Annotated in this window: 57 protein-coding genes (2 of these 57 running past the window's edge); 28 read left to right on the top strand and 29 right to left on the bottom strand. The window is 63.6% G+C overall.

The window, feature by feature from the left end; translation table 11 throughout:
• On the top strand, nt 1-336 hold the 3' portion of the coding sequence (locus AC19YX_RS04225; protein ID WP_500605727.1) for a suppressor of fused domain protein. The gene continues 696 nt to the left of window position 1, outside the view; the window shows 336 of its 1,032 coding nt (coding positions 697-1,032); its start codon lies off the left edge, out of view; the stop codon is at nt 334-336.
• A 7-nt stretch (nt 337-343) separates the two neighbouring features.
• On the opposite strand, the gene AC19YX_RS04220 is transcribed toward AC19YX_RS04225, so the two are convergent.
• Nucleotides 344-1,084: an SDR family oxidoreductase gene (locus tag AC19YX_RS04220; protein ID WP_500605726.1), complete on the bottom strand. Its 741-nt coding sequence runs from the start codon at nt 1,082-1,084 to the stop codon at nt 344-346.
• A 105-nt stretch (nt 1,085-1,189) separates the two neighbouring features.
• Between AC19YX_RS04220 and AC19YX_RS04215 the strand changes: the two genes are divergently transcribed.
• From AC19YX_RS04215 to AC19YX_RS04205, 3 genes are all read left to right on the top strand, one after another.
• Complete coding sequence (locus tag AC19YX_RS04215; RefSeq protein WP_500605725.1) at nt 1,190-2,122, top strand: LysR family transcriptional regulator; 933 nt, start codon at nt 1,190-1,192, stop codon at nt 2,120-2,122.
• Nucleotides 2,123-2,204: 82 nt separating this feature from the next.
• The gene (locus AC19YX_RS04210; protein WP_078472556.1) at nt 2,205-2,744 is read left to right on the top strand and encodes a DUF4174 domain-containing protein; all 540 of its coding nucleotides are present in this window, start codon (nt 2,205-2,207) and stop codon (nt 2,742-2,744) included.
• Nucleotides 2,745-2,846: 102 nt separating this feature from the next.
• The gene (locus AC19YX_RS04205) at nt 2,847-4,238 is read left to right on the top strand and encodes an MFS transporter (protein ID WP_500605724.1); all 1,392 of its coding nucleotides are present in this window, start codon (nt 2,847-2,849) and stop codon (nt 4,236-4,238) included.
• A gap of 10 nt (nt 4,239-4,248) precedes the next feature.
• Here the strand turns inward: AC19YX_RS04205 and AC19YX_RS04200 are convergent, their stop codons facing one another.
• Nucleotides 4,249-5,424, bottom strand: a complete 1,176-nt coding sequence (locus tag AC19YX_RS04200) for an aspartate aminotransferase family protein (protein ID WP_500605723.1) — start codon at nt 5,422-5,424, stop codon at nt 4,249-4,251.
• 101 nt (nt 5,425-5,525) lie between these two features.
• Here AC19YX_RS04200 and AC19YX_RS04195 point away from each other — a divergent pair, with 101 nt between their 5' ends.
• Nucleotides 5,526-6,434 carry a LysR family transcriptional regulator gene (locus AC19YX_RS04195; RefSeq protein WP_078472729.1) on the top strand — a complete coding sequence of 303 codons (909 nt, stop codon included), beginning with the start codon at nt 5,526-5,528 and terminating at the stop codon, nt 6,432-6,434.
• Nucleotides 6,435-6,520: 86 nt separating this feature from the next.
• On the opposite strand, the gene AC19YX_RS04190 is transcribed toward AC19YX_RS04195, so the two are convergent.
• The 3 genes from AC19YX_RS04190 to AC19YX_RS04180 are packed head-to-tail and all read right to left on the bottom strand — an operon-like array spanning nt 6,521 to nt 8,284.
• Nucleotides 6,521-7,021 carry an NUDIX hydrolase gene (locus tag AC19YX_RS04190; protein ID WP_500605722.1) on the bottom strand — a complete coding sequence of 167 codons (501 nt, stop codon included), beginning with the start codon at nt 7,019-7,021 and terminating at the stop codon, nt 6,521-6,523.
• Nucleotides 7,022-7,029: 8 nt separating this feature from the next.
• Nucleotides 7,030-7,737 carry an NUDIX hydrolase gene (locus tag AC19YX_RS04185; RefSeq protein ID WP_500605721.1) on the bottom strand — a complete coding sequence of 236 codons (708 nt, stop codon included), beginning with the start codon at nt 7,735-7,737 and terminating at the stop codon, nt 7,030-7,032.
• Between the two features lies 1 nt (nt 7,738).
• The gene (locus tag AC19YX_RS04180; RefSeq protein WP_078472551.1) at nt 7,739-8,284 is read right to left on the bottom strand and encodes an adenylyltransferase/cytidyltransferase family protein; all 546 of its coding nucleotides are present in this window, start codon (nt 8,282-8,284) and stop codon (nt 7,739-7,741) included.
• A 191-nt stretch (nt 8,285-8,475) separates the two neighbouring features.
• Here AC19YX_RS04180 and AC19YX_RS04175 point away from each other — a divergent pair, with 191 nt between their 5' ends.
• The 3 genes from AC19YX_RS04175 to nadE are packed head-to-tail and all read left to right on the top strand — an operon-like array spanning nt 8,476 to nt 11,199.
• The gene (locus tag AC19YX_RS04175) at nt 8,476-9,123 is read left to right on the top strand and encodes a nicotinamidase (protein ID WP_500605720.1); all 648 of its coding nucleotides are present in this window, start codon (nt 8,476-8,478) and stop codon (nt 9,121-9,123) included.
• Between the two features lie 9 nt (nt 9,124-9,132).
• Entirely contained in the window at nt 9,133-10,350 is a 1,218-nt protein-coding gene (gene pncB / locus AC19YX_RS04170; protein ID WP_500605719.1) for a nicotinate phosphoribosyltransferase, read from the top strand.
• 12 nt (nt 10,351-10,362) lie between these two features.
• On the top strand, nt 10,363-11,199 hold the full coding sequence (gene nadE / locus AC19YX_RS04165) for an NAD(+) synthase (protein ID WP_500605718.1): 837 nt from the start codon (nt 10,363-10,365) through the stop codon (nt 11,197-11,199).
• 127 nt (nt 11,200-11,326) lie between these two features.
• Here the strand turns inward: nadE and AC19YX_RS04160 are convergent, their stop codons facing one another.
• From AC19YX_RS04160 to AC19YX_RS04120, 9 genes are all read right to left on the bottom strand, one after another.
• Nucleotides 11,327-11,620 (bottom strand): hypothetical protein, encoded by a 294-nt coding sequence (locus tag AC19YX_RS04160; protein WP_078472548.1) that lies wholly within the window; start codon nt 11,618-11,620, stop codon nt 11,327-11,329.
• Between the two features lie 29 nt (nt 11,621-11,649).
• Nucleotides 11,650-12,114 carry a hypothetical protein gene (locus AC19YX_RS04155; protein ID WP_078472547.1) on the bottom strand — a complete coding sequence of 155 codons (465 nt, stop codon included), beginning with the start codon at nt 12,112-12,114 and terminating at the stop codon, nt 11,650-11,652.
• Nucleotides 12,111-12,497: a GFA family protein gene (locus AC19YX_RS04150; protein WP_078472546.1), complete on the bottom strand. Its 387-nt coding sequence runs from the start codon at nt 12,495-12,497 to the stop codon at nt 12,111-12,113. The genes AC19YX_RS04155 and AC19YX_RS04150 overlap by 4 nt, the downstream gene beginning before the upstream one ends.
• Complete coding sequence (locus AC19YX_RS04145) at nt 12,494-13,477, bottom strand: DUF2628 domain-containing protein (protein WP_238596198.1); 984 nt, start codon at nt 13,475-13,477, stop codon at nt 12,494-12,496. The genes AC19YX_RS04150 and AC19YX_RS04145 overlap by 4 nt, the downstream gene beginning before the upstream one ends.
• 8 nt (nt 13,478-13,485) lie before the next feature.
• A complete protein-coding gene (locus tag AC19YX_RS04140; RefSeq protein WP_201130541.1) occupies nt 13,486-14,490 on the bottom strand; it encodes a DUF2628 domain-containing protein in 1,005 nt (334 codons plus the stop codon).
• A gap of 180 nt (nt 14,491-14,670) precedes the next feature.
• Entirely contained in the window at nt 14,671-15,981 is a 1,311-nt protein-coding gene (locus tag AC19YX_RS04135) for an NAD(P)/FAD-dependent oxidoreductase (protein WP_078472543.1), read from the bottom strand.
• Nucleotides 15,982-16,126: 145 nt separating this feature from the next.
• On the bottom strand, nt 16,127-16,309 hold the full coding sequence (locus tag AC19YX_RS04130) for a hypothetical protein (protein ID WP_078472542.1): 183 nt from the start codon (nt 16,307-16,309) through the stop codon (nt 16,127-16,129).
• 130 nt (nt 16,310-16,439) lie between these two features.
• Complete coding sequence (locus AC19YX_RS04125; protein WP_500605717.1) at nt 16,440-17,099, bottom strand: methyltransferase family protein; 660 nt, start codon at nt 17,097-17,099, stop codon at nt 16,440-16,442.
• A gap of 77 nt (nt 17,100-17,176) precedes the next feature.
• Nucleotides 17,177-18,076, bottom strand: a complete 900-nt coding sequence (locus tag AC19YX_RS04120) for a LysR family transcriptional regulator (protein WP_421547171.1) — start codon at nt 18,074-18,076, stop codon at nt 17,177-17,179.
• 162 nt (nt 18,077-18,238) lie between these two features.
• On the opposite strand from AC19YX_RS04120, the gene AC19YX_RS04115 reads away from it, so the two are divergent.
• Nucleotides 18,239-18,883 carry a hydrolase gene (locus AC19YX_RS04115; RefSeq protein WP_020298808.1) on the top strand — a complete coding sequence of 215 codons (645 nt, stop codon included), beginning with the start codon at nt 18,239-18,241 and terminating at the stop codon, nt 18,881-18,883.
• 71 nt (nt 18,884-18,954) lie between these two features.
• On the top strand, nt 18,955-19,533 hold the full coding sequence (locus tag AC19YX_RS04110) for an antibiotic biosynthesis monooxygenase (RefSeq protein WP_500605716.1): 579 nt from the start codon (nt 18,955-18,957) through the stop codon (nt 19,531-19,533).
• A 72-nt stretch (nt 19,534-19,605) separates the two neighbouring features.
• On the opposite strand, the gene alr is transcribed toward AC19YX_RS04110, so the two are convergent.
• Complete coding sequence (gene alr / locus AC19YX_RS04105) at nt 19,606-20,844, bottom strand: alanine racemase (RefSeq protein ID WP_500605715.1); 1,239 nt, start codon at nt 20,842-20,844, stop codon at nt 19,606-19,608.
• Between the two features lie 282 nt (nt 20,845-21,126).
• Nucleotides 21,127-21,456 carry a hypothetical protein gene (locus AC19YX_RS04100; protein WP_020298805.1) on the bottom strand — a complete coding sequence of 110 codons (330 nt, stop codon included), beginning with the start codon at nt 21,454-21,456 and terminating at the stop codon, nt 21,127-21,129.
• Nucleotides 21,457-22,026: 570 nt separating this feature from the next.
• Here AC19YX_RS04100 and AC19YX_RS04095 point away from each other — a divergent pair.
• Nucleotides 22,027-24,387, top strand: coding sequence for a DNA polymerase II (locus AC19YX_RS04095; protein WP_500605714.1), 2,361 nt, complete (start codon nt 22,027-22,029; stop codon nt 24,385-24,387).
• Between the two features lie 3 nt (nt 24,388-24,390).
• Here AC19YX_RS04095 and AC19YX_RS04090 read toward each other — a convergent pair whose 3' ends face one another.
• From AC19YX_RS04090 to AC19YX_RS04080, 3 genes are all read right to left on the bottom strand, one after another.
• Complete coding sequence (locus AC19YX_RS04090) at nt 24,391-24,720, bottom strand: DHCW motif cupin fold protein (RefSeq protein WP_500605713.1); 330 nt, start codon at nt 24,718-24,720, stop codon at nt 24,391-24,393.
• A 37-nt stretch (nt 24,721-24,757) separates the two neighbouring features.
• A complete protein-coding gene (locus tag AC19YX_RS04085; protein WP_201130549.1) occupies nt 24,758-25,054 on the bottom strand; it encodes a hypothetical protein in 297 nt (98 codons plus the stop codon).
• A gap of 87 nt (nt 25,055-25,141) precedes the next feature.
• Nucleotides 25,142-25,879, bottom strand: a complete 738-nt coding sequence (locus AC19YX_RS04080; RefSeq protein ID WP_201130550.1) for a glycine-rich domain-containing protein — start codon at nt 25,877-25,879, stop codon at nt 25,142-25,144.
• Between the two features lie 185 nt (nt 25,880-26,064).
• On the opposite strand from AC19YX_RS04080, the gene AC19YX_RS04075 reads away from it, so the two are divergent.
• From AC19YX_RS04075 to AC19YX_RS04065, 3 genes are all read left to right on the top strand, one after another.
• Entirely contained in the window at nt 26,065-26,589 is a 525-nt protein-coding gene (locus AC19YX_RS04075; RefSeq protein WP_342032571.1) for a sigma-70 family RNA polymerase sigma factor, read from the top strand.
• Nucleotides 26,586-27,563, top strand: a complete 978-nt coding sequence (locus AC19YX_RS04070; protein ID WP_500605712.1) for a FecR domain-containing protein — start codon at nt 26,586-26,588, stop codon at nt 27,561-27,563. Before AC19YX_RS04075 ends, AC19YX_RS04070 begins: the two co-directional genes overlap by 4 nt.
• A 107-nt stretch (nt 27,564-27,670) precedes the next feature.
• Entirely contained in the window at nt 27,671-30,133 is a 2,463-nt protein-coding gene (locus AC19YX_RS04065; protein ID WP_500605711.1) for a TonB-dependent siderophore receptor, read from the top strand.
• 60 nt (nt 30,134-30,193) lie between these two features.
• Here the strand turns inward: AC19YX_RS04065 and AC19YX_RS04060 are convergent, their stop codons facing one another.
• The 3 genes from AC19YX_RS04060 to AC19YX_RS04050 form a co-directional block, all read right to left on the bottom strand.
• Entirely contained in the window at nt 30,194-31,816 is a 1,623-nt protein-coding gene (locus AC19YX_RS04060) for an MFS transporter (RefSeq protein WP_201130552.1), read from the bottom strand.
• Between the two features lie 166 nt (nt 31,817-31,982).
• Nucleotides 31,983-33,620 carry a GMC family oxidoreductase gene (locus tag AC19YX_RS04055; protein ID WP_500605710.1) on the bottom strand — a complete coding sequence of 546 codons (1,638 nt, stop codon included), beginning with the start codon at nt 33,618-33,620 and terminating at the stop codon, nt 31,983-31,985.
• Between the two features lie 220 nt (nt 33,621-33,840).
• Entirely contained in the window at nt 33,841-35,334 is a 1,494-nt protein-coding gene (locus AC19YX_RS04050; protein WP_500605709.1) for an MFS transporter, read from the bottom strand.
• Between the two features lie 154 nt (nt 35,335-35,488).
• Between AC19YX_RS04050 and AC19YX_RS04045 the strand changes: the two genes are divergently transcribed.
• Genes AC19YX_RS04045 through AC19YX_RS04030 form a run of 4 tightly spaced genes read left to right on the top strand, consistent with a single transcriptional unit; the run spans nt 35,489 to nt 37,273 of the window.
• Nucleotides 35,489-36,121: a TetR/AcrR family transcriptional regulator gene (locus AC19YX_RS04045; RefSeq protein WP_078472527.1), complete on the top strand. Its 633-nt coding sequence runs from the start codon at nt 35,489-35,491 to the stop codon at nt 36,119-36,121.
• A gap of 36 nt (nt 36,122-36,157) precedes the next feature.
• Nucleotides 36,158-36,535, top strand: coding sequence for a hypothetical protein (locus AC19YX_RS04040; protein WP_078472526.1), 378 nt, complete (start codon nt 36,158-36,160; stop codon nt 36,533-36,535).
• Nucleotides 36,532-36,675 carry a hypothetical protein gene (locus tag AC19YX_RS04035; protein ID WP_500605708.1) on the top strand — a complete coding sequence of 48 codons (144 nt, stop codon included), beginning with the start codon at nt 36,532-36,534 and terminating at the stop codon, nt 36,673-36,675. Before AC19YX_RS04040 ends, AC19YX_RS04035 begins: the two co-directional genes overlap by 4 nt.
• Nucleotide 36,676: 1 nt before the next feature.
• Nucleotides 36,677-37,273, top strand: a complete 597-nt coding sequence (locus AC19YX_RS04030) for a hypothetical protein (RefSeq protein WP_500605707.1) — start codon at nt 36,677-36,679, stop codon at nt 37,271-37,273.
• A gap of 77 nt (nt 37,274-37,350) precedes the next feature.
• On the opposite strand, the gene AC19YX_RS04025 is transcribed toward AC19YX_RS04030, so the two are convergent.
• The 5 genes from AC19YX_RS04025 to AC19YX_RS04005 form a co-directional block, all read right to left on the bottom strand.
• On the bottom strand, nt 37,351-38,460 hold the full coding sequence (locus AC19YX_RS04025; RefSeq protein WP_201130557.1) for a DNA alkylation repair protein: 1,110 nt from the start codon (nt 38,458-38,460) through the stop codon (nt 37,351-37,353).
• Nucleotides 38,461-38,608: 148 nt separating this feature from the next.
• A complete protein-coding gene (locus AC19YX_RS04020) occupies nt 38,609-40,432 on the bottom strand; it encodes a monovalent cation:proton antiporter-2 (CPA2) family protein (RefSeq protein WP_201130558.1) in 1,824 nt (607 codons plus the stop codon).
• 100 nt (nt 40,433-40,532) lie between these two features.
• Nucleotides 40,533-41,063, bottom strand: a complete 531-nt coding sequence (locus tag AC19YX_RS04015) for a hypothetical protein (RefSeq protein ID WP_500605706.1) — start codon at nt 41,061-41,063, stop codon at nt 40,533-40,535.
• Nucleotides 41,060-43,006 (bottom strand): M48 family metallopeptidase, encoded by a 1,947-nt coding sequence (locus AC19YX_RS04010; protein WP_500605705.1) that lies wholly within the window; start codon nt 43,004-43,006, stop codon nt 41,060-41,062. Before AC19YX_RS04010 ends, AC19YX_RS04015 begins: the two co-directional genes overlap by 4 nt.
• A 24-nt stretch (nt 43,007-43,030) precedes the next feature.
• Nucleotides 43,031-43,627 carry a LemA family protein gene (locus AC19YX_RS04005; RefSeq protein WP_500605704.1) on the bottom strand — a complete coding sequence of 199 codons (597 nt, stop codon included), beginning with the start codon at nt 43,625-43,627 and terminating at the stop codon, nt 43,031-43,033.
• Nucleotides 43,628-43,823: 196 nt separating this feature from the next.
• On the opposite strand from AC19YX_RS04005, the gene AC19YX_RS04000 reads away from it, so the two are divergent.
• The 4 genes from AC19YX_RS04000 (at nt 43,824) to dmeF (ending at nt 46,030) form a co-directional block, all read left to right on the top strand.
• Nucleotides 43,824-44,129 (top strand): RcnB family protein, encoded by a 306-nt coding sequence (locus AC19YX_RS04000; RefSeq protein WP_500605703.1) that lies wholly within the window; start codon nt 43,824-43,826, stop codon nt 44,127-44,129.
• 123 nt (nt 44,130-44,252) lie between these two features.
• The gene (locus AC19YX_RS03995; RefSeq protein ID WP_500605702.1) at nt 44,253-44,594 is read left to right on the top strand and encodes an FKBP-type peptidyl-prolyl cis-trans isomerase; all 342 of its coding nucleotides are present in this window, start codon (nt 44,253-44,255) and stop codon (nt 44,592-44,594) included.
• Between the two features lie 183 nt (nt 44,595-44,777).
• Nucleotides 44,778-45,050, top strand: coding sequence for a metal/formaldehyde-sensitive transcriptional repressor (locus AC19YX_RS03990; protein WP_020298789.1), 273 nt, complete (start codon nt 44,778-44,780; stop codon nt 45,048-45,050).
• Between the two features lie 14 nt (nt 45,051-45,064).
• Nucleotides 45,065-46,030 (top strand): CDF family Co(II)/Ni(II) efflux transporter DmeF, encoded by a 966-nt coding sequence (gene dmeF, locus AC19YX_RS03985; protein ID WP_500605701.1) that lies wholly within the window; start codon nt 45,065-45,067, stop codon nt 46,028-46,030.
• A 15-nt stretch (nt 46,031-46,045) separates the two neighbouring features.
• On the opposite strand, the gene AC19YX_RS03980 is transcribed toward dmeF, so the two are convergent.
• On the bottom strand, nt 46,046-46,693 hold the full coding sequence (locus AC19YX_RS03980; protein WP_500605700.1) for a LysE family translocator: 648 nt from the start codon (nt 46,691-46,693) through the stop codon (nt 46,046-46,048).
• Between the two features lie 143 nt (nt 46,694-46,836).
• On the opposite strand from AC19YX_RS03980, the gene AC19YX_RS03975 reads away from it, so the two are divergent.
• On the top strand, nt 46,837-47,763 hold the full coding sequence (locus tag AC19YX_RS03975) for a LysR substrate-binding domain-containing protein (RefSeq protein ID WP_078472727.1): 927 nt from the start codon (nt 46,837-46,839) through the stop codon (nt 47,761-47,763).
• A gap of 24 nt (nt 47,764-47,787) precedes the next feature.
• Here AC19YX_RS03975 and AC19YX_RS03970 read toward each other — a convergent pair whose 3' ends face one another.
• Entirely contained in the window at nt 47,788-48,306 is a 519-nt protein-coding gene (locus AC19YX_RS03970) for a GNAT family N-acetyltransferase (RefSeq protein ID WP_500605699.1), read from the bottom strand.
• Nucleotides 48,307-48,625: 319 nt separating this feature from the next.
• Between AC19YX_RS03970 and AC19YX_RS03965 the strand changes: the two genes are divergently transcribed.
• The 5 genes from AC19YX_RS03965 to AC19YX_RS03945 form a co-directional block, all read left to right on the top strand.
• Nucleotides 48,626-49,378: an ArsR/SmtB family transcription factor gene (locus AC19YX_RS03965; RefSeq protein WP_078472516.1), complete on the top strand. Its 753-nt coding sequence runs from the start codon at nt 48,626-48,628 to the stop codon at nt 49,376-49,378.
• A gap of 239 nt (nt 49,379-49,617) precedes the next feature.
• Nucleotides 49,618-52,815: a T6SS effector BTH_I2691 family protein gene (locus tag AC19YX_RS03960; protein ID WP_500605698.1), complete on the top strand. Its 3,198-nt coding sequence runs from the start codon at nt 49,618-49,620 to the stop codon at nt 52,813-52,815.
• A gap of 202 nt (nt 52,816-53,017) precedes the next feature.
• Nucleotides 53,018-53,602: a DUF6708 domain-containing protein gene (locus AC19YX_RS03955; protein WP_500605697.1), complete on the top strand. Its 585-nt coding sequence runs from the start codon at nt 53,018-53,020 to the stop codon at nt 53,600-53,602.
• A gap of 104 nt (nt 53,603-53,706) precedes the next feature.
• Entirely contained in the window at nt 53,707-54,207 is a 501-nt protein-coding gene (locus tag AC19YX_RS03950) for a P-loop nucleotide/nucleoside kinase family protein (RefSeq protein WP_500605696.1), read from the top strand.
• An 897-nt stretch (nt 54,208-55,104) separates the two neighbouring features.
• Nucleotides 55,105-55,521, top strand: the start of a protein-coding gene (locus AC19YX_RS03945) for a circularly permuted type 2 ATP-grasp protein (protein WP_020298782.1). It continues 993 nt past the right edge of the window; 417 of the gene's 1,410 nt are visible here — the first part of the coding sequence; the start codon lies at nt 55,105-55,107; the stop codon falls past the right edge of the window.

Here is a 55,521-nt window from a genome sequence, read left to right as displayed (position 1 = left end):
AGCGGCTACCTGTACACCGACCTGCTGCAAGTGACCCAGCAGGAACGCCTGCTGCGCTCGAACCAGACCCGCATCACCCTGGCGGCGCGCCAAGCCGATGAACTGCTGGCCCTGTTGCCATTGCGCCTGCCATTCGGCAAGCCGTTCCTGGTGGCGGGGGCCGACTGGCAACTGCGTTTCGTGGCCGGGGAGCAGGACCAGTTGCAGATCGAAGACCAGTTGCTGACCCTGACCCTGACGACGGCGAGCCTCGACGAGTTGCTGCGCACCCTCAAGCCGCAGGCCGGTGAATACCGGTTGGCCGGCTTCAAAGGGCTGGAGTGGCAGTTGCAGTAACGGGCGCTCAGCGCATCATCAGCCCGCCATCCACCGGGTACTGGCTGCCGGTGACGAACGAGGCGGCATCGGACAGCAGGAACAACGCCACCGCTGCCGCTTCATCGGCGCTGCCCATGCGTCCGAGCGGCACCTGGCGGGTGATGTGTCGATCAAAGTCCTGCTGCGCCTGGGGACCGAGAAAATCACGAAAGCCGGTGGCGATGGGCCCTGGCAGCAGCACGTTCACCCGAATCCGCCGTGTGCTCAAGGCACTGGCCCAGCAGCGAGCCATGGACACCAGCGCGCCTTTGCTGGCGGCGTACAGGCTGGCCATGGCGGCGGCTTCGTAGGCGGAGCTGGAGGCGCTTACCAGTACCGACGCCCCCGGCTTGAGCAGCGGCGACAGGGCCGCCAACTGCAAGGCCGGGCCGCGTACATTGGTCGCCAGCATGCGGTCGAACGCCTGGGCGTCGACCTGTTCCAGCGGCCCCAGCTCGGCGTAACCGGCATTCAGCCACAGGCCGTCGAGCAAGCCGGCGCCGGCCACCCAGTTCGCCAGTGCCTGGCCGGTGTCGGCGGCTGCGGCGTCGTTGCGCAGGGCTCGGCCATGGGCGCCCAAGGTTGCGGCAACGGCTTCCACCCGCTGTGGATCGACCCCGGTGACCCAGGCTTCTCCGCCTTCGGCAATGATGCTTTGGGCGGCGGCGTGGCCCATGCCGCGGGTGCCGCCGGTAATCAGAATGCGTTTCCCTTCAAACCTGCCCATGGTCCTGGAGCTCCTCGATAGATAGCGGAAGCGCCAGGATTTCACCCTTGGATTGATTAGAGAATACCGTAGTATCGCCATGGCTTATTAAGCTGGAGATACATAATGCGTGGCAGTGAACATGCCGAGCTGCGGGCATTCGTCGCAGTCGCCGAGCAGGGCAACTTCGCCCGTGCGGCGGCCCATCTGGGCGTTTCGGCCTCGGCGCTGAGCCAGACGATCCGTCATCTGGAGGAGCGTCTCGGCGCCCGTCTGTTGAACCGAACCACGCGCAGCGTGAGCCTGACCGAGATCGGCAGTGGCCTGCTGGATCGGCTGCGGCCGGCCCTGGCCGATATCGATGCGGCGGTAGCGACGGCCATGGGCGCAGCCCACGCAGTGCCGGCCGGCAGGGTGCGAATCAACAGCACCCGGGACGCCGCGGTGCATTACCTGGCGCCGCTGCTGGCCGGGTTTATGCAGGCCCATCCGCTGATCAGCCTGGATGTGGTGGTCGACGACCGCCTGGTGGACATCGTCGCCGGCGGCTTTGATATCGGCATCCGCCTCGGCGAGTGCCTGGAACAGGACATGCACGCCCTGAGCCTGAGCGGTGAGCTGCGGATGATGGTGGTGGCCGCCCCCGGCTATCTGCAGCGCCATGGCACACCGCGCACTCCCCAGGACCTGCGCGGGCATCAGTGCCTGTCCTACCGCTGGCCGACCGATAACAGCGTCTATCGCTGGGAGTTCGAAAAGCGTGGCCGCTCATTGCAAGTGGCGGTGGAGGGCGCCCTGGTGGTCAGTGATCCGCAACTGCTGACCCCAATCGTGCTGGCAGGGGCCGGTATCGCCTATGTATTCGCCCATCAGGTCCAGGCCCTGGTGGAGCAGGGGCGGCTGGTGCACCTGCTGGCCGACTGGACGCCGGCGTTTCCCGGGTTCTATCTGTATTACTTCAGCCAAAGGCAGATGGCCCCGGCAGTGCGCGCGTTTATCGATTTCGTGGGCCAGGCGCTGCCGTCGATTCAGGCCGGGAAGGCGCTTTTGGCCGATTAAAATGTCAGATTTTGAGTCGCGGCCTGGACCTTTTCCCGCAATGCGCAATCATTAGAACGTGGAAAATCAACAGGAGAGACGCATGTTCATTCGGTCATTGACCCTCGCAACCCTGCTTGCTGTCGCCGGTCCCCTGCTGGCCGCCGACAATGACGGCCCGCTGGCCCAGGAGTTGGGCAAGGCGCGCCCGCTGATAGTCATCGCCCCCAGCAGCGTCGATCCGACACTGATGAGCCTGAAGAAGTCGCTGGACGAGCCGGCCAATCGCCAGGCCTTTACCGAACGCAACATGGTGCTCTACACGGTGATCAACACCATGGGCCAGCGCGACGGCAAGGACCTCGATCCGCAATCCACCATGGCCCTGATCCGCAGCCTCAAGCTCGGGGCGGGGGCCCAGACCAAGGTGATCCTGGTGGGCAAGGACGGCGAGAAGAAGCTCGAACACTCCGGCGCCATTGAACTCAAGGAAGTCTTCGCCACCATCGACCAGATGCCCATGGCGGAAAAAGAAGCCGCTGCCCCCGCGCCAGCCCCGGAACCCGAAGCCAAGCCGACCCACGCCGGCAAAGCGGGCAAGGCCGCGAAACCGGCGGGCCCGGCCAAGCCCCTGGATGACTGAACGCCAAACGCGGGCAGGGGCGAGGCCGTGCGCCCCTTGACCGGCAACCAACCCCATCGGGTACCTTAGGCCATTCGTTTCTCTGGCCAGGTACCGCCTCCCATGTCTTCACGCCGCTCCACCCTGATCGCCCTGCTGGTGGCGGTGACCTTTTTCATGGAAAACCTCGACGCCACGGTGATCGCCACCGCGCTGCCGGACATGGCCCGCACCTTTGGCGTGGCCGCCGTGGACCTGAACATCGGCATGAGCGCCTACATGCTGGCGCTCGCGGTGTTTATTCCCATCAGTGGCTGGCTGGCCGATCGCTTTGGTTCGCGCTGGGTTTTCGGTTCGGCCATCGTCCTGTTCAGTGTCTCGTCCCTGCTGTGCGGCTTGAGCGACAGCCTGCAGACCTTTGTCGCGGCCCGGGTGCTGCAAGGCATAAGTGGCGCGATGATGGTCCCGGTGGGGCGCCTGGCGGTGTTGCGGGTCACTGAAAAGAAGGACCTGGTGCGGGCGATTTCATTCATCACCTGGCCGGGCCTGGTGGCGCCGATCCTGGGGCCGCCGCTGGGCGGGTTGATCGTAACCCATGCCTCCTGGCCCTGGATCTTCTACCTCAATCTGCCCCTCGGCCTGCTGGCCCTGATCGCCGCCCTGGTGCTGTTGCCCAAGCGCGACGAGCTTCGTTCGCGCCGCTTCGACCTGGCTGGCTTCGTGCTGGTGGGCGGCGCCTGTGCGGCGATTCTGTATGGGGTCGAGCTGCTCGGCCTGGGGCGCGCCCAGTGGTGGCCGGGGCTGATCCTGGCCGGTGCCGGGCTGCTGCTGGCGGCCCTGGCCTGGGCCCATATGCGCCGCCGTGAAGAGCCGCTGTTGCACCTGGCGGTGATCGGGGTGCGCACCTTTGGTGTCAGCCTGTTCAGCGGTTCGCTGTTTCGCATCGCCATCAGCACCTTGCCGTTTCTGTTGCCGCTGATGTTCCAGCTCGGGTTCGGGCTTTCGGCGCTGGATGCCGGGCTGCTGGTGCTGGCGGTGTTTGCCGGCAACCTGGCGATGAAACCCTTCACCACGGCGGTGATGCAGCGCTGGGGGTTTCGTCCGGTGCTGCTGGTCAACGGCATTCTCGGCGCCCTGGCGATTGCCGCCTGCGCCTGGCTGGAGCCGCGCATGGGGTGGCCGCTGATTATGTTGATCCTGTTTGTCGGCGGCTTGTCCCGCTCGATGCAGTTCACCGCGTTCAACACCCTGGGATTTGCCGATGTGCCCAAGGTGCAGATGAGCGATGCCTCGACCCTGTTCAGTATGTTTTTCCAGCTGAGCATGGGCCTGGGGGTGGCCATTGGTGCCTTGCTGCTGCGTCTGGCGATGACTGCCCATGGCAATGATGGGCAGGCCGCCACTGCGGATTTTCAGCTGAGCTTTCTGTGGGTTGCGCTGATCGCCTTGCTGGCGTTGCTGGGCACTTTGCGCCTGCCGGCCAAGGCCGGGGAGGCGGTGCTGCAATCCAGGTAAGGCGCCGTGCTCAGGCTCGACCCAGAGCCCGGCACAGGCCCTGGACGATCAGTTCCACCTCGTCGGCATCGATCACCAGGGGCGGCAGCAAACGGATGGTCTGGCCCCGGGTGACATTGATCAGCAGGCCTTGTTCGCGGGCCGCGAGCCCCACCAGGTCAGGCTGCGGGCGCTTGAGTTCGATGCCGATCATCAGCCCCAGGCCGCGCACCTCAAGCACCTCGGGATGGGTCCTGAGTTCATTGCGCAAGCGTTGCAGCAGTTGCTCGCCCTGGCGCCGGGCGTTGGCCAGCAGGCCCTGCTCCTCGATGATCTGCAGCACGGTGCAGGCCACCCGGCACGCCAGGGGATTGCCGCCAAAGGTGCTGCCGTGGCTGCCGGGGGTGAACAGTTGCGCGGCCTTGCCCCGGGCCAGGCAGGCGCCGATGGGAATGCCGTTGCCCAGGCCCTTGGCCAGGGTCATCACATCCGGCACCACCTGTTCATGCTGGCAGGCGAACCAGCGGCCGGTGCGACCGATACCGGTCTGGATCTCATCCAGCATCAGCAACCAGTCGCGCCGATGGCACAAGGCGCGGACCGCCTTGAGGTAACCCGGCGGCGGCAGTTGCACACCGCTTTCACCCTGGATCGGCTCCATCAGCACGGCGCTGATGCGTTGCCCGTATTCGCTGGCGATGTGTTCCAGGGCGACGATGTCGCCGAACGGCACCTTGATGAAATCCCCCGGCAGGCAGCCGAACCCCAGGCGCACCGCAGGCCCGTCGCTGGCTGACAGGGTGCCCAGGGTGCGCCCGTGGAAGGCGTTTTCCATGACCACCACCAGGGGCTGCTGGATGCCTTTGTTCCAGGCGTGCAGGCGCGCCAGCTTGAGCGCGGTTTCATTGGCCTCGGCCCCGGAATTGTTGAAGAACGCGCGCTCCATGCCGGCCAGGGCGGTGAGCTTTTGCGCCAGTTGTTGCTGCCAGTCGATGGTGTAGAGGTTGGAGGTGTGCAGCAGCAAGCCGGCCTGTTCGCTGATAGCCTGGACCAGCTTCGGGTGGGAGTGGCCGACACCGGTCACCGCGACGCCCGCCACCGCATCCAGGTATTCGCGGCCGGCCTGATCCCAGAGACGGGTGCCCAGCCCTCTGATGAAACTCAGGGGCTGGGGTTGGTAGGTGTGCATCAGGCTGGTGGCGGGCATGGGGTGAAACTCCATCTCGGGTGGGGTTTTTCCAGTATCTTTGGCCACCATTGCTGGATAAACGCGCTAAACCTTTAATGATCTTCAATCAGGGCTTGATAATGGATGTGTTCCTGGCGATGTCGGTGTACGTCAAGGTAGTGGAGAGCGGCAGCATGACGGCTGCTGCGAATGAGTGCGGGCTGTCGACGACCATGGTCGGCAACCACGTGCGGGCACTGGAAGAGCGCCTGGGCGTCAGCCTGCTCAATCGCACCACACGCCGCCAACGGCTCACCGAGTTCGGCGCCGATTACTACCAGCGCTGCCTCGCGGTGCTGGGGCTGGTGGCCGACTCCGAACGCCTGGCCGAGCAGGCCCAGGGCGAGCCGGCGGGGATCTTGCGCATCACCGCGCCACTGACCTTCGGCACCGAACGCCTGGCGCCGGCCCTCAGCGAGTTCTTGCAGCGCTGCCCCCAGGTCAAGGTCGACGTGGTGCTGGCCAACCAGCGCCACGATTTGATCGACAGTGGCTTCGACGTGGCGATCCGCCTGGGCAATCTCGAGCCATCGGCGCTGATCGCCCGGCCGCTGCAGGACTACACCCTGACCATTTGCGCCGCCCCGGACTACCTGCGGCGCTGCGGTACGCCGCAGACGCCTGGCGATCTGCAGCAGCACAATTGCCTGGCATTCGCCTATCCGGCCGGGGATGAGTGGAGTTCCACCGCCCGCCAGTGGCCGCTGAGCGGGCCCGAGGGCGAGGTGCTGGTGCCGGTGTCCGGCTCGCTGGTGATCAACTCGTCGGCCGGCTTGTATCAGGCGGCCCGCGCCGGGCTGGGGGTGGTGATGCTGCCCGACGCCCTGGTCCAGGAAGACCTGGAGCAGGGACGGCTGGTGGCGGTGCTGCAGGGCTACCAACTGCCCCGGCGCGCGACCCACCTGCTGTACGCCCAGGACCGCTACCGGTTGCCCAAGCTGCGCAGTTTCGTCGAGTTTGCCCTGGAGAAGTGGGGTAGGGCGCCTTAGCACCGGTTCACGATCCGCTGCACTTGGCTCAGGGGGCGTTAAAGATGGCTTCCTTGAGCGTCGCTCGCTCGATCGTGAGGAGGTTCTTAGACCGACTCGCTGGCGAGCAGCAGCATGGCCGCCGACAGGGTATGGCCGTCGGTGATCTTGCCGCTGGCAATCAGGTGCATCAGCTCCTGGCGGGTCACCCACAGCAACTCATCCACTTCGCCGTCGGTGTCGCCGGCAGTCTGGTCGTCGATCAACACCTGGCACACCGCGACCGCACTGGCGATCAGCGAGGTGTTGCTGTGCAACAGACCCAGGTCCTTGACCTCCCGGGCCTGCCAGCCGGTTTCTTCCAGCAGTTCGCGGACGGCGGCGTCACGCGGGCTTTCGCCCGGGTCGATGGCGCCCCGGGGAAACTCCAGGGACATGCCGCCGATGGCCCGGCGCTTGAGGTGGGCCAGCATCAGGCGGCCATCGGCCAGGGTCGGCACGGCGACCACGCCATTCACCGCCTGGGGTTCCTTGATGATGAAGTAGCCGTTTTCACGCACGACCTTGAAATACGGGGTTTGCAGCAGGGTTTCGTCAGCGGGCTTCATGCGCGGTATTACTCCAGAAAGCAGCGATCAAAAAGGTACAGCTGGGCAGGCTTGAGGTTGGCCAGGGTGGCTTGCGGGCGGCCACCGTCGCCGCTTTTCTTGCGTCCGGTTTCTGCCAGGTGGCCGGCTTCACTCATCTTCAGCAAGCGTTGGCGGATGCTGGTTTTCAGTACCGGGCGAGCCAGCACCAGGGAAAAGATGCTCACCGCTTCCGGGGCGCTGAACTCGTTGCCGAGAAACATCAGTGGCAGGCTGCTGTAGAGCGACTTCGACAGCAGGCGTTCCTGCACCGCGGCCACCAGGCGGTTGTGGTCGAAGGGCAGTTTGAAGCTGGCGCTGGCCACCTCGTTCAGGGGCTGGAATACCTGGTGCTCGGCCGGCGGCACCGGGTCGCTGACGATGGCCAGGTAAAAGGTCGAGGACGACCAGCAGCGGGGGTCGCGAAAGGCGTCGCCGACAGTGCCGACCTGTTCGATCCAGGCCAGGGGCATGTCGACTTTGCTCGAGGCGCGCAGGCGTTCCACCGCGTCCTCCAGGCTCAGGTCGACGACGTCGCCGTTGACCACGATCCCGGGCAGGGCCCAGTGCCCGGCGAAGGGTTCGCCATCACGTTTGTTGAGGAGGATTTCCAGCGCCTGGGTGTCCCGGCAGTAGCGCAATACACACAGGTCGATGGTGTGCAGGTAGGCGCTTTGTTTGGTGGTGCGGTCTTGCATGTCAGTTCCCGTGGGCGGCGTAGAGGCCGTAGTTTAGCGGATCCATGCCCGGTGCCATCCAGTGGCTGGGCAAGCTTTCACCCTGGGCCAGGCGTTCACGCATGGCGGTGCTGCGTACGCCGATCTGTTCCTCGACGCAGAGCACGGAAAACCGCTGCAGCAATTCGGCGCCGCGGTAGAAGCTGGGCAACAGGGCCTGCACGTCTTCGCCCACCACCAGCGCGATCTGCTTGTCGGGGATGTCGAGGCCGGCGGCCAGGCGATCGAGCAGGGTGTAACTGTAGATCGCGCCTTCAACGTCGCGCGCCAGCTGTTGCTCGATGCGGCTCACCCTGACCTCGGCAGCACAACGGCTTTGCACATGGGCCACGATGGCTTGCAGCCAATTCATGCGCAGCTCGAAATCGGCCATGCGCTTGCCATAAGGATGGCGGAAGCTGGGCGCCACCAGCACCCGGCGTGCCTGATGCGAGGCTTGGACCATGACTTGGGCATGGCCGGCATGGGGCGGATTGAACGCACCGCCATAAAGGGCTATCTCGTACATCGTGGGCTCTCCCTTTTGGTACATGACGTGTACCTTAGCATCGAATTTTGCAAAGGGATATGCCTCAGGTTGCCCCATGTATTGGATAATCAATACTCGGTTGTGAGCGGCATGAAAAATAGTTGGCGCGAACTGTTGATATGAAAGTACATGACGTGTACCTTATGTTCCATGCAGAGGAGAGACCCGCCATGAACGCTTCAACCCTGAAAACCGCTTCCTTCGATGTCGATGCACAAAAGAGCTTCACCCCGCTGTGCCCTGACGAGCTGCCGGTAGCCGGTGGCGATCGCATCGGTGGCGAACTGAACTTCATGGCGAGCCTGGCCGGCCTGCGGGTCGGCAGCAAGGATGCCCACAGCCCGCAAGCACCGTGGGTCGTGGCCGAGCACTCGCAGATGCTCCAGCCCACTGGCCTGGAACATGCCGACATTACCTGGGTCAGCCACTGCGTTCCCGGCACCGAGGGGTTCACCCTGCTGGATGAGCTGCCGACGCCCTATGACTACGACTACTTCGTGTGGAAGGGCGTGGAACCCGACCTGCACCCCTACGGCGCCTGCTACCACGACCTGCACGGCAAGCTGTCCACCGGGGTCATCGAGTACCTGCGCAGCCAGGGTGTGGCCCAGGTGATAGTCGGCGGCCTGGCCCTGGACTTCTGCGTCAAGACCACCGCCCTGCAACTGGCCGCCGCCGGGTTCAAGGTGATCATCCACTTGCCGGCCTGTCGCGCCATCAGCGAGCCGGGCGCCGAACAGGCCATTCGTGACATGCAGCAAGCGGGTATCTCGATGGGCGAGACCCGTGAACAGACCGCCAAACTGGCAAGCGCATAAGGAACCACCATGGAAAGTGCATTCGATCGCAGCAACGGCGTCATCCAGAGCCTGCTGGACACTGATTACTACACCTTCACCATGATGCAGGCAGTGTTGCACCAGCACCCCAATGTCGAAGTCGAGTACCTGTTTATCGTGCGCTCCAAGGAGCGGCTCGGGCACTTGATCCCGGAGATCCGCGAAGAGCTGGAAAAGCTCGCCGGCCTGCAGATGCGCGAAGGTGAGCAACGCTTTCTGTTCAACAAGCGCTTTCGCGAGTACCTGACGCCGGACTTCGAACAGTTCCTCGGTCTGTTTCGCTTCAACCTGCGCTATATCCATGTCTCGGAGGTCGACGGCCAGCTGAATATCCGGGTTCGCGGGCCGATGCTGCACTGCGTCATGTTCGAGCAGCCGGTGTTGGCGATGGTCAGCGAGTTGCGCAACCGGGACAAATACCCGGATGTGGAGCTGGCCGATGTCACCCGCAAGCTGTACCAGAAATTCGAATGGCTGGAAAAAAACGCCAGCCGCGAAGAACTCGCCGAGTTGCGGGTTTCGGATTTCTCGACCCGTCGGCGCCTGTCGTTCCGGGCCCAGCGCGAAGTAGTCAATGTAATGCGCAGCGACTTCCCCGGGGTGTTCGTCGGCACCAGCAACGCGCACCTGGCCTATGAGTTCGACCTGCCGTTGATTGGCACCATGGCTCACCAATGGCTGATGGTGCACCAGCAACTGGGCCGCTTGCGGGAGAGCCAGAATGCGGCGCTGGAGAACTGGGTGCACGAGTACCGCGGCCGCTTGGGGATTGCCTTGACCGACTGCATCAGCACCGACTTTTTCCTCAAGGATTTCGACCTGTACTTTGCCAAGCTGTACGACGGTTTGCGCCAGGATTCGGGAGACCCCATCGTCTGGGCCGACAAAGTGCTGGGGCGCTATGCAGAGCTGGGTATCGACGCCAGGACCAAGGACCTGATGTTCTCCGACGGCCTGAACTTCGAGAAATGCCTGCCGATCCTGCGTCACGTGCGGGGCAAGGCCCGGTTCGGTTTTGGCATGGGCACCAGCCTGGCCTGCGACGTCGATGGCGTCGAGCCGCTGAGCATCGTGATGAAGCTGGTGAGGGTACACGGCGAGCCGGTGGTGAAGTTCTCCGATGACCCGATCAAGAACGTCTGTGAGGACGTGTCGTTCCTGCGCTATGCGGCGCAGGTGTTCAACGTCGATCTGAATAATCAGTAACGGGAGCTGGATATGAGCACGCAATTGCAAGACAGGATTGCCCTGGAGCTGGGCATTGATCGGCAACTGGTGGCGGGCGGCGAGCAGGGGGAAATCAGCCGCCGGGTCGAGTTTATCAAGTCGGTGTTGCGCGGCTCCGGCTGCAAGGCGCTGGTGCTGGGCATCAGCGGCGGGGTGGACTCGCTGACCGCCGGGCGCCTGTGCCAACTGGCGGTGGAGCAGCTGCGTGGGGAGGGCGCCGAGGCTCGGTTTATCGCGGTGCGCCTGCCGTACAAGACCCAGGCCGATGAGCGCGATGCCCAGGCGTCCCTGGACTTTATCCAGCCGGACCTGATCACCACCAGCAACATTGCGGCCTGTGTCGATGGGCTGATGGCGAGCATTCAGATCGAGGGCTTGCGGCCCAGTGCCGAGCTGACGGATTTCGCCAAGGGCAACGTCAAGGCCCGGGCACGGATGCTGGCGCAGTACGCCATCGCCAACTTCAGCCAGGGCCTGGTGGTGGGGACTGACCATGGGGCGGAGGCGTTGATGGGGTTCTTCACCAAGTTCGGGGACGGTGCCTGTGACCTGGCGCCGCTGTCCGGCCTGACCAAGACCCAGGTCCGGTTGCTGGCCGATGCACTCGGCGCGCCTACGCAACTGGTGCGCAAGGCGCCGACCGCCGACCTCGAGGAACTGGCCCCCGGCAAACTCGATGAGCAGGCCTACGGCTGCACTTACGAGGAGATCGATGCCTACCTGATGGGACGCCCGGTGACCGAACCAAGCCGCACCCTCATCGAAACCGCCTACCGCAACACCGCCCACAAACGCGAACTGCCACGCACGCCGAACAGCGGTTTGTAGCGGCTGCCGAAGGCTCGGGCCGCGTTCGGACGCTGGCCCTCACCAACACCGCCTCATGTACCTGACACCCCACGGCGTCCTCGAGGGCCAGCGCCGCCTCGCGCTGCTCGGCAGCGGCTACGCAACGCTACAGGGTGTCGGGTTTTTGGGCGGCGAGGTCGGTGCGGATCTGCTCGGCCAGTTGGCGGCAGTCGCGGGTGCCCAGGAGGCGATCGATGCCTTCGATTCTTTCCAGTGCTTGTTCGATATCAAAGGCCCGGCCTTCGAGTACATCCAGTGCGTTGTTGTGCAGGGCATACGCCAGGTTGGCGGCGAGGCTGACCCCCAGGTCGCCGTCGGTGCAGGCGCCGAACTTGTGCGACAGCTGCTGGCGCATGTGGTACAGCGCCAGGGCGAAGAGGCGTTCTTGGGGTGTGCTCATGTCAGGCTCCGGCGATCAAAAGGTGTGTTTCAGTCCGGCCATTTGCGCAGGGCGGCGCGGCAGTCGTCGGTCAGGGCGGGCAGGTGTTCGGCCAGCTCCGGCCAGCCCATCTGCTCGAGCGCTTCGCTGGCCATTTCGCGCAACGGCGCCCATTGCGGGTCTTCGAAGCCATTGCTCTCGAGGGTGCCGTAGGCGGCCGGGCTCAAGGCTTCGCAGGCGCTCAATAACCTGCGCAGCAGCAGGCACAACTGCGGTTGCAGGTGCGCGGGAAAGCGTTGCACAAAGGTGTCGAGGTATTCGAGGAAGTGCGACCACAGGTTGCATTCGGCGCAACAGCCGATGTCTTGCTGCTGGGCGTTGGCATCGCTGCTCAAAAACACCAGGGTCGGCGCCAGTTCACCCACCAGAATGATTTTTCGCCACTCGTCCTGGCCGTACCAGGTCCAGATCAGCGAGGCGATTTTTTCTGCGGATTCCAGGCCGGTTTCGCTCATGGCCTGTCCCCGACATGCCACCAGGTAGGGCGCTCATCGCTGTAGGAATGAGCCGTGGGCATCAGCGCCGGGTGCTGGTTGTCATCGAAACAGCCCAGCAGCAGGGCGATGGTCGGCGCATCGTCGATCGCACCCAGGGAACTGCCGCAGCTCGCGCAGAAAGCCCGGCTCGAGTAGTCCGATGACCTGAAGGTGGAGGGCGCGCCGCCCGGGCCGGTCCAGCTTACCCGCTCAAGGGGGAACTCGACCCAGGATGCGGTCAGCGAACCGGTGTGCCGTTGGCAGTATTTGCAGGAGCAGGTGTGCGGGTTCTCGGCAGGCCCCCGGGCCTGGAATCGGATGCGTCCACACAGGCAACCGCCGTGGTAAGTCGATGCGCTCATTGCGAATTTCCTTCGGGGTTGTGGACGGGCGCGTGCCACTGGGCTTCTTCGATCTTGCGTTTATAGGCGACCTTGGCCTCATCCGGGTTGCAGGAGACGATGCTGTCGACTTCGACGAACCCCTTGCGCCGCACCTGCATTTTTCGGCACAGGTTGCCACACGCGCCAAAGATGACGGCGATGCTGAGCATGCCGAGGGCAAACCAGTGGCTGTCAGGGTCAGCTATCACCGCGAACAGGGCCACCCCCAGCACCATCAGGGCAATGCAGGCGAGACCGTAGAGACCGACGAAAAACAACCAGAACACGCCAAACAGGCACGCCGCGAAGTTGATGCCGTCGCCAATCGCTTCCAGTTGGCCCTGGGGGTTTTGATAGACACGGTGGAGGCGCTTGTATCGAGCCTCGAGCATGCTGTTGAGGCGTTTTTCACGCGCGGCGACCAGCCCTTTCTCCTTGGCTGAAAGATCGCTGTCGTCGGTGATTTCCTGGAAGGTTTCCCGCAGCAGGTAGTAGCCGGTGTCGTACCAGCTCCGGCCGGTGATAAACACCGCATCGACCCGATAGCGGCGGTTGAGTTTCAACTGCTCGTCGCCATGGAAGAAACTCGCGGCCGAGGTCTCCATATGCAGGTGGTGGGGGCCGAAGTTGTATTTGAAAATGGGCCTGCCGCCTAGACGTGCGAGCTGCCAGTCAAAATAACCCTCCAGTTGTTGCACCTCGAGGCCGCTGACATCAGGCGCTGGCCGCTCCTGGGCTTCGGCCCGCTTGACCAGGTACCAGGCGCCGGCCAGGGCGCAGAGAAATGCGATGAGGATGACCTTGGCAAACAGTGGCCCGTCCATCAGCGATAAAAGGATCAGGCAGGGGATCAGGACGATGGTCGACACCACCCCGACTTCCCCCACATCAGTGTAATTGTTGCGCAGCAATTGCTTGTTGATGCGCTCGATGGTTGCCGCGTCCAGGGTTCGGGTCACGGGGCTGCTCATTGAGTGCAAGCCTCGGGCTTTTGTGGGCTCCCTTCGGGAGTGAGGTCGGTCACGTGCCACTGGGCTTCTTCGATCTTGCGTTTATAGGCGACCTTGGCCTGATCCGGGTTGCAGGACAGCACGCTGTCGACCTCGACAAAGCCTTTGTCTCGGGCCTGTTTTTCTCGCCACAGGTTGCCACACGCGCCAAAGACTGCGGCGATGATAAACAGGCAGAGGGTTAACCAGTGGTAGTTGTCGTCAGCCCACGCGGCGAACAGGGCCAGGCCCAGTGCCGCGAGGGCTATCCAGGTGGCTCTGTCGACGCGTGCGGAGAACGACCACAACACGCCGAGAAAAAACGCCGCGAAGTTGAAACCTTCGCCTATGGCTTCCAATTCGCCCTGAGGGTTTTGGTAGATACGGTAGAGGCGCTTGTATTGGGCTTCGAGTTGTTGGTTGATGCGCGTTTCACGCTCGGCGACCTGTGCTTTCTGTTCGGCTGAAAGGTCGCTGTCGTCGGTGATTTCCTGAAAGGTTTCCCGCAGCAGGTAGTAGCCGCTTTCGTAGGCGACCGGTTCAGTGAGATACAGCGCATCGACCCGGTAGCGGCGGTTGAGTTTCAACTGGTCATCGCCGCTGAAAAAACTCCCGGGCAAGGTCAGCAAGTGCAGGGTGTAGTTGCCGAAGCTGTACTTGTAATCGAGGCCCGTGCTGGTACGGACCCTCTGGCGGTCAAAGTAACCCTCCAGTTGTTGCACCTCGATGCCGCTGACATCACTGGCTGGCCGCTGTTGATTGTTCGTGCGCTTGACCAGGCACCAGGCGACGGCCAGGAAACAGATAAAGCCACCCAGGATTACCTTGGCAAACAGCGGTCCGTCGAGCAGGTAAATACCGAACAGGCAGGGGGGCAGGTAAAAGATCAAGTTGAACCAGGCGCCCAGCGCGTCACCCCTTCTGGTCCGCATCAGGTGCTGATTGATGCGCTCGATGGTTGCCTGGTCCAGGGTTCGGGTCACGGGGGAGCTCGCTTGGCACCGGCCAGTGGCGGGTGCAGGTTGAAGGGTGCGCCTGAACCTCCCGTCAGTGGGGGCGATCCATGCCTTTGACGGGGCGCAGCCTACTGAAAAACAGGGCGAGTCATCAAGCAGCGTCTGCGATCCCGGCTTGATGACTCCGGCCCTGGGTGCAGCGCGCCGTCAGCGCAGGCGTTCGAGCATCTGGTAGTACCACATGCCGGCGGCCAGCATCGGGTTGCCCAACTGGTCGCCGAAGGGCACGCGGATGTGGCGGCAGGCGGCGAAGGTGTCGTAGTGCTCCAATTGCCCGGTGATCGCCTGGGCCATGATCTCGCCCATTATGTGGCTGGTGGCGATGCCGTGCCCGGAGTAGCCCTGGCAGTACCAGACGTTGTCCGAGAGCTTGCCCAGTTGCGGGATGCGGTTGATCACGATGCCCATGGCGCAGCTCCACTGGAAATCGATGCCCACGCCCTTGAGCGCCGGGAAGGTGCGCTCGATGCAGGGTCGCAGTTCGCCGGCGATGTCCCGCGAGTCCTTGCCGCTGTAGTTGGCGCCGCCGCCGAACAGCAGGCGCCCGTCGGCGGTCATGCGGTAGTAGTCGAGGACGAAGCGGCAGTCGTACACCGCCAGGTCCTCGGGGTTCAGGCGTTGCGCCAGGTCGCCCAGGGGCTCGGTGGTGACGATGCCGCCCATGGCGGGGAAGATCTTGCCCTTGAGCTGGCCCGGCTCCAGTTTGTGGTAGACGTCGCCGGCCAGCAGCACCTGCTTGGCGTCGATCCGACCCTGTGCGGTAATCACTGCCGGCTGGGCACCGTGGATGATCTCCAGCACCGGGCTGTGTTCGAAAATCAGCGCCCCCAGGCTGTGGGCTGCGCGCGCCTCGCCCAGGCACAGGTTCAGCGGGTGCAGGTGCATGTTGCGGGTGTTCTTCAGTGCGCCGTGGTACAGCTCGCTGCCAAGCAGGCTGCGCACTTGCTCGCGGTCCAGCAGGCTGACCTGGTCACCCAGGCCGCGGCGTACGGCTTCCTCGTGATCGGCCCGCAGCTCGGGCAGGTGGCTGGGCTTGTAGGCCGCGTGCAGGTGACCGTGCTTGAGGTCGCAGGCGATGGCGTATTTGTCCACCCGCTGCTGGATGATCTGGTGCCCGCGCCAGCGCAGGTGCCAGATGAAATCGTCGACCTCGGCACCGAGTTTGGCGCGCATCTGTTTGCGCATCGCCTGGTCGCCCGAAAGGCTGCCGGTGACCTGGCCGCCGTTGCGTCCGCTGGCGCCCCAGCCGATCCGGTGGCTTTCGACGATGGCGACCTTCAGGCCTTTTTCCGCCAGCTCCACGGCGCTGGCGACTCCGGTGAAACCGCCGCCGATGATGACGACATCCACCGCGACCTGGCCTTGCAGGGTGGGGTAGGCGGTGGGGTCATTCAGGGTGGCGCTGTAGTAGGACGGGCAACGCTGGCTGGCGGCCAGCGGGTTCTGGATAGCAGTCATGGGTGATCCTCGGCAATACAGGGAATCGACCGGTGCCCAGGGCAGCCGGCCGCCGAATCAGGCCTGAGGCGCTATCCGCGACAATCGGCGTCGACCGTGACCAATGAGTAACGGGAGTTGCCAGACAGGAGGCGCGGGAGGGCGATCAGGCGTGTTGCGGATGATCCGGAGGGCGCGAGGAATGACGCAGGCGGGAACGGCACAGGGCCATGGGCAGGTTGACCAGCAGGCGACTCTTGATGCCAAGCCCGACGCCCACGCTGCGACCACTGGGCTGGGCCAGTTGCACGAAGGTTTGCGGTGCGTCTCGCAGGGGGCAGGGCTGCATCAGCCGAGGCGTCTCGTGGTCGGTTCAGGTCGGGGAATGCTGAACACAGGCACACTGTTTTACCGGGGCCGGGCCGTGCTGCCAAGGGGGAGATGGTGAAATATCCGGCTTGCCGGTGCGCCGGGTGCGTTCAATAGACCCACGGAATCAGGCGCCAGGTGTGGGCGCAATAAGCGTTGTAGCGCTTGCCGAAGGTCTGGCGCAGCAGTGCCTCTTCGGCATGGATACGGGCCACCAGGGGCACCAGCATCAGCGCGGTCAGCAGCAGGCCGAGGCTGGAGCGAAACGCCAAGGCCCAGCCGATGGAGTTGATCAGCAACCCGAGGTAACTGGGGTTGCGCAGGGTGGCGTAGAGGCCGGTGGTCACCAATTGGTGCCCGGGCTGGATCGCCACCAGGCCGCTGAAACGCTTGTCCAGCACAAACACCGGCCACAGCCGCAGAACGCCACCGGCGACGAACAGCACCACGCCTACCCAGCGCACATCGCCCTCATTGAATGTCCACAGGTGCAGCCGGTCGCTGTAGGCGGGAACGAACGCCTGCAGCAGGCCGATCACGGCAAAGGCGGGCAGCACCCAGCGGTTGCCGGTGTCTTCGCGTTCGCCGGAGCTGAGGTTGCCCTCGCTGAAAAACGTCGCGCCGGTCATCGCCAGGGTGGCCAGCACCAACACCCACAACGCCGGGTGGGCGAAGAATGCAGCAAACCCGCCCCTGCCAATGATCGCCAACCCCAGGTAAAGCAGGGTGCCGAGTACAGTGAAAACAGCCAGCCTGGGGGAGATTTTCATCACGGCGCTCCTGTTTCGCGAGGGCTACTTGTTCAGTGTAGGAGGCCGTTCGCTGCCGATCGGAATTTCATCGCCGGTCAGGGCACCGGCTGTTTTTCCGCGAGCTGCTCCACCAGGAAATCAATAAAGGCCCGGGTCTTTTGCGGCACCCGGCGCGCCGAAGGGTAGACCGCGTTGATGGTGATCGGCGGTGCCTGCCATTCGCACAGCACGGGCACCAGGCGTCCGGCGGCCAGGGCGTCCTCGACGATAAAGTTGGGCAACAGTGCAATGCCCATCCCGGCCTCGGCGGCCTGGGCCAGCAGGTCGCCGTTATTGGCGTGCAGCGGGCCGGTCACGGTCACGCGCTGGGTGTCCTTGCCGTTGCTCAGTTGCAGGCTGACTCCGCTTTGCAGGTAGCCATAGTTCAGGCACTGGTGCTGGCTGAGGTCGCGGGGCACCTGGGGGACGCCGGCGCGGGCCAGGTAGGCCGGCGCGGCGACCATGATCCTCGGCGCCGGCGCCAGCAGCCGGGCAACCATCGAAGAGTCCGGCAGGCTGGCGATGCGGATGGTCACATCGAAGCCGCCGCGTACCGGGTCCACCTGTTGGTCGCTGAGCACCAGTTGCAGTTCGATGTTCGGGTGCAATTGATGGAACAGCGGCACCAGGCGCCCGAGCCGGCGCAAGCCAAAGGACATTGGCGCGTTGACCCGCAGCACGCCGCGCAATTCGCCGATGCCGTCGCGGGCACGCTGCTCGGCTTCATCCAGCGAGGCCAGGACTTCGCGTGCCGCGTCGTAGTACTCGGCGCCGGCTTCAGTCAGGTGCAGGCTGCGGGTGGTGCGCTGCAACAACTGCACGCCGATGGCGTCTTCCAGCGCCTGGATCTGCTTGCTGACTTTCGAGCGCGGCACGTCCATCGCCCGGGCCGCAGCGGCAAAGCCGTTTTCACCGACGGTGACGACAAAGGCGCGCATGCATTCGATGCGGTCCATGATTGTCCCTTATTTAGAATCAATGATTCTCGATTTTGTAGGATTGTCCCTTTTTTGTCGAGCGCCTAAATTAGCCACCAAGCCGGCAGCAAACAGTCTTCCACGAAGCACGCCGCGGCTCACTCATCGAACCGAACACACCGACATCAAAAGGAACGCGCCATGTCCATTCGTGAATTGCTCAACCCGTCCAACTCCACCTTGATCCTGATTGACCACCAGCCGCAGATGTCCTTCGGCGTGCAATCGATCGATCGCCAGACCCTGAAGAACAACACCGTGGCCCTGGCCAAGGCGGCGAAGATCTTCAACGTGCCGACCATCCTGACCTCGGTGGAAACCCAGAGCTTCAGCGGCTACATCTGGCCGGAACTGCTGGCGGTGTTCCCGGACCAGCAGCCCATCGAGCGCACCTCGATGAACTCCTGGGAAGACAAGGCGCTGGTCGAGGCGGTAAAAGCCACCGGGCGCAAGAAACTGATCATGGCCGCGCTGTGGACCGAGGTCTGCCTGAACTTCCCGGCCCTGGAAGCCCTGGCCGAAGGCTATGAGGTGTACATCGTCACCGACGCTTCCGGCGGTACCACCAAGGAAGCCCACGACATGTCGGTGCAGCGCATGATTCAGGCCGGCGCGGTGCCGGTGACCTGGCAGCAAGTGTTGCTCGAATACCAGCGTGACTGGGCGCACAAAGAAACCTACGACGCGGTCATGGGCCTAGTGCTGGAACACAGCGGCGCCTACGGCATGGGCGTGGACTACGCCTACACCATGGTCCACGGCGCGCCGCAGCGTCAGGTCAAGTAAGGCCAGGCCGCGATGGGCGCCCGGGTGGCGCCCGAACGCGTGTGCAGTGTCACCTACCGCTGGAGCCTTTCATGGATATCGAACTTGCCGATGGCGTGGTCACGCTGCTGGTGCGGCACCGGATCAAGCAGGGCCGCGACCAGGAGTACGAAACCTGGTTGCGCCAGATCATCGCCAAGGCCCGCACCTACCCGGGCCACCTGGGCATTGATGTGGTGCGCGGACACCACGCCGGGCTGGCGCTGTTCACCAGTGTGCTGCGCTTTGCCAGCACCGGGCAGTTGCAGCAATGGCTGGATTCCGACGATCGCCGCGACCTGGTGCAGCAGGCCCGGCCGTTGCTGGCCGATGGCGACCAGACTGAGATCAACGCCGAACGCGAGTTCTGGTTCACTCCGCCTGAATCCGGTGCGCCGACTCCGCCACCGCGCTGGAAGCAGGCCTGTGTCACCTTCCTGGTGATCCTGCCGCTGACCTTCCTTGTGCCGCTGCTGTGGAAACCGCTGTTCGCCGGGTGGCCGTGGCTGGGTGGTTATGTCCAGGCCAATGTGCTGATCACCCTGAGCATCGTGCTGTTGGTGGTGTATGTGTTCATGCCCCGCGTGACCCGCTTATTCAGCCAATGGCTGCAAGCGCGGGCCGTGGGCTGATGGTGCCCCAGCACGCCCTCGCAGCCCCTGCGGGTCAAGGTACTGTGCAGGGGGCGCGAGGGTGCACTTTGCCTAGCGTCCTTTCAGCACTTTCGGGTTGGAGTTGCCCCAGACCGTGTACAGGTCGGCCAGCAGGGCGCCGTTGATGGTCTCCAATTCGCCCTGGGTGATTTCCTCATCACCCTGCTTGCCATACAGCACCACTTCGTCGCCGGGCCGGACGCCCTTGATGGCACTGACATCGACCATCAGGGTATTCATGGTGACCTTGCCGATCACCGGCGCGCGTTGGCCATGGATCAGCACCGAGGCCTTGTTGGAAAAACCTCGGCGGTAGCCGTCCGAATAACCGACCGGGATGTTGGCGATCTGCGAGTCCTTGCTCAGGGTGTAGGTCCGGTCGTAGCTGATGGTGCTGCCGGCCGGGTAGGGGTTGACCGCCGCCACCCGCGACTTGAACTGCATGACCCGCTGGAACTCCTGGTGGCCACCCACCGGGTAGCCGTACAGCGCGGCGCCCGGGCGCACCATGTCGAGCCAGCCTTCGGGCACTTCAAGGGTGGTGAAGGTATTGGCGCAATGCAGGGTCAGGCGGCTGCGGTCCAGTTGGGCGTGCTCGATCAACCAGGCCGACTGCTCCTTGAACAGCGCCAGGCCATGCAGCACATCCTCTCGTTCCTCGACCGGGAAGTGGGTCATGATCCCCACCACCTGGAGCCGGTCCAGCCGGGTCATGGCCACGGCCTGGCGCTTACCCTCGACCGTGCTCATTTCCAGGCCGTTGCGGCTCATGCCGGCCGAGTTCAGGGCCAGGTGCACCGACAGTTTTGTCCCGTGCCGATTGGCCAGGGCGTTCATTTGCCGCGCCACCTCCAGGTTGCCCACCAGTTCTTCGAGGTTGTAGCTCAGGGCGCCTTCCATCTCTTCCAGGGTGGCGCTGCGCAGGCGCATCAGGCGCCCGGTAAAACCCTGGGCCCGCGCGACCCTGGCTTCTTCGTTGCTGGCGATACCGATGCAGGACACCCCCATGCGGATCGCCGAGGGAATCAATAACCCGATGCCGGTGCCATAGGCGTCGGCTTTCATCACTGCGCACAGCTGGCTGCGGCCGGCGAGACGCTGCTGGAGTTTGGCAATGTTGCCTTCGAAGGCGGCCTGGTCGATCTCCAGCCAACTGTTGGCCGGGTTCGCATGGGTGGCGGAGGGCGCGAGCTGTGGGCTGGGGTCCAACAGCGGGGCGGCGTTCAAGGTGCCGCACGCGGTGGCCAGGGTCATGGCGAGGGCCAGGGTATTGAGGGAAAAACGTTGCATGGCGAGCTTTCCATTCTGTGGGGAAATGAGCCCTATGCGTTGGCAGGCAAGGTCGTGACCAAGTCCATCAGGCACCGAGCGAACAGCCCGGGAATTTTTCAGCAAAGCCGAGGTGGGTTTATGTGGTGTTGGGCGGTGGAGGCAGCGGATAACGCTGTTGATGGCGGGGTGACGACTGCAACTTCGATACGTGCTTAAAAACAATCAAGCCATTAAAAAAGGGGCCACTCATTTGCCGAGCGGCCCCTTTCATATCAGCCTGGAAAGGCTCGATAGTTGTACTTAACAGAAACGATCGATAACCCGAACTTCCGACTTGTTCTGCAGCGATTGCCATTCAGTCTTCAGGGTTTCAAGTACCTGCCCGATGAAGTCTTTGTCTGCTGCAGCTTTCTTGCCGACATAACCCTGGCCGCGACGGTACATCTTCAGGCGGGCCGCCAGGTCCTGTTGGTGCTGGTCGAACTCTTGTTCATGGGTGTGGGGCGACAGGCAGTCGATATGCACCTGACCTGACTTGGCTATCCACAGAATATGGCTGTCCAGGCTGTCCTTCTGCTTAGCAAAGAGGTGAGCCAGTTCATCAATAGTGGGTTGGTTGTTCAGATTCATTTTATAAGCCCCTTGACCATTTATCGATCTATCTAGTTGAGTCGCTAATTCATGTTGCTACGTCGGTAAGTTGAACCCTGATACCGGAAACAGGGCGACAGAGGGTGTCTGTCGGATACAGATAAGGCCCAGAGCCTGATGCGTGTAGTTGCCTTGATTAACTGCTACGCAATAGCGTCACAACGAGGAGAAGCAGCGCAAACCTGGATGAAGCTGCCGATATTTCCGCCATCGGCCACAAGCATCTTGAAGAGTTCTCGCTAGCGTCTCGTCCTTGTACTGGACGTTCATGCCAGGTCAGTTTCATCAATCTGCCTTGTGGGCAGTACACATCCGGGTCACAGCTCGGCGGTCAGACGAGCTTGCTCATAACACCTTTGCCGCGTCTCCCGATCGGGGAGACGTCTGCATCATGCAAGGGCAAATTCCCCTCGTCAACGGTTTTGTAGTGAAAATTTTAGAGCACTACATATTGTCCGACAAAGCTGGAATGCCATCACCGGCGCGGGCTATCGCAGGCGATGACAGGTAGAATCGCGCCCTTGAAAACGTCTTCTCGAGGTTGCAGCGGTGGATTTACAGCAGGGCTTCGTCCTGACCCGGCACTGGCGTGACACGCCGGCAGGCACGCAAGTCGAATTCTGGTTGGCGACCGACAACGGTCCCCGACAGATCCGCCTGCCCGTGCAGAATTCCGTGGCGTTCATTGCCGCGCAGCAGCGTGAGCAGGCCCAGCGCCTGCTGGTCGATGACCCCGATGTCGAGTTGCGCCCCCTGGAGCTGTGCGACTTCCAGCACCGTCCGGTGCTCGGCCTGTATTGCCCGCAGCACAATCAGTTGATTCGTCTCGACAAGACCCTGCGGCGTGCCGGTGTCGATGTGTTCGAGGCCGATATCCGTCCGCCGGAGCGCTACCTGATGGAGCGTTTCATTACGGCGCCGGTATGGTTCGGCGGCCAGGCGGACGCCAATGGCCTGTTGCTCGAGGCGCAGATGAAACCCGCCCCGCAATACCGGCCGACGCTGAAGCTGGTGTCCCTGGACATCGAGACCAGCGAGCAGGGCGAGCTGTATTCCATCGCCCTCGAAGGCTGTGGCCAGCGCCAGGTGTACATGCTCGGGCGTGCCACGGACAGCGACAGCGCTGTGGACTTCGACCTTGAGTTTTGCGACAACCGCGTGCAATTGCTCGAGCGGCTCAACCAGTGGCTGGCCCGGCACGACCCGGACGCGATCATCGGCTGGAACCTGGTGCAGTTCGACCTGCGGGTGCTGCACGAACATGCCCGGCGCCTGGCGGTGCCGCTGCGCCTGGGGCGTGGGGGCGAGGAGATGCAATGGCGCGAGCACGGTACGCGCACCCATTACTTCGCTTCGGCGGCGGGGCGCCTGATCATCGATGGGATCGAGGCCCTGCGCTCGGCCACCTGGAGTTTTCCGTCCTTCAGCTTGGAGAACGTGGCCCAGACCCTGCTGGGTGAGGGCAAGGCGATTTCCACGCCCTACCAGCGCATGGATGAAATCAACCGCATGTTCGCCGAGGACAAACCGGCCCTGGCCCGCTACAACCTCAAGGACTGCGAGTTGGTGACGCGGATTTTCGCCAAGACCGAGCTGCTGACTTTTCTCCTGGAGCGCGCCACCGTTACCGGTTTGCCCGCCGACCGCAATGGCGGCTCGGTCGCCGCCTTTACCCACCTGTACATGCCGCTGATGCACCGCCAGGGATTTGTTGCGCCGAACCTGGGTGAGCGCCCGCCGGAGGCCAGCCCCGGCGGCTTTGTCATGGACTCGCGGCCGGGGCTTTACGAGTCGGTGCTGGTGCTGGACTACAAGAGCCTGTACCCATCGATCATCCGCAGTTTCCTGATCGACCCGGTGGGCCTGGTGGACGGCTTGCGCCACCCCGGGGACAACGAGTCGGTGCCGGGTTTTCGCGGCGCGCGGTTCTCCCGTTCAAGGCATTGCCTACCGGCTATCGTCACCCGGGTTTCCGAAGGCCGCGAGCAGGCCAAGCGCGAGCACAACCAGCCGTTGTCCCAGGCGCTGAAAATCATCATGAACGCCTTCTACGGCGTGCTCGGCTCCAGTGGTTGCCGGTTTTTCGATCCGCGGCTGGCGTCTTCGATCACCTTGCGCGGCCACGAAATCATGCGCCGCACCCGCGAACTGATCGAGGCCCAGGGCCACACCGTGATCTACGGCGACACCGACTCGACCTTTGTCTGGCTCGGTCACGCCCATGCCGAGGAGGACGCGACGCGCATAGGCCGCGGCCTGGTGCAGCAGGTCAACCAGTGGTGGTGCGATCACCTGCGTGAGGAGTACGGGCTGGAGAGTGCCCTGGAGTTGCAGTTCGAAACCCACTTCAGTCGCTTTCTGATGCCGACCATCCGTGGGGCCGAGGAGGGCAGCAAGAAGCGCTACGCCGGCCTGGTGCTGCACGCCGACGGTCGCGAGGAGATGGTGTACAAGGGCCTGGAAACCGTGCGCACCGATTGGTCGCCCCTGGCTCAGGATTTCCAGAAGGAGCTCTACCAGCGGATCTTCCAACGCCAGCCGTACCAGGATTATGTGCGCGACTATGTGCGGCGTACCCTGGCCGGCGAGCTGGATCAGCAGTTGGTCTATCGCAAGCGCCTGCGCCGCCGGCTCGACGACTACGAACGCAACGTCCCGCCCCATGTGCGGGCCGCGCGCCTGGCGGATGAATACAACGACCTGCACGGCCGTCCACGGCAGTACCAGAATGGCGGTTCGATCAGCTACGTGATCACCCTGGCCGGCCCCGAGCCCCTGGAGAATCGCCAGGCCGCCATCGATTACGACCACTACGTGACCCGGCAATTGCAGCCGGTGGCGGATGCGATCCTGCCCTTTGTGCAGGATGATTTCAGCACCCTGATCGGCGGGCAGTTGGGGTTGTTCTAGGCCTCAGTCGACCACGAACAGCTTGGCGCCGACCGCGGTGAACGAGCGATGGGGTTCGGCGTTGTCGGCCACCTGGTAGCTCATGCCCGGGCTGAGTACAAACTGCCGGCCGTCCTCCAGTTCAGTGTGCAACTCGCCCTCCAGGCAAAACAGGATATGGCCCTTGGAGCACCAGTGATCGGCAAGGTAACCCGCGCTGTACTCGATCATGCGCACCCGGATCGCACCAAACTGCCGGGTGCGCCAGTAGGCGCAGCCGGTCTCGCCGGGGTGCTCGGTGGGCTCGATATGGGACCAGTCGGTGGTGCCAAAAGGGATGCCAGCAATATCCATCGATCACTCATCTGTTCAGGTGTGGAGGGGAAAGGGGTCAGTCATCGACCGAGGTGCAGATGCCATTGGCGCCGTGCTTGCCGGTGTAGCTCACGATCACCGAGTCATCGTCGGAGAGGCTGATGGAAATCGTCACGTCCGCCGCCTTGGCTTCAAAAAAACGCTCGTTGACGGTACGGGTCTTGGCTTCCTTGCCATTGATCAACACCGGCCCGCCCTGGTCGGCGCTGACCGCCAGATTGCCCGGGCAGTCGACGTTGAATGCGGGAACGCCTTCGGCATGGGCACCACCGGCTACAAGCAACAGGGTGACGAGGGAAAGGATTTTTTTCATCGCAAGACTCCTTGGGCGCAGATGGATTCTCAAAGCGTAGCGCGTGCCATGTCGGGTGTTCGTTCATCAAACTGCAGCGGCCATTGCTCAATCACCGCCGCCGCCCCCGCAACCGCCCCCTCCGCAACCACCGCTGTCGCCTCCGCCATCACTGCTGCCGGAGTCACCATCGAATCGGGAGTCGTCACTGCCGAAGCTGGAGCCGGAATCGCTGTCGCTGCTGACGCTGTACAGCTCGCTGCCGCAATGGACAATCGTGGTCTGGGCGCCGCTCTCGGTCACGCGCTGCAGCGACTGGCAATCGACCACGTAGTGAAAGCCGTTGGCGATTTTCAGCTTGGCATCGAGGGCGAACAACAACGGCAGGCGCGTGGCCTTGCTCGGGTTGATGTTCTCGTCGTGGCAGGCGAACCACCAACAGCGGCGCAAACCGATGTCACTTTTTTTCTCGGCGCCCTGGCCCAGTACCGCCGCCGGCGTGTGATGCAGGAATTGGCCGAAGGCCTTGTCGCAGAATTCCTGGTAGTCCCGGGTGTGGAGGATGAACTCATGCCACAGATCGTCGACCACCTGGGACGGCATCGACACATAGCGCTGGCCGCTCTTGAGGTAGGCCATGAAGAACTGGCGCAAGCCCTGGGCCACCAGCTGGCAGTGCTTGAGGTCCAGGTGCGGGTGCTGCGCGCGCAGCGGTTCGAACAACCTGGGCGGCAAGGTGAAACTGCGGATATAGGCTTCGCGGCGCAGCGCAGTCAGGGCTTTCTGGCGCCGCCAAAGCATCGCCAGCAGCACCAGTCCAAGGACAGCAGGGAGAATAAACGGCATGCAGGCGATCCATCAGCCAAAAAAGTGCGCTGACAGTGGCGCAACTGGCGGGATTGTTCAAGAGGTCGGGCCCTGTGCATGGGCAGCATCGGTGCACACATGCCTTGAGTCCGCAGCGGCGAGTGCCTATGATTGCGATCAATTCTTATCCGCATTTTCGCGCTTGCCATGAGCTGAGGGTTCCAGTGCCGCCATCTTCCCCCGGCCCGCTTAGGTTGCATCAGGACATCGGCCGTCTTTACCACGATCATCACGGCTGGCTGTTCGCCTGGCTGCGCCGCCGCTTGCGCGACACCGACAACGCCGCGGACATGGCCCAGGACACTTTTCTCTACGTGCTCGGCAAACCCGACCGGGTCGCGGAACTGCGTCAGCCCAGAGCCTGGCTCAGCAGTATTGCCCAGGGCTTGATGGTTGATCGATTCCGGCGGCAGAAGATCGAGCGCGCCTACCTCACTGCCATCGCCTTGCTCCCCGAGCCCGAGCATCCGTCGCCTGAAGAGCGCCTGATCCTGCTGGAAACCCTGACCCAGATCGACGCGTTGCTCGACGGCCTGAGCCCCAAAGTGCGTACCGCCTTCCTGCTCTCGCGCCTTGAAGGCCTGGGGTATCGGGAGATCGCCGAGCGCCTGGGGGTGAGTCAAAGTTCGGTGGAGAAATACATGGCCACTGCGATCCGACATTGCTATCTGGCTCGGGGCCTGATGTGAGCGGATTGCCACGGGACGATATTCCCGAAGCGGTGCTCGACCAGGCGATCCAATGGCTGGTGCGCCTGCAATCCGGTGCGGCCGACCCGGCCATGCACGCTGCTTGCGAACAGTGGCGGCGTGCGCAACCCAGTCACGAAAATGCCTGGCAAGCCTTGCAAGTCAACGAGCAGCGCTTTCGGGTTGCCGCGCAACTGACTGCTGGGCTGGCGCGTGACACCCTGGCCAACGCGGCGGCGAGCCACAGCCGCCGCCAGGCCTTGAAGCTGTTGGGACTGGGGATCTGCGCCAGCGGGCTGGGGGCTGTGGCGATCCAGCAGACCTGGCGCGGGGCCAGCGCCGACTACGTCACCCGTACCGGCGAGCGCCAGCGTTTTCAACTGGTCGACGGCACGCTGCTGCAACTCAATACCCATAGCCGCGCCGACGCTGAGTTCAGTGCCGAGCGGCGTCTGATTACCCTGCGCGAAGGCGAGATATTCATCCGGACCGGCGCCGACACCGACGGGCTCCAGGGGCGTCGGCCGTTCTACGTTCAGACTGCAGAGGCGCGTCTGGAGGCGATCGGTACCGCGTTCAACGTGCGCCAGGAGCCCGGATGCACGCGCTTGAGCGTGGAGGAGGGCACAGTGGCGGTGCAGCTGGCCAGTGGCCGGGGGCCGCTGATCACGGCTGGCAACGAGTGCCTGATCCGTGCGGGCAGGGTCGAGCAGGTCCAGGTCAGCGTGTTGCAGGCCAGTGCCTGGACTCGAGGTGCGGTGGTGGCGCGGCAGATGCGCCTGCAGCAGTTGGTCGAGGAGTTGGGGCGCTATCGCACGGGGTGGTTGCTGTGTGATGGGGCGGTGGCCGATTTGCGCATTTCCGGGGTGTTCCAGCTTGAGGACATCGACCGCGCCCTGGCCGGGTTGAGCCAGTCGCTGCCGGTGCGTATCGAGCGCCGGACCCGCTATTGGGTGCGCATTGTTGCGGCTTGAGCGGACGCGACAGAGGCAGACAGGAATAATTATCAAAAAGACTTACGGCTTTTTTCCGCTCCTTCGACAAACAGGAATAACACCTGCCAATCGTAAGGAGCGCTGCATTGAAGTCCCGTTCTGTAACCCCGATTAAAACCCGCCGCAGTCACCTGGCAATCGCCCTGCGCGTGGCTCTGTTCACCCCGGGCGCCGTGTTGCTGGCGGCCCCGTTCTGTGTCCAGGCGGCTGATGCGGTGCAGGCCCGCCCCTATGACGTTCCAGCCGGCAGCCTTGAAGACAGCTTGAACCGGTTTGCCGAGCAGGCGGCCATCAGTTTGTCGTTTGATCCGGCGCTGGTCAGAAACAAGCGCACGGCAGCTTTGCAGGGGCAATTTGCCGTCGATTCGGCGCTCCAGCGCCTGTTGAGCGGCAGCGGCCTGATGGCCAGTCTCGGCAGCCAGGGCACCTGGTTCTTGCAGGCGCTACCGGCCGGGGCCGTGCAACTGGAGGCGACCCAGGTCACCGGCAGTGCCTTGGGGGCGACTACCGAGGGTACCCGCTCCTACACCACGGGGCGCTCGGCGACCGCAACCAAACTGCCGTTGTCGCTGCGTGAAACCCCGCAGTCGGTCACCGTGGTCACCCGCCAGCGGATGGATGACCAGGGCATGAAAAACCTCGATGACGTGCTGCAGAACGCCACCGGTATCACCGTGCTCAAGAACGGCGCCGAGCGTTCGATGTACATGGCCCGCGGGCAGTTGGTAGAGACCCTGCAGATCGACGGCATCCCCACCAATATCAGCAACGCTTACTCGATGGATGCGATCGCCAAGCCGACCACCGAGATCTACGATCGGGTCGAGATCGTGCGGGGCGCCACGGGACTGATGGAGGGGGCGGGTAACCCATCGGCGGCGATCAACCTGGTGCGCAAGCGCCCGACTGTCGAACCCCAGGTGCTGGTGGAAACCTCGGTCGGTTCCTGGGATGACTACCGCACCCTGCTCGATCTGTCGTCGCCGCTCAACGAGCCGGGCACCCTGCGCGGGCGGACGGTGATCAGTTACAACAACGCCAACAGTTACCTGGACACCGCGCAGAAAGAAAACCAGGTGTTCTACGCCATCGTCGAAGCCGACCTGTCGGATTCGACAATGGCGACGCTGGGTTTCACCTACCAGAAGGATCGCAACTCCGGCTACGACTGGTCCGGCTTGCCGACCCAGGAAAACGGCGCGTTTTACCCCTTGTCCCGCTCCACTTCCCTGACCGGCAAGTGGAACCACCTCGACAAGCGCAACACCACGGTGTTCGGTGATATCCAGCATGACTTCGATAACGACTGGAAGCTGGTGGTGGCCGCCAACCAGACTTGGGCCAAGTCCGACTTCCTCGGCAACTTCACGACCAAGGTCGCCAACACCGACAGCAGCTTTCGCCTGCAACCCCGTCATTTCCGCTACAACGACACCCAGACCAGCGTCGACAGCTACCTGACCGGCCCGTTTCAGTTGTTCGGCAAACAGCACGAACTGATCCTGGGCAGCAATGCGCGGATCGACGACTTCGACTACCACGGCGGCAACGACCTGACCTACAACTACGTGTTTGACGTCAACGACCCGGGTGCCTTCAACCCGCCGGCGCCTACGGCCCTGAGTGTCAATAAATGGAAGTACAACATCACCCAGGAACAGCAGGGGGTATACGCCGCCGGCCGTTTCAGCCTGAGCGATTCCACACGCTTGATCCTCGGCAGCCGGGTCAGCTGGTTCAAGAGCGAAAACCTGACCCAGGTCACCGCACGCAACAAGAGCGACTACGCGAAAAACCGTCAGTTCACGCCCTATGCCGGCCTGGTTCAGGAGCTCAACCAACAGTTCTCGGCCTACGCCAGCTACACCGAAATCTTCAAGCCGCAGAACAACCTCGGGGTGGATGGTTCGATCCTCGACCCCATGACCGGCAGCAACTATGAGATCGGCCTCAAGGGTGAATTCCTCGATAAGCGCCTGACCTCGGCGCTGGCGCTGTTCCAGACCGACCAGACCGGCCGCGCCGAAGCGATTGACGGTAATGAAGCGGCAACCCTGTGTCCGGCCTTGCCCAACGGCTGCTACCGTGCTTCGGACAAGGTCCGCAGCCGTGGCCTGGATCTGGAGCTGAACGGAGCCTTGAGCGCTGATTGGAACTTGTCCGCCGGCTACACCTACACCCAGTCCAAGTACATCGGCGGCAGTCAGAAAGGTGAGGACTCTTCGGCCTCGTCGCCACGTCACCTGTTCAAGGTCAGCACCGACTACCGCCTGCCGGGAGTGTTGAACAAGGCCCGGGTCGGTGGCAGCTTCTATGCCCAGAGCAGCATGACCTATACCGAGGCCGGCAGGTCCTTCAAGATCCAGCAGGATCCCTACACCCTCACTAACCTGCACGCGGTGTACGAGATCAACCAGAATCTGGAAGTGCAGTACAACCTAGATAACGTCTTCGACAAGAAGTACATCCAGACCACCGGCAACACCAATTACTGGAACTTCTACGGCGAGCCGCGCAACTTCAACCTCGCCCTCAGGGCCAAGTACTAGGCAAAAAAAACGCCGGGCCAGGCCAAGGTTCTCCTGGCCCGGTGCGGCGTCAAAACGGCCTCAGTTATTGTCGATATCGACATCCTTGGTTTCCCGCAGGCAGATCAGCCCTACGACCAGGCTGACTCCGGTGACCAGCACCGGGTACCACAGGCCGTAGAAAATATCGCCGGTGTAGACCACCAGGGCAAAGGACACAGTGGGCAGGAAGCCGCCGAACCAGCCGTTTCCGATGTGATAGGGCAGGGACATGGAGGTGTAGCGGATGCGGGTCGGGAACAGCTCGACCATCAGCGCCGCCAGCGGCCCGTAGCACATGGCCGCGATCAGGATCAGAGCCACGATCAGCACCACCACCATGGTTTTGTTGACGTTCTGTGCGTCAGCCTGTTGCGGGTAGCCGGCCAGGGTCACCGCGCCGCGCAGGGCCGCTTCGTCGAAACCGTCGAGCTTCAACTCACCGACGCTGACCTGGACCGGGCTCCCGGCCGGGGCGGCGACGCTGCTATAGGGCAGGCCCTGCTTGACCAGGAAGGTCTTGACCTTGTCGCACGGGCTGTCGAATTTGGCCTTGCCCACCGGGTCGAACTGGAAGGTGCAGGTGGCCGGATCGGCGATCACGCTGATCGGTGCCTGGCGGCTGGCCTGGTCGATGGCCGGGTTGGCGTAGTGCGCTAGGGATTTGAAGATCGGAAAGTACAGCGCAGTAGCCAGCAACAGGCCGACCATCAGCACCGGCTTGCGTCCGACCTTGTCCGACAGCCAGCCGAAAAAGATGAAGAACGGCGCGCCGATCACCACGCTGATGATCAACAGCATATTGGCCAGGGCCGGGTCCATCTTGAGGAACTGGGTGAGGAAGAACAGCACGTAGAACTGTGCGGCGTAGAAGGTCACCGCTTGCCCGGCGTTGATGCTGAACAGGGCGATCAGCACCACCTTGAGGTTTTCCCATTTGCCGAAGGATTCGCGGATCGGCGCCTTGCTGGCGCGGCCTTGCTCTTTCATTCTGAGGAAGGCCGGCGACTCGTGCAGGCTCATGCGGATCCATGTGGAAATCCCCAGCAGCACGATCGACAGCAGGAATGGCAGGCGCCAGCCCCAGACTTCGAACTGATCGCCGGTGAAGTAGCGGCAACCCAGCACCACCAGCAGCGACAGCAACAGGCCGAGGGTCGCGGTGGACTGAATCCAGCTGGTGTGAAAGCCGCGCTTGCCGGCTGGCGCGTGCTCGGCGACGTAGGTCGCGGCGCCGCCGTACTCACCGCCCAGCGCCAGTCCCTGGAGCATGCGCAGCAGCACCAGGATGATCGGCGCGGCGATGCCGATGCTCGAATAGGTCGGGAGCAGGCCCACGGCGAAGGTCGCTACCCCCATGAGGATGATGGTGACCAGGAAGGTGTATTTGCGCCCGATCATGTCTCCCAGGCGCCCGAACACCAGCGCGCCGAACGGGCGCACCACGAAGCCGGCGGCAAACGCCATGAGCGCGAAGATAAAGGCCGTGGTGTCGTTGACCCCGGCGAAGAACTGCTTGCTGATGACGGCCGCGAGGGCGCCATACAGGAAAAAGTCGTACCACTCGAATACCGTCCCCAGGGACGAGGCGAAGATGACTTTGCGGCTGCCTTTGCCAGTGGCGGCGGCCAGGGGCGGGTTCAGGGGCTGAGCGTGGTCTGACATACAGGTGTCCCTCACAGTGATTATTTTTGTTGTTCCACTGCCAACGCCAGTATCGGCGCGGTTAGCGCGTCACAGCTTCTTGGTAGGAGCCGGCGTGCCGGCGATTTGTTCCACGGCCCGGGCTCCATGCTTCGGGTCGCGCTCGCCGGCCAGCCGCTGGTACGGGTCAGGCAAGTTGCGGCTGTTGGCTGATGTTCCGGGTGGCCGGGGCCAGAATCAGCTCGGCGGCTTTTTCGGCAATCATCAGGGTGGGTGAACAGGTGTTTCCCGAGGTGATGCGCGGCATGATCGAGGCGTCGGCGACGCGCAGCCCCGGGATGCCATGCACCCGCAGTTCGGCATCCACCACCGCCTGGCGATCCTGGCCCATGCGGCAGGTGCCCACCGGATGGAAGATGGTGGTGCCGATGCGCGCCGCGGCTTCCTGCAGTTGCTCCTGGCTGTGCAGCTCGGCGCCGGGCAGGTATTCGCTGGGTTTGAACGCTTGCAGGGCCGGAGCGGCGACGATGCGTCGGGTCAGGCGGATGGCGTCGGCGGCCACTCGCAGGTCGTGCGGATGGCTCAGGTAATTGGGCTGGATCACGGGGGCCGCGCCGGCGTCCAGGGAGCTGATTACCACCTGGCCGCGACTCTGCGGGCGCAGGTCGCAGACCGAGGCGGTGAACGCCGGGAAGGCATGCAGCGGTTCGCCGAAGCGCTCCAGGGACAGCGGTTGCACGTGGTATTCGAGGTTGGCCGAGGTCTGTTCCGGCCCGGAGCGGGCAAACGCGCCAAGCTGGCTCGGGGCCATGGACAGCGGGCCACTGCGGTCGTACAGGTAGCGCAGGCCCATGCCCATCTTGCCCCACAGCGTGCCGGCGATCTGGTTCAGGGTGCGGGCGTTTTCCAGTTTGTAGATCAGCCGCAGTTGCAGGTGATCCTGCAGGTTGGCACCGACCCCGGGCAGCTCGTGGGCCACCCCCAGGCCGAGGTGTTGCAGGAGCGGCGCGGGGCCAATGCCCGAGCGCTGGAGAATGCATGGCGAACCGATCGAACCGGCACAGAGGATGATCTCGCGGCGCGCCTTGAAGTTGTGCAGCCGGCCCTGGCATCGTGCCCGGACGGCCACCGCGCGGCCGTTTTCCAGCAGCACCCGTTCCACCTCGATGTCGGTGAGCACGGTGAGGTTGGGGCGCTGGCGAATCGGCTTGAGAAAGGCCTTGGCGGCGTTCCAGCGCACCCCGGCCTTCTGGTTGACCTGGAAGTAGCCGCAGCCCTGATTGTCACCGCCGTTGAAATCATCGATGCGAGGAATGCCGCTTTGCTCGGCGGCGTCGCGAAAGGCGTCGAGTATCGGCCACGACAGGCGCTGGCGCTCGACCCTCCACTCACCGCTGGCACCGTGCAAGGGCGAGGCCCCGGCGAAGTGGTTTTCGCTCTTCTTGAACAGCGGCAGCACCTCCTGCCAGCTCCAGCCCGGGTTGCCGTCGGCTGCCCAGCCATCGTAGTCACCGGCCTGGCCGCGCATGTAAATCATGCCGTTGATCGATGAACAGCCGCCCAGCACTTTGCCCCGTGGGTAGCTCAGGCTGCGCCCTTGCAGGCCGGGTTCGGCCTCGGTCTTGAAGCACCAGTCGGTGCGCGGGTTGCCGATGCAGAACAGATAGCCGACGGGGATATGGATCCAGGCGTAGTTATCGCGCCCACCGGCTTCCAGCAGCAGGACCCGGTGTTGCGGGTTGGCCGACAGGCGATTGGCCAGCAGGCAGCCGGCAGGGCCGGCACCGACCACGATGTAGTCGTATTGATCAAAGGCAGGCAGCATCCATGACCTCGTGTGGATTCTTGTTGTGGTGAATCGTCCTGATTCGTTGCGTTGCCCTGCAAGGGTAGCTTTCGCTCGGTGGCTGTGTGGTTTAAATCACAGACTTTCTGCTGCCGGTTTTGACCTGGAGGTTGCGCTGAATGGGCCAGCGGCGGCGCTGGGTTGTCGAGGCTCGGGTTGGGGCCCGCGTCCGCACGCGGCCCGTGCCTGGCCGCAGCGGCTACGGGGAGGTTGGACGTCGTTCTTGGCGGCGGTGGGTGTGCAGCAGCAGGCCCATGGCGATCAGGCTGCTGGCGCCGGCGAGCAGCATGGCCAGGCGAAATCCGCTGCTCATGGCGCTGCTGTAGAGCTCGGCAAACAACCCGCAATGGCTGGGGAAATAGTGCTGGTTGACCGCTGCCCGGGCCATCGGCAAGGCGTCGGTAAAGCCGTTGGCCCGAGCCGACTCACTGAGCCGGCGTACCGCCTGGGCGCTCATCAGGCTACCCAGCAGGGCAATGCCCACGCTCATTCCGGTCTGGCGCAGGGCGTTCATGGTGGCCGAGGCGATCCCCGCGCGTTCCGCTGGCGCCGTGGCCATCACGCTGAGCCCGGTCGCCGGGACCGCCAGGCCCATGCCCAGGCCCAATACCGCAAACAGCGAGCCCACCCACCCGTAGGGCGTGTGGGCGTCGAAGCTGCTCATGGCGCACATCGACAGGCCAATCAGGCCATAGCCGATGATCATCAATTGCGGCACCGGCAGGCGCCCCGCCAGGCGGCCGAAAAGCATCGACACACAACCGGTGACGATAAATTGCGGGAGCATGCGCAGCCCGGTTTCCGAGGCCGACCAGCCCTGGATCTGCTGCAGGAAAATCGAAAAGAAAAACAGGCTGCTGTAGCTGGAGAACCCCAGCATGAACGAGGCCAGGTTGGCCACGGCAAACGGGCCCTGGCGCAGCAGTTGCACCGGCACCAGAGGGCGTTTGACCCGGCGCTCCACCAGCACAAACAGCACCAGCATCACGCCAGCCAGGACCAGGGCCGTGAGGGCTGTGGGGCCGCTGAAGCCCTCATCGCCGGCGACGATCAGGCCATAGGTCAGCGCCCCCAGCCACAGCACGCTGAGCACCTGGCCGGCTGGATCGAGTGCTGCGTGCTCGGGGTGTTTGCGTTCGCTGATGCCCCAGGCACCCAGGACGATGGCCAGCAAGCCGAGCGGCAGGTTGATCAGGAAAATGCTCGGCCAGCCCAGCGAGTCCAGCAGCACGCCGCCCACCAGCGGCCCCAGGATCAGGGCCATGGCAGTGAACGCCGACCAGCCGCCAATCACGTGGGCGCGCTGCTTCGGGTCGGGGAAGGCATGGCTGAGAATCGGCATCGCCCCGGGGATCAGTAGCGCCCCGGCCAGCCCTTGCACTGCGCGCCCGGCCAGCAATTGCAGCAGGTCGCCGGCCCAGGCGCAGAGTGCCGAGCCAATGCTGAACAACCCCACGCCGATCAGCCAGCAGCGCTTGTGACCGTAGCGATCGCCCAGGGGGCCGGCCGACAGCATGAAGGCCGACAGGCAGATGGCGTAGGCATTGACCACCCACTGCAACCCGGCAAGGTCGGTGTTCAGCGCGTGCTGCAAGGTCGGCAGGGCAACGTTGACGATGCTGATATCCAGTGTCGCGAGGAAGGTGCCGAGGTAGGCGGCGGCCACCAGGGCCGGGCGGCGATAACGCTGCATGAGACAACTCCCGGAGGGGGGGAAGGGAAGTGAGTGGCGGCATCATAAGTAGTCGACTGACCGTCGGTCAATGGGTTATGAAGTGCGCTGCTGTCGCTAGCGCACGGCGATTCCCCTAAACTGTCGACCTTTGTCTGCCAGGCCGGACCCGCCGATGACCGTGAAACGCACCAGGGATGAACAGCAGGCGCCAGACCTGCCGCGCCCCCGAACCAAACCTGCCGAAGTGCGCCTGGACGAACTGATGGCAGCCGCCGAAAGCCTGTTCCTGAGCCAGGGTGTGGAAGCCACCACCATCAGTGAAATCGTCGAGCGGGCCCAGGTCGCCAAGGGCACCTTCTATCACTACTTTGCTTCGAAGAACGAGATGCTGGTGGCCCTTGGCGAGCGCTACACCGCGCATTTTCTCCAGCGCCTGGAGCAGGCGGTCGAGGCCTGCGCCGCCGACGATTGGGTGGCACGCCTGTCGAGCTGGATCCGCGCCAGCGTCGACACGTACCTGGCGACCTACCGGATTCACGACATCGTCTACACCAACCATCACCACCATGACCGCGACAACCCGGACAAGGGCGCGATCCTCACCCAACTGCAGGGCATCCTTGAAGGTGGGCAGCAGGCCGGCACCTGGTCGCTGTCGCACCCCGGCATCGTGGCCTCGCTGATCTATGCCGGGGTGCATGGCGCCACTGACGATGTGATCGCCGCCCGTCAAGGTGACAGCCAGGCCCTGGCCGACGTCATCATCCAATCCTGCCTGCGCATGCTCGGTGTACCCAGGGCTTAGGCCCAGTCATTTTCTGTAAAAGGACTTACCTGCTCGATGAAAAAACGCACCCGCATTCTCTGCGCCGTGGTCGCTGTGTTCCTGGCGTTTCAGGGTTACTACGCCTTCTATTACGGCTACACCTATCAGAAGCCGGACTACAGCCCAAACAAAGCGTTCTACTACCAGAAGTACCGGCTGTTCAGCTGGAGCCGCTGGATCCCCAGCATCGGCATGCCCGGTGATGGCGCGCAGTCGTTGTACAACACCGGTGGCTATGTACGGGTGTTCAGGGCCGACGGGACTCTGGAGGGGCAGTTCTACAACAGTTGCGTGGCGATGACCGAGGTGCACTGGACGGGTGACTCGATTGTCGGGTTTGGCTGCGGTGAGAGTGACGACAACCTGGTGGAACTCTCGGCGGATGGCGGATGAGTCGTCATCGCGGCTTGCCCGATCGCCTTGAGAGGGCGGGCGGGTTCCGGGTCTGCCGAGCCGACTCGGGCGCGATGTCGAGTGTCGACGCCGGGGCCGTGCGCGAGGCTCGGCCCATGACCCTGGCGCAGGAAGCTTGAGATGGAGTTTGAATCACTGTTCGCCGGCCTGGTGCAAGGGGCCTTCGACGCTGGCCCCGGGTTGCTGAAGCTTGCCGCGCTGAGCCCGGCACAGCTGCTTGCCCAGGGCTTTGATCGGGTGGGGGAACCCCTGGAGTTTCATCTTTACGAAAAGCCGGCGGTGCTCACCCGCAAGGGTCGTGAGCTGGGTGTGCTGTTGAAGGTCTACTTTGATGCCGAGCGCCGCCTTGGCCCCGGCGTGGAACTGGGCAAGGGCTTGCGCCTGACTTCGCTGCTGGCGTGCTACCTACGGCTCAGGGGGCTGGAGCAACCGAACCAGGGCGCCCTGGAGTTTTATTTTGTTGATGATGAGCGCAGGGAAGGCGCGGTGATTATCGAGGGGAGTACCGTGGTCCGCTTCAGCCAGTGGGATCGAAGAGCCGGGTACCGGGTTGCAACCCTGGAGCGCAACTTTCCCGAGGCGGGGCCTTGCCAGGACCTGGCGACCTCTATGGTCAAGCGCACCCTGCACCCTTTGGCGCTGGAGTCGGTGCCCTCGCGTCGCACCGGCAACCCCGCCTTTGACCGCTTGCGTCGCGCCTGGCCCCCACCTCTGTAGCCGCTGCCGAGCCCGCGAGGCTGGCGGGCCCTCTAAAACGCCGCAGAGTGTCAGGTGTTCGTACGTTCTCGCACAGCTCAGTCCTCCCCCAGCAACTCGAACTGCGTGCTGCCCAGGCATTCGCCATTGACCAGGATGTGCACCCGGTGGCTGCCGGCGTAATGCCGGCGGGTGCTCAGTTCGCGGATGTGCTGGGCGCGGCTCAGGGTTTCGCGGGCATGGGCGGCGAGGGTCAGCGCCTTGAGCTTGAACACCTTGGCCGACGTGGCGCCCGAGGCCTTGACGTAATCGATGGCGTAGTCGACCACCAGCTTCTGGCTGGCGGCAGCCGTCGAGGCCAGGGTGAAGGACAGATTCACCCGCTCCCCCAGGCGAATGGTCGGCGGTTCGATCCGCAGGTCCAGCAGCTCGACCTCGGCCCGGGCACCGGCGCCGATGATTGCCAGGGCCCGGCGGTCGCCCTGCTTGATCAGGCTGCGCAGGGCATGCCGGGCAATCCACGCGGTGTGGCGGTTGTCCAGGGGCCAGCCTTCGATCAGGTCCAGGACCCAGCTCGGGTGATCCTTGGTGATGTCATTGAGGTGGTTGGCCACCGATTTGCGCACGTACAGGCTGGGGTCGGCCTTGAGCGCGTCGAGGATCGGCGCGGCCAGCGTCGGGTCGGCCTGGATCTGCTCCAGGCGAAAGGACCAGGGCAGGCGCGGGCGGCTGCCTTCACTGGCCAGGCGCCGCACATGCTCATCCGGGTCCAGCGCCCACTGCTGCATCAACGCCAGGGTGCGCTGCGGGTCGCTGCGCAGAAAAGGCCGTATGGCAAATTCCGAGGAGCCGAACCCGGTGAAAAACTTCAGCGCCTGCATCGAGCGCTCGAAGGCATGGGTGCCATGACTGGCCACGTAGTGCGGCAGGAACATGCACACAAACCGGCTGTCCAGGCGCGGCGCCAGGGCTTCCAGCAACCCCAGGCTGGTTTCGTAGTCCAGCGCCAGCACGCTGTGCAGGCTGTCACTGACCCGGGCCAGGCGCTGCATCACCGATAACTCGGCCAGGCCCTGGCTCGCGTGCTTGAGAAACCCCCGGCGATCGAACCCCGGATACACCGCCAGCATTTCGTCGGCGATATGTTCCAGGCGTTGCTGGTTGAAGATTTCCTTCAGCGCAGGTGCGCTTTGCTCGGCGGTGGTCATCGGCAGATCCAGTCAGTGGCAGGGCCCGAACACTCTACAGCAGGGCCCTGACAGTTTATGTCAGGAGCCGCAGGCTGGAGAGAGGTGGCGCGGGCGCAGCCCTTGCAAACCCGGACACCGCGCTGCCCGGGAGTCAACGCCAGGGCGCTTAACGCGGTGGCGGCAATGGGCTTTCGACCTGCTCGTCCAACTGGTCGGCGGCAAACAGCCGTGCCAGTTCATTGCGCGCCTCCTGGGCGGTCTGCAGTACCTTGGCCGCGTCGTCGTACACCGCGTGCTGGGCTTGCAGCACTTGTTCGTCGTGGCGGGTAAAACGCTGGATGCGCGAGTCGGCCTGGGCCTGGCTCAAGCCGAGGCCGACCAGGGTCCGCCGGCTCATTTCCAGGCTCGAATAATAGGTTTCACGCACCGCTTCGGCGCCCAGGTCCACCAGCTTGTGCACGTGCTGGCGGTTGCGGGCACGGGCAATGATTTTCATGTGCGGGTACAGCTTGCGCACCAGGGCGGCGGTCTGGATGTTGGTGTCCGGGTCATCGGTGGCGATCACGAAAAACTCGGCCTCGCCGACCTTGGCCGCATTGAGGATCTCGGGGCGCATCGGGTCGCCGTAGAACACCGGCATACCGCCGAAACTGCGGGTCAGCTCGATGGTTTCCACCGAAGTGTCGAGGGCCACGAACGGCACTTTCTGCGCCTTGAGAATCCGCGCCACAATTTGCCCCATGCGGCCCATGCCGGCGATCACCACCCGCGGCGCGTCGCTGTCGATGTCCCGCAGGTGCGCCGGGACTTCCACCGGCTTGCTCTTGGGCACCAGCAGGCGCGAGCAGGCCAGCAACAGCAGCGGGGTCATGGCCATCGACAAGGTGATGGTCAGCACCAGCAGGTCATACAGCCGCGCCTCGAACAGGCCCTGGTCACGGCCGATCTTGAACACCACGAACGCAAATTCGCCGCCCGCCGCCAGCACCACCCCCAGGCGCACGGCGCTCAAGCGCCCGAGCCCCCCGGCCAGGCGCCCGACCACGTACAGCAAAGGCAGCTTGAGGCCGATCAGCAACAGGGTCAGCCCGAGCACCGCCAGCGGTGCGCTGAACAGCAGGCTGATATTGGCCCCCATGCCGACGCTGATGAAAAACAGCCCCAGCAGCAAGCCTTTGAACGGTTCGATCTGGGCTTCCAGTTCGTGGCGGTATTCCGAGTCGGCCAGCAGCAGGCCGGCGAGGAACGCACCCAGGGCCATGGACACCCCGGCCAGATCCATCAGCCAGGCGGTGCCGATGACCACCAGCAGCGCGGTGGCGGTGGACACCTCGGGCAGCCCGGTGGCGGCCACCACGCGAAACACCGGGCGCAGCAGATAACGCCCGCCAACCACCACAACTGCAATGCTGCCCAGCACCTGCAGGCCGTGGGTGATGTCCTGGGCGGTGCTGGTGTGGTGATCGCCGCCGGCCAGGGCCGGTACCAGGGCGATCAGCGGGATGGCGGCAATGTCCTGGAACAGCAGAATGGCAAACGCCAGGCGCCCGTGGGGGCTGTTGAGTTCCTTGCGTTCGGCCAGGCTTTGCAGGCCGAAGGCGGTGGAGGACAACGCCAGCCCCAGGCCGAGGACGATGGCGCTGTTCAGGGGTTGGCCGAACACCAGTAGGGCCATGCTGCCGATCACCACCCCGGTCAGCAGCACCTGGGCCAGGCCGACGCCGAACACCGCCTTGCGCATCACCCATAGCCGTCGCGGCGACAGCTCCAGGCCAATGATGAACAGCAGCAGCACCACCCCCAGTTCGGAAATATGGCTGACGCTCTGCGGATTGCCGATCAGCCCCAGCACCGACGGGCCGATGATCACCCCGGCAAACAGATAGCCCAGGACCGCCCCCAGTTGCAGGCGCTTGGCCAGGGGCACGGTCAGCACCGCCGCGAACAGAAACACGACGGCGGCTTGTAACAGGTTGCCTTCATGGGGCATGGGCTTACTCCGGGGGATGGGCAGCGCTGGTTGACCTTGGCCAGCAGGGCGCGACCCAGGATAGGGGGATAAGGTTACGACCGATCGATGGCCGCTGGCGTCACAACTGGCTGCGCCAGGTACTGGTAAATTCTGCGGCCGCCGGCGGCAGGCGGTTCAGCAGGGCCACCGCGTTGTCGCCCTGGTTGTAATAGACCAGGAAGTCGCCGTGTTCAAAGCAGACCATGAAGCCGCTGAGAATGCTTGTGTCCAGGTGCGGCCATGTATCGAACAGCGCGGCGACATCGGTGATCAGTTGACCCGCCAGATGGCCGGCGCTGAGGGTGGCCAGCAGGTCTTCGGCGCGCCATTCGCAGCATTGCCCCGGCTCCAGCTCGAAGGCGGGCGTCAGGTGCAGGGGCTGGTGGTCGGTGCCGACGCTTTCGCCGTCGCTGAGCAGGAACATCGACAGCAGGCTGGCATCGCTGCAGCGCCATTGCAGGTCGCCGCAGTCATCCATGACCCGCTCGCCGGCAAAAAAATAGCGCTCGTTGTCCAGCCCGGCCAGGCGTTTGCCGATCAGGCTGCGCAGTCGTTGCAGGTCGAGGGCCTGGCGTTCGGCACCGGAGGTGCGGCAGTGTTGGCCGCTCACGCCGTGGCCTGGGGGGCAGCGGCAGTATGGGGCGCCGGGGCCTGGGCGAGCAGGGGTGGCATCGGGCAATCCAGCAGGTCGGCCACCGCGCGCATCAGCTCGGCTTCGGCCACTGTCACTTCGCCGTCGTATCCGATGCAGCGGGCCATGGCGCCGAGCAGCGTCGGGCGTTGTTCCAGTGTCAGCTGGCGCAGGCGGAGCAAGGCCTGGTCCAGGTGTTCAAGGTCGGTTTCAGTTGCTTGCGGGCGCTCGAATGGCAGCCCGCCCCAGGCGCAGGTCAGGGCCCGGCGTGCCTGCTCCGGGTCGGCCTGGCCGGCGTTGGCCAGGGCCCCGAGCAATACCGCCAGTTCAGCGCTGCACTGGGCCAGGGTCCATTTGGACTCGGCGGCGGGCAGGCCTTCGACATTGCGCTGCACGATGCGCAACAGGGTCCACTCCAGCAGCTCGACCTTGTCGTCAGCCTCGATCAGGTGCCTGAGGTTGTCCATGAAGACCTGCAGTGCGTCCTTGTCCAGTTGCTTGAGGGCCGGGATGACCAGGTCCAGCAATGGCAGGCGCAGGCCCGGATCAAGCTGCTCCAGAGCCGGGCTCAGGGAGTCGACGGCGCCCCGTAGCGCAGCGTCGGTGCTGCCGGCCAGCTGTTGCCGTTGCAGGTCGCGGACCGTTGCGATTGGCGACAGCAGCAGGCCGTAGACCAGGGCCTGGGCCCCGGTGCTGCTGCGGGCGCTGTCCTTGAGCCGTGGGTCGAGGCTGGCCAGGGTCTGTTGCGCCGCGTGCAGGTGGCCCTGTTGCGGCGCGCCGATGGTGGCAATCGAGGCTTGCACGGCGGCCAGGTCAAACACCAGTGCCGCCGGCGCAGGGGCGACGCTGGGCAGGGAGCTGAGCACTTCGGAAAAATCGAGGTCGCTGCTGCCGCTGGCGGCGGGCAGCTCGACCAGGGCCACGCTGGGGAAGTTGCCGTCCCAGCTCGGCTCGATCCGGCGAATGCGTTCGCCCAGGGGTGGGTGGGTCGCCGAGCCACCGCTGGCGGATAGCGTCGCGCCTTCGCTGAAGTAGAGATGGCTGAATTCGGCGGCGTGGGCGGCGTCCAGTTTGGAGCTGGCGGAGTAGCCGCCGATCTTTTTCAGGGCGCCGAGGATGCCGGTCGGGTTGCGGGTGAACTGCACCGCCGAGGCGTCGGCGAGGAACTCGCGTTCGCGGCTGATGGCGCCCTTGATCCGATTGCCGAAAAACGTGCCCACCGACCCCAGCAGGACCAGGGCCATGCCGATAAACAATCCCACGGTCCCCGCCTGGTTGCGCCCGGACTTGCTATTGAGAGCGCTGGAGCCGCTGGCAATCACATTGCCCACCAGGCCGATCACCAGGATGCCGTGGACGATCGCCACCAGCCGGGTATTGAGGCGCATGTCGCCGTTATAGATGTGGCTGAATTCATGGGCGATGACCCCCTGCAGTTCATCGCGGTTGAGGACCATGATCGCCCCGTGGGTGACCCCGACCACAGCGTCCTGGGGCGTGAGCCCGGCGGCGAAGGCGTTGATCCCGACATCCGGCAGCACGTACACCTGGGGCACTGCGGTGCCGGACGCCAGGGCCATTTCTTCGACCACGTTAAGCAGTCGCTGCTCCTCCAGCCCCCGGGGTTCGAGGTTGATCAAGCGGCCGCCGAGCCGCTCGGCCACCACCTTGCCGCCGGCGCGCAATTGCGCGTGCTTGCTCAGGCTGGCACCGATGACCACCACCAGTACCAGAGCGGCGATGCTCGGCACCATTTGCCAGTTGATGCCTGCCTCGATTTTCATTTCCTGCTGGAGCTGCTGCATACCCACGATCAGCACCACGCTGGTGACGGCGATCAGCGAGATCACCGCCAGGGTCATCAGCACTACCAGCTGCAGGGTGCGCCGTTTGGCACGGGCCTGGTGTTCAAAAAAATTCATCGGACCGTCCGTGGTGAAAGCGGGTTAGAACGCAACCTTGGGCGCTTGCTGGATCGCCGCGCTGTCGGCGAATTCCAGCAGGCTGGCGTCGCTGCCATGGCCCAGGACCCCGGCCAGCAGCACCGGCGGGAAGCTCTGGCGATAGCTGTTGTAGGCCATGACAGAGTCGTTGTAGGCCTGGCGGGCGAAGGCCAGTTTGTTTTCGGTGCTGCTCAGCTCTTCGCTCAATTGCTGCATGTTCTGCGAAGCCTTGAGGTCCGGGTAGGCTTCCATGGTCACGTTCAAGCGGCCCATGGCGCTGGTCAGGGCTCCTTCGGCCTGGCCCAGTTGCGCCATGCTCTGGGCGCTGCCCGGTTGCGCCCCGACCGCCTTGAGGCCGGCGAGGGCGGTGTTGCGCGCGGCGATCACCGCTTCGAGGGTTTCGCGCTCGTGCTGGAGATAGCCCTTGGCGGTTTCCACCAGGTTGGGGATCAGGTCATAGCGGCGCTTGAGCTGGACTTCGATCTGGGCGAAGGCGTTCTGATAGCGATTGCGGCGGTTGACCAGGGTGTTGTAGATGCTGATGGCACCGATCACCAGCACGGCCAGAATGGCCAAGGCGACGAGGGTGGAAATAGCCATGGTGATGTCCTTATCCAGGTGGTTCTTGTGGGGCGCATGGTAACCGAATTTTTTCTCTTCACGCGCCGCGTTGGTCGCCTGGGGATCGCTTTTTTGCCGTCGGAGCGCTGGCCCCGACGTCCATCGGCAAGGGCTGTGAATGATTTCCCCGCGCCGCGGTCCGACCCAGGGTATGCCTTGAATTCTGGAGTGCCTCATGATCGTCAAACCACTGATTGCCTGCCTGTCCCTGACCGCCTGCCTGTCTGCCATGGTGCCCCTGGCCCAGGCCCAGGAGGCCACCGATAAAAGCGTGTCCTCGACCTTCAACGGGCGCGAGCTGGTGGTCGGCGACCGTGCCCCGGACTTGTATCAGCGTGAGGTTTCGGCCATCCACGACTGGAAGAAAACAGGCCTGAAGGCACCCCAAGAGCAAAGCCAGTGGGTGCAGATCAAGGACCAGTACGTGCTGGTGGAAATCACCAGCGGCAAGATCCTCGACATGGCGCCGGTCAAGCGCTGAGGCACTGGCCGGACGTCGCCAGCGCGTCGCGGGGTTTGCCAAGCGCGAGCAATTCTGCGAAAACCCTGCGCGCATTCCCCGGCGGCGGGGAGCGTTGAACGAGGGGCAATGATGAACGAGCAGATGAGCGACCAATTACAGGTGATCGATACTCAGTTGGGCGACGGCAAGGCCGTGGTCAAGGGGGCGTTGATCACCACCCAGTACCGGGGCTTTCTGGAAGATGGCACGAGCTTCGATTCCTCCTACGAGCGCGGCAAGCCATTCCAGTGCGTGATTGGTACCGGGCGGGTAATCAAGGGCTGGGACCAGGGCCTGATGGGGATGAAAGTCGGCGGCCAGCGCAAGCTGCTGGTACCGGCGCACCTGGCCTACGGTGAACGCTCCGTGGGGGCCCATATCAAGCCCCATTCCAATCTGATCTTCGAGATCGAATTGCTGGAAGTGCTGACCCGCGACGACTGATCCGACCCTCAGTTACCTCCACTCCGTGGCCCGGGCGGCTATTGCCCGTGGGCCACCCTGCCATTGCCGTGCTGCTCTATAACGGGCAGGCGTTGCCACCCATCCAAATGTTTGGCGGCATGCTTGCCAGGCTGGCCGGCCAGGGGTGAAGATGCTCGCCACATAGGGGTAGGGGGTATAGGTATGTCGCACACGCATGCACAGAAAGATGAACTGCTGAAACGGGTCCGGCGCATTCTCGGGCAGGTCCAGGCCGTGGAACGGGCGCTGGAGTCCGGCGCCGAATGCGCCAAGACCCTGCACCTGGTGGCCGCGACCCGTGGCGCCATCAATGGGTTGATGGGCGAGATCATCGAGGCCCATGCCCTGGAGCATGTGGCCAACCCCGAGCTCAGCGATGCAGAGCGGGCCAAGGGCGTCGACGAGTTGCTCGAAGCCATCCGCCGCTATTCCTGACAGGGGACTCCCGCATGAGCATTGCAGCGCAAGCCCGGCATTTTTCTCATCCTCACCTGTTTCTCGGCGCCGGCCACGACGATAACGCGCGCCGCACCCTGTGGGTGGTGGCGCTGACCCTGGTGATGATGGTCGGCGAAATTGCCGCCGGCTATATCACCGGCTCCATGGCCCTGTTGGCCGATGGCCTGCACATGGCGACCCACGCCGGAGCCCTGGGCATTGCGGCGGCGGCCTACGGCTATGCCCGACGTCATGCAGGCAGCACGCGCTTCAGTTTCGGCACCGGCAAGGTCGGCGACCTCGCGGGCTTTGCCTCGGCGATGATCCTGGGCCTGGTGGCGCTGGGCATTGCTGCCGAGTCGCTGCTGCGCCTGTTCCAGCCGACCCAGGTGGCCTTTACCGAGGCCACACTGATTGCGGTGGCGGGGCTGGCGGTGAATATCCTCAGCGCCTGGCTGCTGGGCGGCCATCACACCCATCATGGGCATGGGCAGCACGCGGAGCACGGACACGGGCATGAACATGCCCATGACCATCCCCATGAGCACGCCCACGCCCATCACGACAACAACCTGCGTTCGGCCTATGTGCATGTGCTGGCCGATGCCCTGACTTCGGTGCTGGCGATTGCCGCGTTGCTTGCGGGGCGTTACCTGGGTTGGGTCTGGCTTGACCCGCTGATGGGCCTCGTCGGCGCGGTGGTGATCGCCCGCTGGGCCTACAGCCTGATGAAGACCAGCGCCGCCGTGCTGCTCGACGCCAGCGACGAGCAGGTGGCCGCAGAGATTCGGCAATTGGTGGAGTCGAGCGGGGACGCCAGCATCACCGATTTGCATGTGTGGCAGGTCGGGCCCCAGGCGCGGGCGGCCATTGTCAGCGTCCTGGCCCAGCCGTCGCTGAGTGCCGAGGCGTTGCGCCAGCGCCTGGCCGCGGTGCACGAGTTGGCGCACCTGACCCTGGAGTACCGCAGCCTGTAATCGCGCCCGGCGCCCTCAGGCATTGTCGGGCGCCAACAGCCCGTGGGCCGAGTAGGCGATCCCGCTCAGCGCCACCACCAGCAGCACCAGGCTGGAAGCCCAGGTCACGGCCCGCTGGTACTTGAGCGTGAGGGCGTGGCGCGAAAGCAGGATATAGCCCGCCAGCACCGCGAAATCGATCACCACCCACAGCCCGATCAGCACGCTCACGCTGGTGCTGAACGACGGGCTGACCTGGATGAACCGGGGAAAGAACGAGACAAAGAACAGGATGTCCTTGGGGTTGGAAACCCCCACGAGAAAACCTTGCAGCAGATTCCCGCCTGCCCGCTGCGGCCGTGATCCCTCGGGGCTGGCGGAGCGCTCTGGCGCCCGCAGGCTGCGCAGCCCCTGCCATGCCAGGTAACCGATAAAACAGCAGCCCAGCAGGCTCACCCAGTTGAGCAGGGACGGCGCCAGCTTCAGGCTGCCGCCTAGAATCAGCACCGCCACCAGGGCCAGCAGCAAGGACGCAGCGTTGGTGCCCAGGGCGGTCAGCACGGCGCGCCGTGGACCGGCCCGCAGGCTGGTGTTGACGATCAGCGCCACCACCGGCCCCGGTGTCGCCACCAGCAGCAGCACGCTGAATACATAAAGCACCACCAGGGAAAGTTGGAGTTGCACGAACGGCCCGCCTTGTAACGAGTGAAAGGTGCATCGAACGGCCGATGCGTCATGGTCCGGCACAGCTTGACCGGCTGACGGCGGGTTTAAAAACCGATAAAGCTGTAACCTTGCATGAGTATTTATCATTGTCGGAGCCACTGATGGCCGAACGTATTCCTCCGCTTTATGCCCTGCGCGCCTTTGAGGTGGCGGCCCGGACCTGCTCCTTTACCCAGGCCGGGGCCGAGTTGGCACTGACCCAGAGCGCGATCAGCCGCCATATCCGCACCCTGGAAAGCGCCCTCGATTGCCGCCTGTTCGAGCGCAAGGGACCCAAGGTGACGCTCACCGATGCCGGCCAGCGCCTGGCCCAGGAACTCAAGGTGGGCTTTCGGATTATCGAAGAGGCTTGCCTGCCGTTTCGCGGCAACGCCCTGCAACTGCGGCTCAAGGCGCCGTCGACCCTGACCATGCGCTGGTTGTTGCGGGCCCTGGAGACCCTCAGGCAGGCCGAGCCCGAACTGGAGGTGCAACTGGCCAGTGTGTGGATGGATGTGGACGCTGTGGATTTCCAGGCCGAGCCCTACGATTGCGCGATTTTGCTGGGCAACGGGCAGTTCGGCGCCGGGGTCGAGGGCTGCAAGCTGTTCGATGAATGGCTGATCCCGATCTGCGCCCCCGAAGCCGCGCCGACCACGCCCTGGAACCTGCAGCGCTTGCAGGAAGCGCAATTGATCCACCCCTCGCCAGACCGCCGCGATTGGCGGCGCTGGCTCGCAGCGCAAGGGTGGCTGGAGCAGGTACGGCTGGATCGCGGCAAGGTATTCGACACCCTCGATCAGGGCATCAGCGCGGCCATGCGCGGCCACGGGGTATCTATCGGTGACCTGCACCTGGTGGCCGACGACATTCGTGACGGCCAGGTCGGCTTGCCATTCGACAGCGCTGTGGCCTCGGGGGACGGTTATTACCTGGTCTGGCCCAAGGCCGGCCCGCGCCGGGAAAAAATCCTCCGCCTGCGGGATTTCCTGATCGGCGACCTGCCAAGTCTCGCCGGCATCGACCTCAATTACCTGCCCCCGGTGTAGGCGCAGTGCGCGCCTGGCGCCGGATCAGACCGTGGCGGGTGGCTGGCGCAGCATGACCCAGTCGCGGTGCAGGTCGGCGCCGCATTGGAAGGTGGTTTCACCGACGTTGATAAAGCCATTGCGCTGGTAGAAACGGATCGCCCGTGCGTTGGCTTCGCTGACCGTCAGCCGAATGGGCTGGGTGAGCGATTCCAGCGTCTGTTGCAACAAATACTGGGCGCCGCCGCTGCCGTGAAAATCCGCCGCCAGGTAGCAGCGGGTCAACTCTGGCACCTGGTCTGCCTCGGCGATACCCAGGGCCTGCGGACTCAGTTTGACCAGGCTGTAGCCGATGACCTGGCCCTGGTGCACCAACACCCGCAGCTGTTGCTCCGGGTCATCCAGGGCCGCATTGAAATGCTCTACCTGCAACTGGTCCTGGATAAAGGCTGTGATCTCCGCGGGCGGCGTATTGGCCGGGCAGGCCAGGGCGAAGGTCTGGGCGGCGATCTGGCTGATGCGCGGGCTGTCGGCGTGAAGCGCGTCGCGAACCTGAAAGGGCATGGGGCCTGTCCTCCTGAGGGTTAGTCGATGGCAGCGGCCCATCATAAACAGGCCGCCCCAGCAGGATTGGCTGAAAGCGCATTTTTTCAGCCGATGTGTTCACATCCCAGGCCAATGTTCGACAGGATCCGCCGCTAGGCCGTGGAGCTTCTATCTGCCTGGAAGTGCGCTCATTACCCGTTCCTCGGCAGACACCGTTGCAGCCAGCCCTCATCCTCCCCCCAGCGCTCTCAGTGGGGGCTGCAACTGCGGCTACGGAAACCGCGCCTTGCTACTATCCACTTCCCGATGCCGATCACCCTTCGTTCCGGAGCGAACCATGAGTGCGCAACAACACGACAGCGCGGTATCCCAGGTGGCCGCAGCCATCGCCGAACCGGCACGCACCAAAATGCTCTGTGCGCTGATGGATGGCCATGCCCGTACCAGCACCGAGTTGGCGGCACTGGCCGATGTCAGCGCCTCCACCGCCAGCGCGCACCTGGGCAAGCTCAAGGAGCTGTCGCTGGTACGCCTGCAGGTGCAGGGCCGCCACCGTTACTACAGCCTGGCCGACCCGCGCGTGGCCCAGGCCCTGGAAGCCCTGATGGTGATCGGTCACAACAGCGCTCCGCGCTTCAGCCCGCGCACCCCGGACCGCCTGCAATTTGCCCGCACCTGCTACGACCACATGGCCGGCACCCTGGCTGTGCTGCTGCATGATCGGATGTGCGAAGCCGGTTGGTTGCAGGAGTTGCAAGACAGCGCGCGGCAGTACCACCTGAGCGCGTCCGGCGAGGCGTTCTTTGCGGGGCTGGGGATCGAGGTCGAAGGGCTCAAGACCTTGCGCCGACGCTTTGCCTGCCCGTGCCTGGACTGGAGCATGCGCCGCCCGCACCTGGGTGGGGCCCTGGGCGCGGCCTTGTTGCAACACGCACTGCAATGTCAGTGGCTGAGCCAGGACCTGGACAGCCGCGCCCTGACCCTGACTACCAAGGGGCGCAAGCAGCTGTCGACACGCTTCGCCCTGCAACTGCCCGAGGCGGGCTTGGCCTTGTCGGAAATGCACGGCGAATCGCCGACGAGGCCATGAAGCGCCAGCGGGCGGTCCCTGGTGCGATAACCAGGGGCCGCTCCCATCATCCGTTCATTGTCTTCCCGACCAGGGTGAGTTTCAGACTCCCCTTATAGCCCCCCGCGTGTTCTCCCTCCTAAATTCCCGCACTCGAGAAAACCCTGCGCCCCGGGCGTCCAGCACGGCATCGCCCAAGCCTATGACGACGCGGCCTGGACCCACATCGCGACCTCCCTGCCCCGCGCGGAGAACTACTCATGAGCACCAGCACCGCCCTCGGCATTGCCATCAATGAAGCCGCGCCCAACCCCACCGGGGCCTGCAATGCCTGCCAGCGCACTGGCCTGCCGATCCTGCCGCTGCGGGCGGCCTATGCGCCAACGCGTTTCGCCATGCACAAGAAGACGCCCCTGTCCGGCTCGGGGCCGGCGTCGATCCCGATGATCCTCGACCAGCCGCGGATACTTCGTCAGGGCTACCTCTACGTGCTGCTGGACCAAAAAGAATGGCAGGCCTACCAGGTGACGCCGGAAGGTGCGTTGCGCCAGTTCCGCCCTTACCAGGTCCCGCGCGAACGACCGAGGTCGCTGAGCCCTTCCTGCATCGCCCAGGACCACGACTTCAGTGCGTCCTTTATCAATATCGACGCCGACACCTACTCGACTGCGTGGATTGCCTTCGCCAACGATCCATGGCCGGAGAGCGTGCTGGATCAGTACCGGCGTGGCACGGCGGATGACGGTACGGCGCTGGACGGTCGATTCCACAAGCTCGACCTGAAGGCGGCGCGCGACAACCCGAGCAGCGTCGGCACCGTGATGACCGAGCAACACCTCGAAATCACTCAAGTGCTGGAGTACTCGGAGGCCGACCCTGGGGACTTCGTCAGTGTCCACGGCTTCTACAGCCGCCATCACCGAGGTGGGCTCTTTTTACGTCACGTGCGGAACTTGGTTAAGCGTGAAAACCTGCAGGAGGGGGGAGTGCTGGCGGTGGTGCTGCCCGACCCGATTGGCCGGGTGCAGGAATGCAATGCCCAGCGGGTAAGCGGGGTCAGGGCCCTGCAGGAGTGGCGCGCCGAGCCGAAGCGGCGTTTCGAGTTCTTCACCTCCCAGGCACTGCTCGGCATCAAGGAGCTGCGCGCTGCCTGGGCGGTTGCCGAGGCCAGCGAAGAGGCCAAGGCCCTGGACGAACACCATCGCCGCTGGAACAACAGCGCGGCAGGGCTCAGGGCACCGCTGCCGCCCATCGATGTCGAGGCCGAAACCCAACGCGGGACCCGGCTCAAGCAGACCGAGGCCCGTGAACGGCTCGAAGAGCGGTACGACGAAGCCCAACGGGCGAGTTTCGAGCGGGCCTACCTGGCCGAGCAAAAGGTCTGGCAGCAGGCCATCGACCGCGAGGGCGAGCTGTATGCCCGGGAATACCAGGCCGCGCCGTTCCAGCTCGCCGCCCGGTATGACTACAGCGTGACCTCCACCCGCTCCGTAGAAGGTTTTATTCGCATGATGAGCCTGTGCCTGGTGGGCGGCCCCAGCGAAGTCATTCATCCAGACACCGAGACCCTGGGCGCGACCCAGCGCCTCTGGAAAAACCTGCTCGAAGACCGCCAGAGCCTGCTTTATCAGGCCTTGCTGGCCAAGGACCAGGCGCTGTTCGACCAATTGAAAAGGGCGCTGGCAGGCGATGATCTGGGCAAGCTCTACGACACCCTGAAAAGCATCATTGCCACCCACGAAGGCAAGGAGCTGATGATCGCGCCGGTCAAGCACGCCATCGGCCAGATACTGGCAGCCACCACCAACGCCAGTAATGCCCTGATGCAACAGCTGTCGGCACAGACCCAGACGCTGATCGGCCATGTGCACAGCGCGGCCTTTCTGCGCTACGCCGGCCAGCAGGTGACCCAGGTTGTGGTGTCCCTGAGGCTCGGCGAATACCTGTCCCTGCTCAACGAGGCGATGCAAGAACGCACCGATCAATTCATCACCCAACTCGACCAGAAATTTCGCAAACCCGCAGAACGAAAGATCCGCGCCATGGTGGTGAGCGGCGCCATTGCCATCGCCGTCTCCGGCAACCACGGCAAATTGGTCGACGTCATGCTCTGGTCCCTGGAAAGCGCCCAAGACCTGCAAGCCCGCCTGGAAAAACTGCGGGCCAATGCCAGCACCAACGTTACAGAGGCGCTGCGCAGCGTCAGCATCGGCGCCGCCACGCTCCACAGCGGCAGCACCCGGGTGATGCATACGCTGGCTATTGGCGTGGACGACGCCCAAGCGCTGGCCAGAGGCGCCATGCAACGGATGCGCAATACCGCCATCTCCGCAGCCCCTGCCGGCGCCGACCTGCTGCTGGGCCTGGGCAGCCTCTGGTTCCAGCAAGACAGCCTGCGCAAAAACTTTGAAACCTTCCTCAACACCCCGGGCAGCTGCAATCCCGAGGCGCTGGCGGCGGTGTGGTCGTCGTCCATCGGGGTAATGGGAGTGGGAGTCGAGATTGCGGGTATAGGGACCCAGATATTGCGGCCGGGGCTGACGACCTCGGTGCGGGTGGCGGGGCAGGTGCAGACGGTGATGATGGGGGTGCGAATTGCGCAGTATGGGGGGGCGATTGCTGCGATTGCGGGGGTGATGGATGGAACGCAATATATATTTGCATTACTTCGGACTTCATCAAGAGGTGACAGTGAAGCAGCACAAATCTACGGAGTTGCTAGTAGTTTGGCCTTTGGTTCGGCAATAGCCGGCACAATGGGTGCACTCGCAGTTGAAGCAACGCTACTTGGCCCGATTGGCATAGCTCTTGCGCTTGGGCTAACCGCATACGCTCTTGCAACATGGGCAAAACAACTTGAGTCGCAACCACTTGAGTTATGGGCACGATATTCAACATGGGGTTTACCCGAAACGCATCGCCGATGGAAACATCCTCATGATATGGATTATGCCATCGGCACCTTAAATGCCGCAGTGCTCGGCATGACGGCTGAAGCAGCGATAAGTGTGCGTTTTCAAAGACAAAGTGATCTACAAGCCGCGGGCCAGACTGGAGTTGTTTACGATAGCGAGAACATTCCATCTGGTATCTATTTAGACTACAAAATTAGACTTCCGGGCCATGATACTAACGCATCGCGCTACCAGTGGGAGTTGGAGGTCTATCGCCCTGGCGACGATAGCGGAAGTACCATTGCATGCGGACAGACTGGTGGGTCAAATGGGCCACTATTACCGTCGTCCTCTTCACGAAATTTGGACTACAACCCGCAAACGACGACTCCTACACTGAATCAAAATACTGTATCGCAAACATTTGAAATCAGCGGAGCTATTGCACTAAATGTAAATCACAGCATCCATGCGATTTTGCTAAAGGTTTCTTACTGGCCCGAAAAAAATGATGAGCTCGGCGTTGCTCATTTGAAAGTGACAGATGACAAACTGGACTATTAAGCAAGGACATATGAAATTGACCGCACCTAATCTCAACCCTCCTTGCTCTGGCTGGCAAGAGGATCTTCCACTGCCAAACGCACCTCCGTCTGCCATAGCCTCACTTGATAATAATGGGCCCAATCACTTGAGTGATTATTATTTAGAACTGCCTAGGGCCTCGTTCCGGGCAAGAGGGATTATGTTGTGGATGGGGCTAATTATGTTGTTATGGTTGGTGACGTTAACCATAGGGCCATTCTCTTTTATTCACTCTACAAAACCATCAATTTTATTGATTGGCATAGTTTCTACCCTAGTATCTTTTTGGATTTCTCTACTAGCCATTAGGCTAGATTTATCAGTACCACGTGATCTACCACTGCGTTTCAACCGCGCCCGCCAACGCCTCTACGCCTACAACTTCAACTACCGCTGGTGGAACCCTTTCGAACGTTGGCGCGTTATCCCCGTAGCCTACGATTGGTCGCAAGTCCGCGCCGAACGCTGGAAAAAACGCGGCGCCACCGCCCAAGGCGCGCTCATCATCAAATGGGGCGTGGTCCTGTCCATCGTCGAGCCCGGGACCAAAAAGGTCATTGATCGCTTTCCCTTGAGCACCATGGGCGCCGATGAGTTTGCCTGGGCTTATATCTGCACTTACATGCAGCAAGGCCCCTCGGCCCTGCCACCGCCAGGACCACCGCGCGACCATAACGATGTGCCCTGGTACAACTTGGCCCTGCGCCTGGCACCGAAGGTGAAGTGGCCTGCCGAGATGGACCGTGAGTCGCGGACGGCGCCGTGAGCAGAAAGCGTCAGGTGGCGCTGCGACACCCCGGCAGCCGTCTCTCGGGGTGATGGACACTTTTAGTTTGCGTATGCTGCTTAGCCGTCCCAGGAGCAACCCCCATGCTTATTGTCTTCAGCGGCCTGCCCGGCACTGGTAAGACCACCATCGCCCGCTTGCTGGCCGTGCGCCTGGGCGCCACTTACCTGCGTATCGACAACATCGAGCAGGCGCTGCGTGACAACGGTATGTGCGACGTTGGCAAGACCGGCTATGACATTGCCAATGCCCTGGCCCGCAGCAACCTGGCCCTGGGCAATCAGGTGATCGCCGACTGTGTCAATCCGCTGGCCGAGAGTCGTGAGGCCTGGCGCGCGATCGCCGATGGCGAGGGAGTAGGGCTGCTGGATATCGAGGTGCTGTGCTCCGACCTCGATGAGCACCGACGCCGGGTCCAAGGTCGGGAGTTGGATGTGCCGGGGCTGGTGCCGGCGAGTTGGCAGTCGGTGTGCGAGCATGACTACCAGCCCTGGACTGTGCCGCCATTGCGTCTGGACAGCGCCCAGTTGTTACCGGAAGAGGCAGTGCAACTGATCCTTGAGCGGCTCGCCGCCGGTCAGTGAAGCGGTATGTTGCAAGCTGTTTCAACACGCGCTGTACAGGGGGCGCCAACAGGCCTTTTTCAGGATGGAAGCGGTGTTGGCTGGCTGTTCTGCCGTGACCCGTTACCGGCAGATTGCCCGCCGTTTCGCCGATGATCCCCCGGCCAATACCCCAACTCCATAGGGGCCGCGCAGCAGTATCAACGACGGTAGCCACCGCTCAGTCAGTTACAGCGCATTTGCCCGGGATACGGGCGAAAAGGGCGGTGACTGCCGCTGTGCTGCGCTTTTTCGGACGCGGATGGTGCGTGCAGTACCGCTGTTTTCAGCACCGGGCGCCCAGAGTTACGTCGGGTGGTCAGGCAAGTTGGGTAAAAAAGTCCCGGTTAAGGGGCAAAAAAACTGTCAGGCGCGCTTTCTGCACTTTTTTCGGTCGCTCCAGGGGTGGGCGATCCGTGGGGACGATGTTGCCGGCTCAACCGATTCAGTGAATATCGGCGTCCGTGTCTCATGTGTGAATAAAAATGTCGCTTTATAGATGATATTGCGGGCCGTCTCGGCAAAATCCCCAAGGCACGGCATTTGGGCATAGCGATTGCAAAAGCCCTGAAGAGACCGGGGGCATGCCAATGCCTGAGTGCCGGTCCGTTGTCTTCTTTAAATTCCCCTCTTACCCATCAGCAAGGTCACGACGTCATTGCCTGTCCTGGCGCTGCCGCCCTTGCCGAAAAAACTGCACACAGTCCAGCGCAACGTTCGCGTCACGCGTCGCCGTGCTGCGTGTGCATCGTCCCCGGATAGCTGCAACGCACAATGAGGTGCTTTACAACCCAGTACTGACCGCACAGCGCAAGGCCCGATTTATCGAAATAGAGAGCGTAAATAAAAAGCCGTTTAAACCACGGCGAGGAGTGGGGTATGTCCCGTGCTTTTTTTAATGAAATGTATGACGCGAGTGGTGGCTGCCGCCCACATTATCAGGAGTTTGCCCGCTGGCTGGCGGACACTCCCTTGGAGTTGCTGGACCAGCGTCGGCGCGAAGCCGACCTGTTGTTCCATCGCGCGGGCATCACCTTCACCTTGTACGGGGACGAGCAGGGCACCGAACGGCTGATTCCGTTCGACATCATTCCGCGCAGCATCAAGGCCAGTGAATGGCAGACGGTCGAGCGCGGCTGTATCCAGCGGGTCCAGGCGCTGAACATGTTCCTGGCCGATATCTATCACGGGCAACACATTCTCAAGGAGGGCATCATCCCGGCCGAGCAAGTCCTGGCCAACGAGGGTTACCAGGTGGCGATGCAGGGCCTGGATCTGCACCGCAATATCTATTCG

Source organism: Pseudomonas sp. MF09150, assembly GCF_059862355.1.
The sequence above is the reverse complement of the archived record's forward strand: the minus strand, read 5'-3'. Positions and strand labels throughout refer to the sequence as shown.

Bases quoted from the DNA above. Each gene is read 5' to 3' on its own strand.
- AC19YX_RS04220 (WP_500605726.1), bottom strand. From the start codon at position 1,084: ATGGGCAGGTTTGAAGGGAAACGCATTCTGATTACCGGCGGCACCCGC.
- AC19YX_RS04215 (WP_500605725.1), top strand. From the start codon at position 1,190: ATGCGTGGCAGTGAACATGCCGAGCTGCGGGCATTCGTCGCAGTCGCC.
- AC19YX_RS04210 (WP_078472556.1), top strand. From the start codon at position 2,205: ATGTTCATTCGGTCATTGACCCTCGCAACCCTGCTTGCTGTCGCCGGT.
- AC19YX_RS04205 (WP_500605724.1), top strand. From the start codon at position 2,847: ATGTCTTCACGCCGCTCCACCCTGATCGCCCTGCTGGTGGCGGTGACC.
- AC19YX_RS04200 (WP_500605723.1), bottom strand. From the start codon at position 5,424: ATGCCCGCCACCAGCCTGATGCACACCTACCAACCCCAGCCCCTGAGT.
- AC19YX_RS04195 (WP_078472729.1), top strand. From the start codon at position 5,526: ATGGATGTGTTCCTGGCGATGTCGGTGTACGTCAAGGTAGTGGAGAGC.
- AC19YX_RS04190 (WP_500605722.1), bottom strand. From the start codon at position 7,021: ATGAAGCCCGCTGACGAAACCCTGCTGCAAACCCCGTATTTCAAGGTC.
- AC19YX_RS04185 (WP_500605721.1), bottom strand. From the start codon at position 7,737: ATGCAAGACCGCACCACCAAACAAAGCGCCTACCTGCACACCATCGAC.
- AC19YX_RS04180 (WP_078472551.1), bottom strand. From the start codon at position 8,284: ATGTACGAGATAGCCCTTTATGGCGGTGCGTTCAATCCGCCCCATGCC.
- AC19YX_RS04175 (WP_500605720.1), top strand. From the start codon at position 8,476: ATGAACGCTTCAACCCTGAAAACCGCTTCCTTCGATGTCGATGCACAA.
- pncB (WP_500605719.1), top strand. From the start codon at position 9,133: ATGGAAAGTGCATTCGATCGCAGCAACGGCGTCATCCAGAGCCTGCTG.
- nadE (WP_500605718.1), top strand. From the start codon at position 10,363: ATGAGCACGCAATTGCAAGACAGGATTGCCCTGGAGCTGGGCATTGAT.
- AC19YX_RS04160 (WP_078472548.1), bottom strand. From the start codon at position 11,620: ATGAGCACACCCCAAGAACGCCTCTTCGCCCTGGCGCTGTACCACATG.
- AC19YX_RS04155 (WP_078472547.1), bottom strand. From the start codon at position 12,114: ATGAGCGAAACCGGCCTGGAATCCGCAGAAAAAATCGCCTCGCTGATC.
- AC19YX_RS04150 (WP_078472546.1), bottom strand. From the start codon at position 12,497: ATGAGCGCATCGACTTACCACGGCGGTTGCCTGTGTGGACGCATCCGA.
- AC19YX_RS04135 (WP_078472543.1), bottom strand. From the start codon at position 15,981: ATGACTGCTATCCAGAACCCGCTGGCCGCCAGCCAGCGTTGCCCGTCC.
- AC19YX_RS04130 (WP_078472542.1), bottom strand. From the start codon at position 16,309: ATGCAGCCCTGCCCCCTGCGAGACGCACCGCAAACCTTCGTGCAACTG.
- AC19YX_RS04125 (WP_500605717.1), bottom strand. From the start codon at position 17,099: ATGAAAATCTCCCCCAGGCTGGCTGTTTTCACTGTACTCGGCACCCTG.
- AC19YX_RS04120 (WP_421547171.1), bottom strand. From the start codon at position 18,076: ATGGACCGCATCGAATGCATGCGCGCCTTTGTCGTCACCGTCGGTGAA.
- AC19YX_RS04115 (WP_020298808.1), top strand. From the start codon at position 18,239: ATGTCCATTCGTGAATTGCTCAACCCGTCCAACTCCACCTTGATCCTG.
- AC19YX_RS04110 (WP_500605716.1), top strand. From the start codon at position 18,955: ATGGATATCGAACTTGCCGATGGCGTGGTCACGCTGCTGGTGCGGCAC.
- alr (WP_500605715.1), bottom strand. From the start codon at position 20,844: ATGCAACGTTTTTCCCTCAATACCCTGGCCCTCGCCATGACCCTGGCC.
- AC19YX_RS04100 (WP_020298805.1), bottom strand. From the start codon at position 21,456: ATGAATCTGAACAACCAACCCACTATTGATGAACTGGCTCACCTCTTT.
- AC19YX_RS04090 (WP_500605713.1), bottom strand. From the start codon at position 24,720: ATGGATATTGCTGGCATCCCTTTTGGCACCACCGACTGGTCCCATATC.
- AC19YX_RS04085 (WP_201130549.1), bottom strand. From the start codon at position 25,054: ATGAAAAAAATCCTTTCCCTCGTCACCCTGTTGCTTGTAGCCGGTGGT.
- AC19YX_RS04080 (WP_201130550.1), bottom strand. From the start codon at position 25,879: ATGCCGTTTATTCTCCCTGCTGTCCTTGGACTGGTGCTGCTGGCGATG.
- AC19YX_RS04060 (WP_201130552.1), bottom strand. From the start codon at position 31,816: ATGTCAGACCACGCTCAGCCCCTGAACCCGCCCCTGGCCGCCGCCACT.
- AC19YX_RS04055 (WP_500605710.1), bottom strand. From the start codon at position 33,620: ATGCTGCCTGCCTTTGATCAATACGACTACATCGTGGTCGGTGCCGGC.
- AC19YX_RS04050 (WP_500605709.1), bottom strand. From the start codon at position 35,334: ATGCAGCGTTATCGCCGCCCGGCCCTGGTGGCCGCCGCCTACCTCGGC.
- AC19YX_RS04045 (WP_078472527.1), top strand. From the start codon at position 35,489: ATGACCGTGAAACGCACCAGGGATGAACAGCAGGCGCCAGACCTGCCG.
- AC19YX_RS04040 (WP_078472526.1), top strand. From the start codon at position 36,158: ATGAAAAAACGCACCCGCATTCTCTGCGCCGTGGTCGCTGTGTTCCTG.
- AC19YX_RS04035 (WP_500605708.1), top strand. From the start codon at position 36,532: ATGAGTCGTCATCGCGGCTTGCCCGATCGCCTTGAGAGGGCGGGCGGG.
- AC19YX_RS04030 (WP_500605707.1), top strand. From the start codon at position 36,677: ATGGAGTTTGAATCACTGTTCGCCGGCCTGGTGCAAGGGGCCTTCGAC.
- AC19YX_RS04025 (WP_201130557.1), bottom strand. From the start codon at position 38,460: ATGACCACCGCCGAGCAAAGCGCACCTGCGCTGAAGGAAATCTTCAAC.
- AC19YX_RS04020 (WP_201130558.1), bottom strand. From the start codon at position 40,432: ATGCCCCATGAAGGCAACCTGTTACAAGCCGCCGTCGTGTTTCTGTTC.
- AC19YX_RS04010 (WP_500605705.1), bottom strand. From the start codon at position 43,006: ATGAATTTTTTTGAACACCAGGCCCGTGCCAAACGGCGCACCCTGCAG.
- AC19YX_RS04005 (WP_500605704.1), bottom strand. From the start codon at position 43,627: ATGGCTATTTCCACCCTCGTCGCCTTGGCCATTCTGGCCGTGCTGGTG.
- AC19YX_RS04000 (WP_500605703.1), top strand. From the start codon at position 43,824: ATGATCGTCAAACCACTGATTGCCTGCCTGTCCCTGACCGCCTGCCTG.
- AC19YX_RS03995 (WP_500605702.1), top strand. From the start codon at position 44,253: ATGAGCGACCAATTACAGGTGATCGATACTCAGTTGGGCGACGGCAAG.
- AC19YX_RS03990 (WP_020298789.1), top strand. From the start codon at position 44,778: ATGTCGCACACGCATGCACAGAAAGATGAACTGCTGAAACGGGTCCGG.
- dmeF (WP_500605701.1), top strand. From the start codon at position 45,065: ATGAGCATTGCAGCGCAAGCCCGGCATTTTTCTCATCCTCACCTGTTT.
- AC19YX_RS03975 (WP_078472727.1), top strand. From the start codon at position 46,837: ATGGCCGAACGTATTCCTCCGCTTTATGCCCTGCGCGCCTTTGAGGTG.
- AC19YX_RS03970 (WP_500605699.1), bottom strand. From the start codon at position 48,306: ATGCCCTTTCAGGTTCGCGACGCGCTTCACGCCGACAGCCCGCGCATC.
- AC19YX_RS03965 (WP_078472516.1), top strand. From the start codon at position 48,626: ATGAGTGCGCAACAACACGACAGCGCGGTATCCCAGGTGGCCGCAGCC.
- AC19YX_RS03960 (WP_500605698.1), top strand. From the start codon at position 49,618: ATGAGCACCAGCACCGCCCTCGGCATTGCCATCAATGAAGCCGCGCCC.
- AC19YX_RS03955 (WP_500605697.1), top strand. From the start codon at position 53,018: ATGTTGTTATGGTTGGTGACGTTAACCATAGGGCCATTCTCTTTTATT.
- AC19YX_RS03950 (WP_500605696.1), top strand. From the start codon at position 53,707: ATGCTTATTGTCTTCAGCGGCCTGCCCGGCACTGGTAAGACCACCATC.